This window comes from Microbacter sp. GSS18 (assembly GCA_029319145.1).
Taxonomy (GTDB): Bacteria; Actinomycetota; Actinomycetes; order Actinomycetales; family Microbacteriaceae; genus Microbacterium.
This window is the reverse complement of the sequence record CP119753.1, coordinates 57,672-113,403: the sequence shown is the minus strand read 5'-3', so window position 1 is coordinate 113,403 and position 55,732 is coordinate 57,672. Positions and strand designations below refer to the sequence as shown.

General features: G+C 71.7%; 55 protein-coding genes (2 of these 55 only partly in view). 23 read left to right on the top strand and 32 right to left on the bottom strand.

All coding sequences use genetic code 11. The features are described 5' to 3' along the window. The 4 genes from P0L94_00520 to P0L94_00505 form a co-directional block, all read right to left on the bottom strand. Window positions 1–416, bottom strand: the start of a protein-coding gene (locus P0L94_00520; protein WES64568.1) for a crosslink repair DNA glycosylase YcaQ family protein. 670 nt of this gene lie to the left of the window's left edge; 416 of the gene's 1,086 nt are visible here — the first part of the coding sequence; it begins with the start codon at window positions 414–416; its stop codon lies off the left edge, out of view. Between the two features lie 211 nt (window positions 417–627). Then, window positions 628–2,181: a serine hydrolase gene (locus P0L94_00515; GenBank protein WES64567.1), complete on the bottom strand. Its 1,554-nt coding sequence runs from the start codon at window positions 2,179–2,181 to the stop codon at window positions 628–630. 188 nt (window positions 2,182–2,369) lie between these two features. Then, window positions 2,370–2,747, bottom strand: a complete 378-nt coding sequence (locus P0L94_00510) for a DUF3054 domain-containing protein (GenBank protein ID WES64566.1) — start codon at window positions 2,745–2,747, stop codon at window positions 2,370–2,372. Then, complete coding sequence (locus P0L94_00505; GenBank protein WES64565.1) at window positions 2,744–3,163, bottom strand: AAA family ATPase; 420 nt, start codon at window positions 3,161–3,163, stop codon at window positions 2,744–2,746. The genes P0L94_00510 and P0L94_00505 overlap by 4 nt, the downstream gene beginning before the upstream one ends. A 126-nt stretch (window positions 3,164–3,289) precedes the next feature. On the opposite strand from P0L94_00505, the gene P0L94_00500 reads away from it, so the two are divergent. Both P0L94_00500 and P0L94_00495 read left to right on the top strand, forming a co-directional pair. Continuing rightward, entirely contained in the window at window positions 3,290–4,351 is a 1,062-nt protein-coding gene (locus P0L94_00500) for a phage tail sheath C-terminal domain-containing protein (GenBank protein ID WES64564.1), read from the top strand. A gap of 88 nt (window positions 4,352–4,439) precedes the next feature. Continuing rightward, entirely contained in the window at window positions 4,440–5,105 is a 666-nt protein-coding gene (locus P0L94_00495; GenBank protein ID WES64563.1) for a class I SAM-dependent methyltransferase, read from the top strand. A gap of 31 nt (window positions 5,106–5,136) precedes the next feature. On the opposite strand, the gene P0L94_00490 is transcribed toward P0L94_00495, so the two are convergent. The 3 genes from P0L94_00490 to P0L94_00480 form a co-directional block, all read right to left on the bottom strand. Continuing rightward, the gene (locus P0L94_00490; GenBank protein ID WES64562.1) at window positions 5,137–6,183 is read right to left on the bottom strand and encodes a 2-oxoglutarate and iron-dependent oxygenase domain-containing protein; all 1,047 of its coding nucleotides are present in this window, start codon (window positions 6,181–6,183) and stop codon (window positions 5,137–5,139) included. A gap of 89 nt (window positions 6,184–6,272) precedes the next feature. Next, window positions 6,273–7,205: a diacylglycerol kinase family protein gene (locus P0L94_00485; GenBank protein ID WES64561.1), complete on the bottom strand. Its 933-nt coding sequence runs from the start codon at window positions 7,203–7,205 to the stop codon at window positions 6,273–6,275. A gap of 78 nt (window positions 7,206–7,283) precedes the next feature. Further along, the gene (locus P0L94_00480; protein ID WES64560.1) at window positions 7,284–7,784 is read right to left on the bottom strand and encodes a GNAT family N-acetyltransferase; all 501 of its coding nucleotides are present in this window, start codon (window positions 7,782–7,784) and stop codon (window positions 7,284–7,286) included. A gap of 51 nt (window positions 7,785–7,835) precedes the next feature. Here P0L94_00480 and P0L94_00475 point away from each other — a divergent pair, with 51 nt between their 5' ends. Further along, window positions 7,836–9,488 carry an FAD-dependent oxidoreductase gene (locus P0L94_00475; GenBank protein WES64559.1) on the top strand — a complete coding sequence of 551 codons (1,653 nt, stop codon included), beginning with the start codon at window positions 7,836–7,838 and terminating at the stop codon, window positions 9,486–9,488. Between the two features lie 94 nt (window positions 9,489–9,582). Here the strand turns inward: P0L94_00475 and deoC are convergent, their stop codons facing one another. Further along, a complete protein-coding gene (gene deoC, locus P0L94_00470) occupies window positions 9,583–10,248 on the bottom strand; it encodes a deoxyribose-phosphate aldolase (GenBank protein ID WES64558.1) in 666 nt (221 codons plus the stop codon). Between the two features lie 246 nt (window positions 10,249–10,494). Here deoC and P0L94_00465 point away from each other — a divergent pair, with 246 nt between their 5' ends. Genes P0L94_00465 through P0L94_00455 form a run of 3 tightly spaced genes read left to right on the top strand, consistent with a single transcriptional unit; the run spans window position 10,495 to window position 13,974 of the window. Further along, window positions 10,495–11,187, top strand: a complete 693-nt coding sequence (locus tag P0L94_00465) for a hypothetical protein (protein ID WES64557.1) — start codon at window positions 10,495–10,497, stop codon at window positions 11,185–11,187. 43 nt (window positions 11,188–11,230) lie between these two features. After that, the gene (locus P0L94_00460; protein ID WES64556.1) at window positions 11,231–13,291 is read left to right on the top strand and encodes a GAF domain-containing sensor histidine kinase; all 2,061 of its coding nucleotides are present in this window, start codon (window positions 11,231–11,233) and stop codon (window positions 13,289–13,291) included. Continuing rightward, window positions 13,288–13,974, top strand: a complete 687-nt coding sequence (locus P0L94_00455; GenBank protein WES64555.1) for a response regulator transcription factor — start codon at window positions 13,288–13,290, stop codon at window positions 13,972–13,974. The genes P0L94_00460 and P0L94_00455 overlap by 4 nt, the downstream gene beginning before the upstream one ends. Window positions 13,975–13,989: 15 nt before the next feature. Here P0L94_00455 and P0L94_00450 read toward each other — a convergent pair whose 3' ends face one another. After that, the gene (locus P0L94_00450) at window positions 13,990–14,760 is read right to left on the bottom strand and encodes a hypothetical protein (GenBank protein ID WES64554.1); all 771 of its coding nucleotides are present in this window, start codon (window positions 14,758–14,760) and stop codon (window positions 13,990–13,992) included. Between the two features lie 92 nt (window positions 14,761–14,852). Next, window positions 14,853–15,431 carry a MarR family transcriptional regulator gene (locus P0L94_00445; GenBank protein ID WES64553.1) on the bottom strand — a complete coding sequence of 193 codons (579 nt, stop codon included), beginning with the start codon at window positions 15,429–15,431 and terminating at the stop codon, window positions 14,853–14,855. A gap of 116 nt (window positions 15,432–15,547) precedes the next feature. On the opposite strand from P0L94_00445, the gene P0L94_00440 reads away from it, so the two are divergent. From P0L94_00440 to P0L94_00425, 4 genes are all read left to right on the top strand, one after another. Then, on the top strand, window positions 15,548–16,126 hold the full coding sequence (locus P0L94_00440; GenBank protein ID WES64552.1) for an NADPH-dependent F420 reductase: 579 nt from the start codon (window positions 15,548–15,550) through the stop codon (window positions 16,124–16,126). A 101-nt stretch (window positions 16,127–16,227) separates the two neighbouring features. Further along, window positions 16,228–17,316, top strand: coding sequence for a hypothetical protein (locus P0L94_00435; protein ID WES64551.1), 1,089 nt, complete (start codon window positions 16,228–16,230; stop codon window positions 17,314–17,316). Between the two features lie 49 nt (window positions 17,317–17,365). Then, window positions 17,366–17,767: a nitroreductase/quinone reductase family protein gene (locus P0L94_00430; protein ID WES64550.1), complete on the top strand. Its 402-nt coding sequence runs from the start codon at window positions 17,366–17,368 to the stop codon at window positions 17,765–17,767. A gap of 70 nt (window positions 17,768–17,837) precedes the next feature. Next, on the top strand, window positions 17,838–19,175 hold the full coding sequence (locus P0L94_00425) for a cytochrome P450 (GenBank protein WES64549.1): 1,338 nt from the start codon (window positions 17,838–17,840) through the stop codon (window positions 19,173–19,175). A 20-nt stretch (window positions 19,176–19,195) separates the two neighbouring features. Here P0L94_00425 and P0L94_00420 read toward each other — a convergent pair whose 3' ends face one another. Both P0L94_00420 and P0L94_00415 read right to left on the bottom strand, forming a co-directional pair. Beyond that, window positions 19,196–20,500, bottom strand: a complete 1,305-nt coding sequence (locus P0L94_00420) for an MFS transporter (protein WES64548.1) — start codon at window positions 20,498–20,500, stop codon at window positions 19,196–19,198. After that, entirely contained in the window at window positions 20,493–20,852 is a 360-nt protein-coding gene (locus P0L94_00415; GenBank protein WES64547.1) for a DUF1801 domain-containing protein, read from the bottom strand. The genes P0L94_00420 and P0L94_00415 overlap by 8 nt, the downstream gene beginning before the upstream one ends. Window positions 20,853–20,953: 101 nt before the next feature. On the opposite strand from P0L94_00415, the gene P0L94_00410 reads away from it, so the two are divergent. After that, on the top strand, window positions 20,954–21,379 hold the full coding sequence (locus P0L94_00410; GenBank protein WES64546.1) for a hypothetical protein: 426 nt from the start codon (window positions 20,954–20,956) through the stop codon (window positions 21,377–21,379). Window positions 21,380–21,440: 61 nt separating this feature from the next. Here the strand turns inward: P0L94_00410 and P0L94_00405 are convergent, their stop codons facing one another. The 3 genes from P0L94_00405 to P0L94_00395 form a co-directional block, all read right to left on the bottom strand. Next, on the bottom strand, window positions 21,441–22,034 hold the full coding sequence (locus tag P0L94_00405; GenBank protein ID WES64545.1) for a hypothetical protein: 594 nt from the start codon (window positions 22,032–22,034) through the stop codon (window positions 21,441–21,443). Window positions 22,035–22,189: 155 nt separating this feature from the next. Further along, window positions 22,190–22,588, bottom strand: coding sequence for a (deoxy)nucleoside triphosphate pyrophosphohydrolase (locus P0L94_00400; GenBank protein WES64544.1), 399 nt, complete (start codon window positions 22,586–22,588; stop codon window positions 22,190–22,192). Continuing rightward, window positions 22,585–24,039, bottom strand: coding sequence for an amidase family protein (locus tag P0L94_00395; protein WES64543.1), 1,455 nt, complete (start codon window positions 24,037–24,039; stop codon window positions 22,585–22,587). Before P0L94_00395 ends, P0L94_00400 begins: the two co-directional genes overlap by 4 nt. A gap of 236 nt (window positions 24,040–24,275) precedes the next feature. On the opposite strand from P0L94_00395, the gene P0L94_00390 reads away from it, so the two are divergent. Genes P0L94_00390 through P0L94_00380 form a run of 3 tightly spaced genes read left to right on the top strand, consistent with a single transcriptional unit; the run spans window position 24,276 to window position 27,147 of the window. Beyond that, window positions 24,276–25,445 carry a hypothetical protein gene (locus P0L94_00390; protein ID WES64542.1) on the top strand — a complete coding sequence of 390 codons (1,170 nt, stop codon included), beginning with the start codon at window positions 24,276–24,278 and terminating at the stop codon, window positions 25,443–25,445. Further along, window positions 25,442–26,728, top strand: coding sequence for a glutamine synthetase family protein (locus P0L94_00385; protein WES64541.1), 1,287 nt, complete (start codon window positions 25,442–25,444; stop codon window positions 26,726–26,728). The genes P0L94_00390 and P0L94_00385 overlap by 4 nt, the downstream gene beginning before the upstream one ends. Next, a complete protein-coding gene (locus tag P0L94_00380) occupies window positions 26,728–27,147 on the top strand; it encodes an ester cyclase (GenBank protein ID WES64540.1) in 420 nt (139 codons plus the stop codon). The genes P0L94_00385 and P0L94_00380 overlap by 1 nt, the downstream gene beginning before the upstream one ends. A gap of 28 nt (window positions 27,148–27,175) precedes the next feature. Here P0L94_00380 and P0L94_00375 read toward each other — a convergent pair whose 3' ends face one another. Continuing rightward, a complete protein-coding gene (locus tag P0L94_00375; protein ID WES64539.1) occupies window positions 27,176–28,156 on the bottom strand; it encodes an NAD(P)-dependent alcohol dehydrogenase in 981 nt (326 codons plus the stop codon). 86 nt (window positions 28,157–28,242) lie between these two features. On the opposite strand from P0L94_00375, the gene P0L94_00370 reads away from it, so the two are divergent. The 3 genes from P0L94_00370 (at window position 28,243) to P0L94_00360 (ending at window position 29,998) form a co-directional block, all read left to right on the top strand. Next, on the top strand, window positions 28,243–28,866 hold the full coding sequence (locus P0L94_00370; GenBank protein WES64538.1) for a TetR/AcrR family transcriptional regulator C-terminal domain-containing protein: 624 nt from the start codon (window positions 28,243–28,245) through the stop codon (window positions 28,864–28,866). Window positions 28,867–28,974: 108 nt separating this feature from the next. Continuing rightward, entirely contained in the window at window positions 28,975–29,547 is a 573-nt protein-coding gene (locus P0L94_00365) for a DNA starvation/stationary phase protection protein (GenBank protein ID WES64537.1), read from the top strand. A gap of 91 nt (window positions 29,548–29,638) precedes the next feature. Continuing rightward, window positions 29,639–29,998 carry a hypothetical protein gene (locus P0L94_00360; GenBank protein ID WES64536.1) on the top strand — a complete coding sequence of 120 codons (360 nt, stop codon included), beginning with the start codon at window positions 29,639–29,641 and terminating at the stop codon, window positions 29,996–29,998. A gap of 3 nt (window positions 29,999–30,001) precedes the next feature. Here P0L94_00360 and fdhD read toward each other — a convergent pair whose 3' ends face one another. From fdhD to moaA, 3 genes are read right to left on the bottom strand one after another with little or no spacing between them, the layout of a single operon-like run. Then, window positions 30,002–30,883 (bottom strand): formate dehydrogenase accessory sulfurtransferase FdhD, encoded by an 882-nt coding sequence (gene fdhD / locus P0L94_00355; protein WES64535.1) that lies wholly within the window; start codon window positions 30,881–30,883, stop codon window positions 30,002–30,004. A gap of 42 nt (window positions 30,884–30,925) precedes the next feature. After that, window positions 30,926–32,386 (bottom strand): MFS transporter, encoded by a 1,461-nt coding sequence (locus tag P0L94_00350; protein ID WES64534.1) that lies wholly within the window; start codon window positions 32,384–32,386, stop codon window positions 30,926–30,928. 47 nt (window positions 32,387–32,433) lie between these two features. Continuing rightward, window positions 32,434–33,495 carry a GTP 3',8-cyclase MoaA gene (gene moaA, locus P0L94_00345; protein ID WES64533.1) on the bottom strand — a complete coding sequence of 354 codons (1,062 nt, stop codon included), beginning with the start codon at window positions 33,493–33,495 and terminating at the stop codon, window positions 32,434–32,436. A gap of 285 nt (window positions 33,496–33,780) precedes the next feature. Between moaA and P0L94_00340 the strand changes: the two genes are divergently transcribed. The 5 genes from P0L94_00340 to P0L94_00320 all read left to right on the top strand — a co-directional run bounded on the left by P0L94_00340 (window position 33,781) and on the right by P0L94_00320 (window position 40,407). Then, a complete protein-coding gene (locus P0L94_00340) occupies window positions 33,781–35,226 on the top strand; it encodes a cytochrome ubiquinol oxidase subunit I (protein WES64532.1) in 1,446 nt (481 codons plus the stop codon). Between the two features lie 9 nt (window positions 35,227–35,235). Next, window positions 35,236–36,267 (top strand): cytochrome d ubiquinol oxidase subunit II, encoded by a 1,032-nt coding sequence (gene cydB / locus P0L94_00335; GenBank protein WES64531.1) that lies wholly within the window; start codon window positions 35,236–35,238, stop codon window positions 36,265–36,267. Window positions 36,268–36,381: 114 nt separating this feature from the next. Beyond that, window positions 36,382–38,100, top strand: coding sequence for a thiol reductant ABC exporter subunit CydD (cydD, locus tag P0L94_00330; protein ID WES64530.1), 1,719 nt, complete (start codon window positions 36,382–36,384; stop codon window positions 38,098–38,100). Beyond that, window positions 38,097–39,818, top strand: coding sequence for a thiol reductant ABC exporter subunit CydC (gene cydC, locus P0L94_00325; protein ID WES64529.1), 1,722 nt, complete (start codon window positions 38,097–38,099; stop codon window positions 39,816–39,818). Before cydD ends, cydC begins: the two co-directional genes overlap by 4 nt. A gap of 31 nt (window positions 39,819–39,849) precedes the next feature. After that, window positions 39,850–40,407 (top strand): GNAT family N-acetyltransferase, encoded by a 558-nt coding sequence (locus P0L94_00320; GenBank protein WES64528.1) that lies wholly within the window; start codon window positions 39,850–39,852, stop codon window positions 40,405–40,407. Between the two features lie 97 nt (window positions 40,408–40,504). Here P0L94_00320 and P0L94_00315 read toward each other — a convergent pair whose 3' ends face one another. From P0L94_00315 to P0L94_00255, 13 genes are all read right to left on the bottom strand, one after another. Next, the gene (locus P0L94_00315; protein ID WES64527.1) at window positions 40,505–41,608 is read right to left on the bottom strand and encodes an ATP-binding cassette domain-containing protein; all 1,104 of its coding nucleotides are present in this window, start codon (window positions 41,606–41,608) and stop codon (window positions 40,505–40,507) included. Further along, window positions 41,605–42,759 (bottom strand): ABC transporter ATP-binding protein, encoded by a 1,155-nt coding sequence (locus tag P0L94_00310; protein ID WES64526.1) that lies wholly within the window; start codon window positions 42,757–42,759, stop codon window positions 41,605–41,607. The genes P0L94_00315 and P0L94_00310 overlap by 4 nt, the downstream gene beginning before the upstream one ends. Before the next feature lie 14 nt (window positions 42,760–42,773). After that, a complete protein-coding gene (locus P0L94_00305; GenBank protein WES64525.1) occupies window positions 42,774–43,661 on the bottom strand; it encodes an ABC transporter permease in 888 nt (295 codons plus the stop codon). Further along, the gene (locus P0L94_00300) at window positions 43,648–44,691 is read right to left on the bottom strand and encodes an ABC transporter permease (GenBank protein WES64524.1); all 1,044 of its coding nucleotides are present in this window, start codon (window positions 44,689–44,691) and stop codon (window positions 43,648–43,650) included. Before P0L94_00300 ends, P0L94_00305 begins: the two co-directional genes overlap by 14 nt. Then, entirely contained in the window at window positions 44,684–46,435 is a 1,752-nt protein-coding gene (locus P0L94_00295; protein WES64523.1) for an ABC transporter substrate-binding protein, read from the bottom strand. Before P0L94_00295 ends, P0L94_00300 begins: the two co-directional genes overlap by 8 nt. A gap of 249 nt (window positions 46,436–46,684) precedes the next feature. After that, a complete protein-coding gene (locus P0L94_00290; GenBank protein WES64522.1) occupies window positions 46,685–47,719 on the bottom strand; it encodes an amidohydrolase family protein in 1,035 nt (344 codons plus the stop codon). 20 nt (window positions 47,720–47,739) lie between these two features. Then, window positions 47,740–48,846: a zinc-binding dehydrogenase gene (locus P0L94_00285; GenBank protein ID WES64521.1), complete on the bottom strand. Its 1,107-nt coding sequence runs from the start codon at window positions 48,844–48,846 to the stop codon at window positions 47,740–47,742. Window positions 48,847–48,880: 34 nt separating this feature from the next. Next, the gene (locus tag P0L94_00280) at window positions 48,881–49,744 is read right to left on the bottom strand and encodes an SDR family NAD(P)-dependent oxidoreductase (GenBank protein ID WES64520.1); all 864 of its coding nucleotides are present in this window, start codon (window positions 49,742–49,744) and stop codon (window positions 48,881–48,883) included. Further along, the gene (locus P0L94_00275) at window positions 49,741–50,796 is read right to left on the bottom strand and encodes a hypothetical protein (GenBank protein WES64519.1); all 1,056 of its coding nucleotides are present in this window, start codon (window positions 50,794–50,796) and stop codon (window positions 49,741–49,743) included. The genes P0L94_00280 and P0L94_00275 overlap by 4 nt, the downstream gene beginning before the upstream one ends. After that, complete coding sequence (locus tag P0L94_00270) at window positions 50,793–51,353, bottom strand: UGSC family (seleno)protein (GenBank protein WES64518.1); 561 nt, start codon at window positions 51,351–51,353, stop codon at window positions 50,793–50,795. The genes P0L94_00275 and P0L94_00270 overlap by 4 nt, the downstream gene beginning before the upstream one ends. A gap of 15 nt (window positions 51,354–51,368) precedes the next feature. After that, window positions 51,369–52,559 (bottom strand): NDMA-dependent alcohol dehydrogenase, encoded by a 1,191-nt coding sequence (locus P0L94_00265; protein WES64517.1) that lies wholly within the window; start codon window positions 52,557–52,559, stop codon window positions 51,369–51,371. After that, window positions 52,556–54,025: an aldehyde dehydrogenase family protein gene (locus P0L94_00260; GenBank protein ID WES64516.1), complete on the bottom strand. Its 1,470-nt coding sequence runs from the start codon at window positions 54,023–54,025 to the stop codon at window positions 52,556–52,558. Before P0L94_00260 ends, P0L94_00265 begins: the two co-directional genes overlap by 4 nt. A gap of 28 nt (window positions 54,026–54,053) precedes the next feature. Further along, window positions 54,054–55,226, bottom strand: coding sequence for an NDMA-dependent alcohol dehydrogenase (locus P0L94_00255; GenBank protein ID WES64515.1), 1,173 nt, complete (start codon window positions 55,224–55,226; stop codon window positions 54,054–54,056). Between the two features lie 297 nt (window positions 55,227–55,523). Here P0L94_00255 and P0L94_00250 point away from each other — a divergent pair, with 297 nt between their 5' ends. Next, window positions 55,524–55,732: the 5' end (the start) of a 3-oxoacid CoA-transferase subunit A gene (locus P0L94_00250; GenBank protein WES64514.1), read on the top strand. 544 nt of this gene lie beyond the right edge of the window; 209 of the gene's 753 nt are visible here — the first part of the coding sequence; its start codon is at window positions 55,524–55,526; its stop codon lies beyond the right edge, outside the window.

Sequence of the window (55,732 nt, the reverse complement as noted above, 5' to 3'; positions counted from 1 at the left end):
GTGTCGGGGATGTCGCGCGCGAGCAGCGGACCGTCGGCCCGCAGCCGCGCGAGCACGTCGTCGCGGAACCGCGCGTTCTCCTCGAGCCACTCGCGCGTGCTCTCGCGCGCGGGCCACGCCCGCATGACCGGCAGCATGAGCGGCAGCAGGCTCGTGGGGCGGAACGCGCCGCCGAACTCGAACAGCAGCCGGTCGAGCTCGGCCGCCTTGGTCAGCTGCCCCGGCCCGTACGACCAACCGATGCGGCTCCACAGCACCGTGTGCTCGCACGGGGCGATGACGGCCGTGGGATCGATCTTGACGTAGGTGAGCTGCTCGGCGACCTCGACCACGTCACCCGGGCGGGCGGCGTCGAGCAGCTGCGCGCGCACGACCAGGCGCCGCGCCTGATCGCGTGTCAGCCGGTGCGGGGTCACGGGCAACAGGGTAGACCCGGGGGCGGACGGGGCGCGGCGGAGTGGAAACGGCAGCGCGACGGCACGCGGAGCGTGCGGAACGGCGGGCTGCGGGCATATGGAGCGTGCCGGTCGGCGGGGATTGCAGGCGACACGCCGGATGACGGATTGCTGCGGGCGGCGTGTCGGCCAGAGTCCCCGCCATCCGTGACACTCAAGCGCCGGGGATGGTTCAGGACGGTGGCGTCGCCCGCTCCGAGGGTCGACGGCGGCGGCGAACCGCGGCGCCGGTGAGAGCGGCCGCCGCCACCGCGCCGGCTGTCAGCGCGGCGACGGCCCACCGCCGGGGATTCGTGCGCGCCGGCTGCTTCTCGAGTGTGAGGGGCATCAGGTCAAGGTGCAGGCACGGGCGCCCGGCCGCAGTGCGCCCGAAGACGACGCCCATCGACTGCAGACCCGACGCGCCGAACAGGATGCGGAACACATCGGGATCGTCCGGGTCGGCGGGCACGAGCGGGAAGCCGCGCAGCAGGCTCGGCACGACGGCGAGGAAGCGCACCATCAGACGACCGTCGTCGACGAACACCTCGGCACCGAACCCGAGCATCGCCCGGAGCCGAATATCCGAGGCACGCGCAGCGAGCCGGTACCACCCGCAGCGCTCTCGCCATCGCGAGGGGTCCGAGGGCGCGGCCGGCAAGCGCGCCCCCGATTCGCCGAGCACCCGGCCCGCGAGAACCGCGACCTCCGCCGGCAGCCACAGGTCCGCCTGCTCGGCGCCGTTGGTGAACGCGATCACGGCGAGCCCGGCATCCGGGACCACGCACAGCTCGCTGTGGAAGCCCGGATGCGTGCCCTGATGCCGCACGGCGGCGTGCCCGGCGATCTCGGCGCGGAAGAACCCCAGGCCCATCCCCGGGATGCGCGGGTCGGGCTGGAACTGCGGCGCGAACATCGCGGCGAGCGCGTCGGGCGTCAGCACGGAGCCGTTCGCCGTGCGGCCCTGGTTCAGCAGGACCGCGGCATACCGCGCCATGTCGCGCGGAGTCGAGAAGGCGGATGCCGCACCCGTCGTGACCATGTCGCGCTCGGCGATCCGCTTCACGCCGCCGCGCCCGATCTCGTACCCGGTGGCGAGGCCCGCCGCGACGCTCTCGGTTCGTGAGAGGCTGCTCGACGTCATGCCGATCGGGCCGAAGACGTGCTCGGCGGCGTACTCGGCGAGCGGCGTCCCGGTGACGTCCTCGACGATCTGGCCCAGCGTCGTCGGGGCGTGGTTGGTGTAGACGAAGCGCGTGCCGGGCTCGGCGCGCACGGCCAGCGCGCTCCGGTAGAACTCTCCGGCCGAGGGGAGGCGCTCCCCCGCGGGCACGCTCTCGCCGAAGTCGGGACGGAATGCACCGGACGGATGCGCGAGCTCGCCGAGACCGGCGGTGTGGGTGAGCAGGTGCCGGATGGTCGCCGGTGCCCAATCCGGGTCATCCGGCACCAGCTTGTAGGCCCGCAGGTAGGTGTTGGCGGGCGCATCGAGGTCGATGAGTCCCCGTTCGACCAGCTGCATGACGGAGATCGCCGTGAGTGTCTTCGTGATGGACGCGATGCGGAAGACGGTGTCCTCGGTGATCGGCGCCTGTGAGGGAACGTCGGCGACACCGTGCGCGCGGAACCACGTCGGCTCGCCGGTGCGGATCACGCCCACCGCAAGGCCCACGGTGGCGTGCCGCGCGAGCAGTTCGTCGACCGCCCGGTCGAGCTCGGACGACACCGGGTCGAGGTCACCGGCCATGATCGCCTCCTTCGCGTCATCGCGGCATCTGCCACCCAGCATCAAGGCCCCGTCGTCATCCGGCCAGGGGCCAACGACCCACGCCGCGATCGGCCAGGGCTCCGACGGCACACGAGGACGGGCCACGGTGCCGAACGGCCGCATTCGGAGCGCGGATCGGACGGGACGACGCGGCGGGACGCCCGGGGTCAGGCCGTGACGCGGGAGCGGCGCGCCACGAGCGCGGCGATGAGGCGCCAGCCGACGAGGAAGACCAGCAGCGTGATCGACGCGACGACGATGAAGGCGACGGCGGTCCCCTGGCCCGAGGCCGCGCGCAGCAGCATCCCGCCGATCACCGTCACCGCCCACACGCCGAGGCCGGTGCGCGCCGGAGCCGCGGGCGCGCGCCAGGCGAGCGTCACCAGCCATCCGGCGACGAGGCCCGCCAGGAACGGCCACGACGTCGTCCACAGACCCGCGAGGACGGACTCGTCGTGGCTGGCGCGTCCTATGGCGGCGAACACCACGACGAGCACGATGTCCGCGGTGAGCGCGGCGAGGACGGGGACGGGACGCGATGTCACCGGATCAGGCTACGCGTTCCGGCCCGGGTCTCCGCTCGACGCCGCCCGCGCGCCGACCGCAGGGCCGCGGCGACCTGCCGCGGGGTCAGATGCACGTACGACACCTCCTGGTTGGCGTATCGGTCGTGCGCGTCCCGCACGTCGGTGCGCTTGCCGAAGAGGGCATCCGCCTCGTCGAAGAACAGGATCCACTCGGCGTCGCGCGCGGCCGCGACGATGCGCGCGAGGTTCTTCTCGGTCTCGCCGATGTATCGAGAACCCGACACAGCGAGGACGACGGCGTCCGCCGGGACCCCGAGGTCATCGGCGACCTTCCACGGCACGTGCATGCGCGCCGCGCGGCCCGGCCTCGGACGCCGCCGCGCGAGGCGGCGCCACAGGGAGGTACCCGCCCTGATCACGATCACGTCGGCCATGCCTCGAGCCTGCGGGAACTGAGCGGATGCCGCAAGACGCGCAGGATTCGTTGACAGGGCCGGAACACAGGGGGACCCTCGAAGGAGGAGGTTGCGATGCGGCACGAATCGCCAGGAGCTTTCGTCATGAGACCGCCCGCCCCACCACCGCCCATCGAGGGGGTGACGCTGACGTTGGCGGCCTTCATCGGGGTGACCTCGGGCGAAGAGGCATCCGATCTCGTGCGCAGCACGGCCGAGTTCGCCCATCACTGGCCGGATGACACGCCTCTGGCCACCGCCGTGGAGCAGTTCTTCGCCAACCGCGGGACGCGCGCGTGGGTCGTCCCCGTCGAGCGGCTCACCCCCAAGCGTGTTCGGGCCGCGGTCGCGGACCTCGACCCCGAGGTCGCGCTCGTGGCGATTCCGGCCGATCCCGTGGCGAGCCCCGACGTCATCGCCGCCGCGGACGACGAGCTGGCGGGCCGCGGCGCGCTGCTGCTGCTCGACGCTCCATGGACGAGCGTGCCCGAGGCGATCGCCGCGATGGCCGATCCGGTCGCGACCCTCGGCGCCGCCGGGCGCGACAGCGTCGTGTACTGGCCGCGGCTGCGCCGCGTCCTCGCCGACGGCTCGAGCCGAGAGATCTCTCCGCTCGGCGCGGTCGCCGGCATCATCTCGCACTGCGAGGACGCCCACGGCGTCCACAGGACCCCGGCGGGAGCCAACACGCGCATCGCCGGTGTGGCCGGGCCGGCCGTGACGGTGGACGACCGCGAGATGGACCCGCTCAACGCCGAGCACGTCAACGTGATCCGGCAGTTCCCCGGGCTCGGCACGGTCGTGTGGGGCGCGCGCACCCTCTCGAGCGACCCCGAGTGGAAGTACGTGCCGGTGCGTCGCATGGCGGTGTTCCTCGAGCGCAGCCTGCGGCGCGGTCTGCAGTGGGCGGTGTTCGAGCCCAATGACGCTCCCCTGTGGGACCGCGTCCGCGAGAGCGTCGAGGACTTCCTGCAGGAGCTGTTCCGCGGCGGCATGCTCGGGGGGCCCCGCCCCGACAGCTCCTATTTCGTCCGCTGCGACCGCACGACGATGACGCAGGCCGACATCGACAACGGGCGGCTCGTCGTCCGCGTCGGCTTCGCCCCGCTGCGGCCGGCGGAGTTCATCGTCCTGACGCTCAGAATGGACGTCGCCGCCGGCCACTAGCCCGCGACTCGCGGCGTCGCGGGCTGCGCCTGCGCACGCACGACGAAGGACCCGCCACCGTGCGGCTCCGGCGTGGGAGGCTGTGCCCATGACGAACGACGGCTGGCATGAGGTCGCACCGGCGGACTACTGGGAAGAGCGCTACGCGGGCGCCGAGCGCATGTGGTCGGGAGCGGTCAACGAGACGATGGCGGATGTCGTCGCGGACCTGGAGCCCGGCCGGGCGCTCGACCTCGGGTGCGGCGAAGGCGGCGACGCCGTGTGGCTCGCCGAGCACGGCTGGCGCACGACGGCGGTCGACATCTCGCCGACCGCGATCGAGCGCGCCCAGGCGGCGGCATCCGAGCTCGGATTCACCGAGGAGCAGCTGCAGTTCGAAGCCGCCGATCTGTCGTCGTGGACCGACGAGACCGAGTACGACCTCGTGACGGCGTCGTTCCTGCACTCGCCCGTCGCGCTGTCGCGCACCGACATCCTGAGGGCCGTCGCCCAGCGCGTCGTGCCCGGCGGACACCTGCTCGTGATCGCCCACGCCGCTCGTCCGCCGTGGTCGCGGCACCGGCACGGCCCCGACGACGGGCCGACGAACCACGACGAGTTCCCCACGCCTGAGCAGCAGATCGCCGATCTCGCCCTCGCACCGGACGACTGGACGAAGGTGATCGCCGACGTCCGTCGTCGCGACACGGTTGGTCCCGACGGCCAACAGGCCCTGCTCGACGACACGGTCGTCCTGCTGCGTCGCCGGGGCTGATCGCGTCGGCCACCGGGAGCGAGCCGCCCGGTCAGTACCTGCTCGACAGCACCCGCGCCGACTCGCGCTCGGCCTTGTCGTTGAGCCTGCCCTGGCGGGAGCCGCCCAGCTTCGCCGCGATGTGCTCGGCGATCGTGATCGGCTCGGCGTACAGGTTCGGGTGCTCGTCGTCGACGCACGACGGCAGCGTCTCGATGACGGTCTCGACGTTGCCGTCGTGGAAGAACGCCGCGCTCCGCCGCCGTTCGATCGTGCCGTCGATCACCGGCGGCTTCACCCGGTGGAGCGTCGACATCCACCGCTCGTTCGTGAGCCGCGCCGTGATGTCGCCGAGGTTGACCAGCAGCGCGCCGTCGGCGGGCATGACGTCGTTCCACGAACCGTCCGTGCCGAGCACCTGGAGGCCGGCCACCTGGTCGGCCCACAGCACCGTCACGATGCCGAAGTCGGTGTGCTCGCCCATGCCGATGAGGTCGCCGTCGAGGGTGACGTCCGTGCCCGGCGGAAGGGCGTAGTTGTTCATCCGCAGCACGTCGAGCGAGTGGTCGGTGCGGGAGGCGAAGAACTCCTCCGGCAGCCCGAGCGCGTCAGCGAAGATGCGCGTCAGCGTGCGGGCGACCCGGGCGGCCTCGGCGAAGTAGGTGCGAACCTGCTCGCGGTAGCCGTCGACGTCCGGCCACACGTTCTCGGCGTAGTCCGGCTGCGGCAGATCGGCGACGTGCGGATAGTCCGCCGCCGAGGCACCGACGTTGAAGGCCTCGAAGAAGTCGTTCATCCGGCTCGCCTGCTCGACCCCGAGCGACAGGCTCAGCGACTCCGACTTCGGCGGGCTGTAGCCGCGGTTCACCTCGGGCGCGGTGCGGTAGGCCTTCTTCGCGTCGAGGTCCAGCCCGAAGAAGCGGTCCAGCGCGTCCGCGAGGCCGTCGGAGACACTCGTGGGGATGCCGTGCCCCGTGATCTGGATGAAGCCGACCGTGCGGCAGGCGTCGTCGATCGCCTGGGCGGTCGCGGCGCGTTCGTCAGCGGTGCCGCCGGTGACGTACGACGTGATGTCGACGAGCGGGACGTGGAACGACATGGGGACCTCCTGACCGGCGGCGAACTCGACGTCACGCTACTCCCGTCGCGTTTCGCCCGGATGTCAGGCGGACCGATCGCGAAGCCCACTCAGCGCACGACGAGCGCGCCCGCCTCGACGCGCACCGTGAACGCCTGCACGTCGCCGATCTCCTCGCCGTCGATCTCGAACGGGACCGGCGTCGGCAGCTCGACGCGCATGCGCGTCGCACACCGGTGCTGCGCCGTGTCGGAATCGAGGGTGTCGTCGTCCTTCGCGAAGAAGCGGCGCACGCCGTTGTCCCACACGAACGAGCGCACCGTGTCGAGCCAGCCCGCTGCCGAGTCGGCGCTGATCAGCAGCAGATCGAGCTGGCCGTCGTCGATGGCGGCGGCGGGAAGCAGCGCAACGCCCCCCTGGATCGTCCCGCAGTTGCCGATCATGAGCGTGTGTCCTTCGACGCGCTCCGGTTCGCCGCCGTCGAGCGCGAGATCGAACGCGACGACCTCGGATGCCGACACGGCGCGTCCGAGCGCTTCGACGTAGGCGAGCCAGCCGGCCTTGTCCTTGAGGTCCTCATCGGTCTCGACGAGCATCTGCGCGTCCAGCCCGAAGCCGACCATCACCGCGAAGACGCGCTCGTCCTCGTCGTCGCCGTCGATGTCGATCCATCCCAGGTCGATGCGGCGCTCGGCAGGCTCCAGGGCACGGGTGATCGCGGCGTCGACGTCGCCGATCGGCACCTCGAGGTTCCGCGCGAGCAGGTTCCCCGTGCCCTGCGGCACGATGCCGAGCGGAACGTCCGTGCCCGCGAGCACCTCGGCGACCGCACGCACCGTGCCGTCGCCTCCCGCGACGATCACGAGCCGGGCGCCGGCGTCGAGCGCATCGCGCGCGGGACCCCGGCCGGGGTCGTCGACCGTGGTCTCGAACCATGCGGCACGCGCGCACGCGTCGGCGTCCACACGGTCGAAGGCGTCACAGAGGTCTTCGCGCGAGATCTTGCTGGGGTTGAAGACGACGGCGAGGGGCGAGGTTGTCATGCCCTCACTCTGGCGCATCGCTGCGCCCGCAGAGGGGGGATTGCCCAACCGCCGCGAAGACGGTAGCGGGGCCGGGTGTCAGGCGCGCGCCATCGCCTCGAGCTTCTCGCCGCTGACCCGCTGCGTGGTCCACTCGTCCATCGGGTCGGCACCGAGCGAGCGGTAGAAGGCGAGCGCGGGAGCGTTCCAGTCCAGCACCGTCCACTCCAGCCGGCGGTAGCCGCGCTCGACGCACAGCGCCGCGAGCGACGTGATGAGAGCGTGCCCGTAGCCCTGGCCGCGCTCGGAGTCGTAGACGAACAGGTCCTCGAGCCAGATGCCGTGCGTGCCGGTCCAGGTGGAGTACGTCAGGAACCAGATGGCGATGCCCACGACCTCGCCGCCGCGCTCCACGACGTGGGCGAACGCCCGCGGGTCGTCGCCGAACAGGGTCGCGGTCAGCGCCTCGACGGTGTTCTCGACGGCATCCGGCTCCTTCTCGTACTCGGCTAGGGCCTGGATGCAGGCGAGGATCCCGGCCTCGTCACCCGGGCGGGCTGCGCGAAGAAGGGCACCGTCGGCAAGAGTTCGATCGATCACGCTTCGACAATACGGGGTGCCCGCGGCTGTCGACGGGGCTACCGTGAACGCGTGAGCTCTCACGGCACGGGCGCGAAACCCTTCCCGGCGGTCCAGCAGCCGCCCTTGACCGACGCGCAGTGGGCCCGGCTGGTCTCCTACGGACGCCCCGAGGACGTCGCCGCGGGCGAGTACCTCTTCCGCTCGGGGGATCCCGGCTACGACCTCGTGCTCGTCGAGACGGGCGAGGTCGAGGTCGTCCGGGACGCACTCGCGTGGCTCGACGAGGAGGTCCTGATCCGCATGGGCCCGCGCACGTTCGTCGGCGAGCTGGGGCTGCTCAACAATCAGTCGCCGTTCCTGTCGGCGCGCATGAGCGAAGCCGGCCGCGTGCACCTGCTGGACGACGCGCAGCGCCGACGGCTCATGAGCGAGGACGACGAGCTGTGCGACATCCTCCTGCACGCCTTCTGGGCCCGGCGGGAGTACCTGCGCTCCGGTTCGGCGGCGTGGACGCTGAAGTTCGTCGGGCGCTCCTCCTCGAGCGACTTCCTCGCGCTGCGCCGGTTCGCCGAGCGCACCGATCTGGTGCACACCGCCGTCGAGGCGGACGACGCGACCATGCAGCACCTGGCCTCCGCCGGCGCGACCGAGGTCGATCTGCCGATCGCGTTCATCCAGGGCGAGCCCATCCGCAACGCCACCCCCGGGATCGTGGCCGACCGGCTCGGGCTGAGCTACCAGGGACATGCCGGCGACGACGTGGTCGACCTCGCCGTCATCGGCGGCGGACCCGCCGGGCTCGCCGCCGCCATCTACGGGGCGTCGGAGGGGCTGAGCACGGTGCTGCTCGACGCCGTCGCGCCCGGCGGTCAGGCGGCCGCGACGTCGCGCATCGAGAACTTCCTCGGCTTCCCGTTCGGGGTCAGCGGCGGCGCCCTCATCGGCCAGGCCTCGCTGCAGGCGCTCAAGTTCGGCGTCAGGCTGTACGCGCCGTGCGAGGCGGTGCGGCTCGAGACCGTCGACGACGCACTCGAGGTCACGCTCAGCGACGGCCGGGTGGTGCGGGCGCGGGCGGCGATCGTGACCTCCGGCGCCGCGTATCGCACGCTCGACCTCGACCGGTGGTCGCAGTTCGAGGGCGCGGGCATCTATTACGCCGCGACACCTCTGGAGCTGCGGCAGGTCCAGGACGCGCCTGTCGTGGTGGTCGGCGGCGCCAACTCCGCCGGTCAGGCCGCGCTGTACCTCGCGGCGGGCGGATGTCCCGTGACCCTCGTCGCCCGCGGCGACGACCTCGGGGCGCGGATGTCGTCGTATCTGGTGGACCGGCTCCTCGAGGATCCGCGCGTCGAGGTCCTCACGCGCGCGCAGGTCGTCGGCCTCGACGGCGGGGACACGCTGGAGCGGGTGCGCATCGACCGGATCGGCGAGAGGGAGGCCCGCGGCCTCTTCTGCTTCATCGGCGCCCAGCCCGCCACGGCGTGGCTGCCCGGCCTGCACCGCGACCGCGACGGCTTCCTCTCGACGGGCGTGGACGTCCCCGCCGACGCGCTCGACGCCCGCTGGCGCGTGCTCGGGCGCGAGCCGCTGCCGTTCGAGACGTCGCTGCCGCGCGTGTTCGCGGCCGGAGACGTGCGGCGCGGCTCCATGAAGCGCGTCGCCGCGGCCGTCGGCGAAGGGTCCAGCGCAGTGGCGTCGGTCCACCGCGCCCTGGCGGGCTGACCGACGGGGGTCTTGTCCCACTTCTGGCCGCTTCGGGCGAAGCCACGCGACAAGAAGTGGGACACACCCCGTCTTGGGGGCGGCGACGGGTAGGTCAGTAGCCCCCGGCGGTCTCGCCGTCGGCGAGGATCGTGCGGGTCGCCGACAGGCCCAGGCGTGTGGCGCCCGCGGCGAGCATCGCCTCGGCATCCGCCCGCGTCCGGATGCCGCCGGAGGCCTTGACCTCGAGACGGTCGCCGACCGTCTGCTTCATCAGCGCCACGGCCTGGACCGAGGCGCCGCCGGCGGGGTGGAAGCCCGTGGACGTCTTGACGAAGTCGGCACCGGCGGACTCCGCCGCCTCGCACACACCCACGATCTGCTCGTCGGTGAGCGCGGCCGACTCGATGATGACCTTGAGCACCACCGGGTGCGGCGCCGCGGCGCGCACCGCGCGGATGTCGGCCTCGACGTCGGCGAACCGCCCTTCACGTGCGGCGCCGATGTCGATGACCATGTCGATCTCGTCCGCGCCCTGCGCGGCTGAGAGGGCGGCTTCGGCGGCCTTGATCTCGGAGTGGTGCTTGCCGCTGGGGAACCCGCACACGACGGCGAGCTTGAGCCCCTCGGGCACGGTGACCGGCAGCGCCGACGGAGACAGGCAGACGCTGTAGGCGCCGAGTTCGGCGGCCTCCGCGATCGTCGCCTGGACGTCGGCGGTCGTCGCCTCGGGCTTGAGCAGGGTGTGGTCGACGGTGCGCGCGAGTTCGGCGGAGTTCATGGTTCAATTCTGCCCGAGCGCCGCGGGGCCGGGAAGGCGGGCGCGACGACGGATGCCGCGCGCCTTCCCGGCCCCGACGATCCCGCATGAAACCGCACCTGCACGACAAGCGGCCGCCGCAGCACGGGCTCCGGTCGTGGGAGCCGGAGGACTGAGCCCGGGAATCCAGGACCACCGGTCCCATGCGCCCGGGACACCGGGACGACGAGGGTGAAGACGTCCACACCCACACGACCGGAGGATCCCATGTCCACCCACACTCAGCGCTCCGCGCCGGCGACGACCGGAGCACCGTCCGCGAAGCGCGGCTTCGCGCCGTCCCGGCTCCTCGGAGTCGGCTTCCTCATCCTGTTCGGCGCGGGCTTCACGATCATGGTGCTGCCACCCGACATCTACTCCGGCACCCTCGAGGGCTATGCCGCGGCGTTCGGAGACGAAGGGCGCCTGAACCTCCTCATGATCGCGTCGCTGTTCCTGTTCCCGCTGGCCGGCCTGCTGCTCGCGGCATCCGTCGCGCGGGTGCGCCAGGCGCTCGGCGCCGAGCCGGCGGTGCACGCCGCGGGCCGGGTCGCGGCGTTCGGCGCGGCGTTCACCGCGATCGGCACGTCCGTCGCAGCGGCCGCCGCAACGGCGGGGGCCCACGTCGTCTGGCAGGCGGAGGGCAGCGGCTTCCCCTCGTCGCCCGAGACGGGCTACGGCCTGGCGATGTTCAGCAGCCAGCTGTTCAACCCGGCGCTCGTGGGCCTGTCGATCGTCGTCGTGGCGCTCGGGTACGGCCTGCGCCGGGCCGGACGGCTTCCGGGGTGGCTGGCGTGGGCCGGCTACGTGCTCGCGCCGCTCATGCCGATCGCGTGGGTGCTGGGCATGATGCCGCTGTTCCTCATCGTGATCTGGGTCGCCGTGGTGACGACGATGGTGGATACTGAGCCCCAGCGCTGAGACAACTCAGGACCAGGCCGTCATCGACGGGAGGCGTCGGCGCATGACCACGCGAAGCGCAGCCCCGGTGTGGGCGTGGGCGGTCACCGGACTCGCCTTCGCCTCCGGGGCTGCGCTCGTCGGCCTCGTGCTGTCGAACCCGGAAGCGATGCCGCCCCATCTGGACGAGCAGGTCCCGATCTACATCGGCACCGCACTCATCGTGCCGATCTTCGGCGCGCTGGGCGCGGTCATCCTGCGCCACCACCCGCGGCATCCGATCGGCTGGATCCTCGTGGCCGCCGTCGCGGCCGTGATCGTCGACACCGCGGCGCGCTGGTACGTCATCGACGGTCTCTATCTGCGCGAGGGCGGACTCCCGGGCACCGCGTGGGTGGCGTGGTTCGTCGACTGGAACTGGTTCCCGTCGATGCTGACGCTGGTCATCTTCATCCCTCTGCTCTTCCCCGATGGGCGGCCGCCGAGCCCGCGATGGCGGTGGGTCGTCGTCGCGACCGCCGTCTGGCTCGCCCTCGCCTCGATCGGATACTCCCTGGCGCCCCACGAGTACATCGACTTCCCGGAGGTGACCCCTCCCGTCGGATACGGCTGGGCGTACCCGATCGGAGGGCTCATGCTGCTCACCCCTGTCGCCGTGGGGGTCGCGCTGGCAGCGGTCATCGTGCGGCGGCGGCGTGCGCGCGGAGACGAGCGGGAGCAGCTGCGGTGGATGCTCTGGGCCGCAGCGCTGTCTCTGGTCGGGTGGGCGATCACGTTCATCCTCGGCTCGCTCGACATCGGCTTCGGCTTCCTCACCGCCCTCTTCACCTGGATCCCCCTTGTGCTGATCCCGGTGGCGGTGACGATCGCGATCGTGAAGTACCGCCTCTACGACATCGACGTCGTCATCAACCGAACACTCGTCTACGGCGGACTCACGCTCCTCGTCGTCGCGGCCTACGGGCTGGTCGTCGTCGCGGTGACATCGCTCACCCCGCTGGACGTGGACTGGCGCGGATCGGTGCTCGTGGTGGTCGCGGTGGCGATCGCGGCGTACCCGGTTCGCGAATGGCTCCAGCGACTGGTGAACCGCCTCATGTACGGCGATCGCGACGACCCAGCGCGTGCGATGTCGCGCCTGGCACAGCGGGTGTCCGAGACCCTCACGCCGGCCGCCCTCCTGCCCGCGGTGGCCGAGAGCGTGGGCGAGGCGCTCAAGGTGCCGTACGTCGCGGTGTACGTCGCCGGCTCGACCACACCGACAGCGATGCACGGCGCGCGCACGAGCGAACCGGAGTCGTTCGACCTCGTGCATCAAGGCGAGCCGGTCGGGACGCTCGAGGTCGGCCGCCGAGGCCCGTCCGATCAGTTCTCGGCCGCCGACGTGCGCTTGCTGCAGGACGTCGCCCGCCAGGTCGCCGGCACCGTGCGCGCCGTCCAGCTCGCCGCCGATCTGCAGGCGTCCCGGGAACGTCTCGTCCTGGCCCGCGAGGAGGAGCGCCGGCGCGTCCGACGCGATCTTCACGACGGCGTCGGCTCGTCGCTCGCTGCGCTCGCGCTGCAGGCCGGGAACGTGCGCCGCGCATTGCCGGAGTCGCCCGAGTCGGCTGCGGGACTGGCCACCCGGCTCGAGGACGGCATCAGAGAGACCGTGATCGACATCCGCCGCATCGTCGACGATCTGCGGCCGCCCGCCCTCGACGACCTGGGGCTGGCCGGGGCACTCCGCGAGCGCGCCGATGCCCTCATGCCCGGAGCGGTGACCCTCGACGTGCGCATGGGCGAGGTCGCTCTGCCCGCCGCCGTCGACGTCGCCGCCTACCGCATCGCCACCGAGGCGATGACGAACGCCGCGCGCCACAGCGGGGCACGGACGATCACCGTGCGCCTGGACGCGGTCACCGCCCCGCAGACGGTGCTCCTGACGGTGACCGACGACGGCAGGGGCATCTCCGGGGACGCGCAGCCCGGGGTCGGGATGTCGTCGATGCGGGAGCGGGCGGTGGAGCTGGGCGGTGAGTGCGTCATCGAACGGGCACCCGGTGCAGGCACCCGCGTGCGAGCGGTGATACCGGTTCCCGCGACCGCCGAGCCACCACGCGATGACGCGGAGGATGCGCCGTGACCGATGAGACCACGCGCCTGCTCATCGTCGACGATCACCCGATCTTCCGCGAGGGTATCGCCGGCGTGTTCGCCACCGTGCCCGACGTCGAGGTGTGCGGCATGAGCGCCGACGGTCCCGACGCGGTGCGCGATGCCGAGCGCCTCCAGCCCGACGTCGTCCTGATGGATCTGAACCTGCCGACCTTCAGCGGCGTCGAGGCCACTCGCGCGATCGTCGCGGCGAGCCCTCATGTCGCGGTGCTGGTCCTGACGATGCTCGAAGACGCCGATTCGGTCTTCGCCGCGCTTCGCGCGGGTGCGCGCGGCTATCTGCTCAAGGGCGCGGGTCCCGAGGAGATCGCCGGCGCCGTCGCGGCCGCGGCGCGCGGCGAGGCCGTCTTCGGACCGGGCATCGCCGACCGCGTGCTGTCGTACTTCGCGGCCGCCCGCTCCCGGCCGGCGCCGACGCCGTTCCCCGAGCTGACCGCCCGCGAGCGCGAAGTGCTCGAGCTCATCGCCGCGGGCACCGGCAATGCCGACATCGCCCGGCGCCTGTACATCAGCCCGAAGACCGTGCGGAACCACATCTCGAACATCTTCGCCAAGCTGCACGTCGCCGATCGGGCCGAGGCGATCGCCATCGCACGGGATGCCGGCGTCGGAGCCGACCCGGATGAGGTCGGGCCGTCGATCACGGGGTGATCGACCGCGACCGGCTCACAGCATCCAGGGCTCGATGTCGTCGAGCGATGCCATCCACTCGCGCGGCGGGTCCGCGATCACCGGCGGTGGTGTGCGCTCGCCGCGGAAGCGCCTGACGAACCAGTCCGCGGCGAGCCCTCGCGCCCCGACGCGGCCCACCCGCACGCGCGTCAGCTCGCGCGCCCGCGGGCCCGTCGGGATGTCACGCGGCAGCTCGGCCGCCGCCACAAGCCAGTCCGGCATGCCGAGCAGCCGCAGCACATCGCGCAGCCGCTCCGACTCGAAGACGCTCCATGGGAACTGGTAGCGCTCGCCGAGCAGCTCGGTGAGGGGGGCGATCGCCTCGGGGTGCCCCGTCACCTGCCCGAAGGCGCCCGCTGCGCCGATGCCCACCGGCTCGGCGAGGACGTCGTCGTCGGCATGAGGCTCACGGGACGGATCGCTGCAGAACCGCCCGACCTCGGCCCCGTGGTCCCACGCGACGACGCCGAGCTGACGATCGTGGCGCACGCGGAACGCGAAGACGGGCCCGGGTGACCGGGCCGCGAGCTCGCCGCCGACCTCGATGATCCCGCGGCGCCCGCTCGCGACGACGCCGGCACCGCCCAGCACGATGATCCATCCCTCGCGCGGCGGCACGATCCAGCCCGTGAAGCGGATCTCGCTCAGCGTCCGGGCGAGCGCAGGCACGGCATCCGCCCCGCCCGCGACGGCGACGGCGCCATAGGAATACCCGCTGGGCCCGCCGACGGCACCGGAGAGCCCCCCGACCGGAGGAATCGCCATGGCACGATTGTGCCGCACGCCGGCGACCATGGCGCAGGGCCTTCGCCCCGCGGATGCGGCCGGTGGCGCTTCGGGCCTGCTCCGAGCCCGGGTCAGACGCGCTCGGCCAGGGGCGCCGGATCGGCGGCGCACTCCTCGACGGGTGCGGGGTCGGCGGCGCACGCTCCGTCGGGCACGGGATCGGCGGCACACGACGCGTCACCGCTGACGGTCACCGCCAGGCGGCGGTCGGGGTCGAGCTTGGCGAGGATCGCGTACGACAGCGACGCGAGCTGGTCCACGCCGTCGTCGTCCAGGCCGTCGAGGATCATGCGGCGCACGGCGTCGGCGTACAGGGGACGCGACTGCTGGTACGCCGTCTGGCCGGCGTCGGTGAGCACGGCATTGGTGGCGCGGCCGTCCTCCGCGCACGGCGTGCGCACGACGAGCTTCTTGCGCTCGAGCCCGGTCACGACGCGCGACAGACGCGCGAGCGTCGCGTTGGTGCGCGAAGCGAGAGCGCTCAGGCGCAGACGGTGCCCATCGGCCTCGCTGAGCGCCTCGAGCAGCGTGAACTCGAACGAGGTCAGGCCCGCCGGAGCGAGTTCCTTGTCGAGCGCCGTCGGCAGCAGCTCGAGCAGCGCGTGCAGGCGCGCGATCGCCACGCGCTCGTCGTACTGGAGGTCTGCCATGCCTCGATCCTACCGGATGGTTGCATCTACAACAAACCTCCGCTACAGTGATGGTTGTACCTACAAGCAACACCGTGCGATCCACAACCGGACCGCCCGATCACAAGGAGAACCTCGTGGCACACATCACGATCATCGGCACCGGCAGCATGGCGAACGCGATCGGCGGCCTCTTCGCCGACGGCGGCAGCAGCGTCACCTACGTCGCCCGCGAAAGCGTCGGCACGGCGACCATCGACGGGGACATCGCCGTCCTGGCCGTCCCCTACCCCGCCGTGGACGGCATCGTGTCGACCTACGCGGACCAGCTCGCCGGCAAGACCGTCGTCGACATCACCAACCCGCTCAACTTCGAGACCTTCGACGAGCTCGTCGTCCCGGCCGGCAGCTCGGCCGCGGCCGAGATCCAGGCCAAGCTCCCCGCCAGCCACGTCGTGAAGGCCTTCAACACCAACTTCGCCGCAACGCTGGCGTCGAAGAAGGTCGGCGAGCTCGGCACCACCGTGCTCATCGCCGGCGACGACGCGAACTCCAAGGCCCAGCTGGCCGCCGCCATCGAGGCGGGCGGCGTCGCCGCCCTCGACGCCGGCGCCCTCAGCCGCGCCCACGAGCTCGAGGCCCTGGGCTTCCTGCAGCTGACCGCCGCGGTCGGCGAGAAGCTGCCGTGGACCGGCGGCTTCGCCGTCGCGCGCTGACACAGCCGACGACCAGACCGGACCCCCGGCTCGACCCACACGTCGGGCCGGGGGTCTTTCGTCCCCCGAAACGGTATACCCCCTGGGGTAATCTCGTCCCCATGAGCGCATCCGCCCCGACGACCGCCCCGGCCCCTGCCCCGCCCCCCATCGCGACGCTGCACCCCGCGTGGGGCGCGACGCTCATGAGCCTCGGCGGCGCCGCGCTCATCTCGCTGCGCGACCCGATCCCCGGGAGCGGCGTGGACGAGGTCCTCGGTCTCGCACTCCTGGCCGCGGCCACGGCGGTCGGCGTCGTCCTCACCGTCGCCGGACTCGTGCGCATGATCGCGCACCGTCAGGCGTTCGCCGGCGACCTCGCCCACCCGGGCATGGGCGCCATGGTCGCGTCGTGGCCCGCCGGGCTTCAGATCCTCGCCCTGGCGATCCTGCAGGCCGGCGTCATCGGCGCTCTGCCCTCCGACGTCGCCCTCGTGGGCGGACTGTCGGTCTTCGTCCCGGGTCTCGCGGGCACCCTCGCCGCGGGCTACGCCTTCTACACGCGCATCATCGGACTGGCCGATGTGCCGCACGCCGCCGTGTCCGGGCAGTGGTTCATCCCGGTCGTTCCGCTCGTGCTGACTCCCAGCATCCTGTTCCGCGCCGTCGAGCTGGGCCTCGGCGGCGACCCCCGGCTGTGGGCGTTCCTGGCCGTGCTCGGCTGGGGCGTCGGCTTCACGCTCTTCCTGCTGCTCGCCTCGATCGTCGGGAGCCGGCTGCTGGTGGCTCCGCCGCCGGCCGCCCAGCAGGCGCCCGCGTGGTGGGCGTGGCTCGCTCCCCTCGGCGCCGGCGGCATGGGGCTCGTCGCGACGACGCGGATGGTGGGCGACGCCGGGGTCCTCGCGGGGATCGACGGCGTCTCGGCCCTGATCGTCACCGCGATGTGGGGGTTCTCGATGTGGTGGCTGCTGCTGGCCGTGCGGGTCATCGCGAAGGAGCGCCGCGACCTGCGGTTCCACCTCGGGTGGTGGGGCTTCGGGTTCCCAACAGCCGCCTTCGTCGGGCTCACCGGCGAAGTCGCACACGTGTGGGGCTTCGCGTGGCTCGCCGCGGCGATCCCCGTGCTGTGGGTCGGGCTGCTCATCGTCGTCGCGGCGCTCGCCGTCATGACCATCGGCGCGATGCGCAGCGGTGCCGCCTGGAGGCGGTGAGGCGCCTCGCCTCACCGCGTCGTAGCGTTGTCTCCGAGAGGGAGGCGCCATGTCGGATTTCAACGAGAATGTCATCGGCGAGTTCCGCGCGAACGCGGGACGCGTGCAGGGGTTCGGGCGAACTCTCGTGCTGCTGCACCATGTCGGCGCCCGCAGCGGCACGACGCGGACGTCGCCGGTGATGGCGATCCGGCCCGATGACGACACGTGGCTGATCGCCGCATCCATGGGCGGGGCGCCGACGCATCCGGCCTGGTTCCACAACCTCCGCGCGCACCCCGACGTCTCGATCGAGACCCCGGAAGGAACGGTGGACGTACACGCCGAGATCCTCGGCCCCGAGGAACGGGATGCCGCCTGGCAGCTGTTCACGGAGCGCAGCGAGGGTTTCCGCTCGTACCAAGAGCGCACGGAGCGGACGATTCCCGTCGTCCGCCTGACGCGACGTTGACTACCCGGGTAGCCTGACGCAGAGGGGAGCACCGGACTCAGGCGTCCGGATCCGAGGCAGAGGAGCCGATATGAGAGCGACCCGCGTTCCCGCGCCGCGATTCATCGGAGCAGTCCGTCGTCGTGGCTTTCTCGACGCGACCGGCGACCTGTGGCGCGCGCACGGAGATGCCTTCGACGTGCGGATCGGCTCGCAGCGGCTCATGTTCCTGATGCACCCCGACGCCGTCGCCCAGATCAACGTGTCGTCGCGCGACGATTTCACGAAGGGCAAGAGCTACGACGGCGTTCGCGCCTACCTGATCGGCTCGGGCCTCGTCGGCAGCACCGGCGACCTCTGGAAGCGTCAGCGCAAGCTCATGGCGCCGTTCTTCACGCCGCGCGGCGTCCAGGCCTACTCCGAGATCATGCTGCGGGACGCGATCGCCCTGTCCGAGCGATGGGACAACCTGGCGGACTCCGACGGCCGTGTCGACATGTCGGACGAGATGACGCTCATCACCGCGTCGATCATCCTCACGTCGATGTTCAGTACGGCCACGACGGACTCGATCACCGAGATCAAGGACGCCGTAGCCGAGATGATCCGGTTCTCCGGCGACACGGTGAAGGGCATCCGGATGCCGCTCTCCGTCCCCACGCCGCGGAACCGTCGATACCTCGCGGCGCGAACTCTGGTGCACGGCACGATTGCGGACGTGATCACGAAGCGCCGCAGCATCGACGAAGCGGACTGGCCCGCCGATCTCCTCTCACGGCTCATGCTCGCGCGCGATCCGAGCACCGGCGAACCGATGAGCGAGACGCTTCTGCGCGATGAGTCGATCACCACGTTCTTCGCTGGACACGAGACCACAGCCCGAACGCTGGCGTTCGCGTGGTATGCGCTGGCGGTGAATCCCGAGGCCCGCGCACGCCTCGATGCCGAGCTGGACGAGGTGCTCGGCACCCGTACGCCGACTGCTGCCGACCTGCACGATCTGCCCTACACGCTTCGGGTCGTCAAAGAGGTTCTTCGCATGTTCCCGGCCGCCCCGTTCTACGCGCGCGACGCCATCACGAATACAGAGATCGCAGGCACAGCCGTGCCGGCGCGGACGACGGTGATGCTCTCGCCGTACTGGACCCATCGACACCCCGACTTCTGGGACGGCCCGGAAGACTTCGATCCCGATCGGTGGGGTGGTCGGCGAGAGGCCGACATGCACAGCCACCAGTACCATCCGTTCGCGGCAGGACCGCGGATCTGCATCGGCAACAGCTTCTCGCTGCTCGAGTCGCACCTGCTGCTCGCGGTCCTCGCCCAGCGATTCTCGCCACGTCTCGCCGAAGGCGCCCGGCCGCGATGGCACATGCACGGCACACTGAGCTTCGAATCAGGGCTTCCGATGCTCATAGAGCGCCGCTGACACGACAGCCGCGACACAGCTCAGCGTCGCGAGCGGGCCTCGGCACTCCGGTGTACCCGCATGAGCACGACGGCGACGGCCAGCACCGCGACGGCCAGCATCTGCAGCAGGATCGTGATCGCCACCAGCCACGGGATCGACACGTCGTAGAGCCAGCCGGCGAGCGCCCCGCCGATCGCGGCGGCGACACCCGCGATCGCCCCGAACGCGCCGTACGCGGTGCCGCGGCGGCGCGCCGCGACGACGTCGGCGACGACCGCTCGCATCGTCGACTCCTGGACGCCGAGTGCGGCGCCCCACAGCAGCGCGCCGACGACGAACAGGCCCGGCTCGTACGAGAACGCCAGGGCCGGGACCACCGCCGCGATCGCCGGGAGCAGCACGAGCACGCCCGCTCCGATCCGGTCGTACAGCCACCCGACGGCGAGCGCGACCAGCGCATCGACCACCATCACCGCCGCGTACAGCACCGGGATCCATGGGGTGGCCACGATTCCCCACTGCACGGCATGGAACGAGACGAGGCCGAAGGTCGCGAAGCCCGCGAGCGTCACCGCGACGAAGATCGAGTAGGCCCAGAAGACGGCCGGCAGCCGCGTCACCGGCTCGCGGGTTCGGGCCGCCTGCGGCGCCGGGACGTCCTCGAACATCGCGGGCTGCGGCGCCCGCGCCCGCAGCCACAGCAGCAGGGCGATCACGGCGATGCCCGGGATGGCCAGCACCGCCAGGCTCGGACCGTAGTCGTCGCCGGTGAGCGCCAGCATCCCGGCGACCGCGAGCGGGCCCAGGACCGCCCCGAACTGATCGATCGCCTCGTGCACGGCGAATCCGCGGCCGCGGCCGGTCTGCGACGTCGCGAACGACAGCATCGCGTCCTTCGCCGGGGAGCGGACGGCCTTGCCGACCCGTTCGGCGATGATCAGGAGCGCGGCGACCCACAGCACCGAGGCGTACCCCAGCAGCGGCACGCTGATGATCGTGATCGCATAGCCGCTGATCGCCCACGCCCAGAACCGGCGCGTGCGGTCGGTGAGCGGCCCCGACACGAAGCGCAGCAGCAGCGCCGCGGACTCGCCGATGCCCGTCACGACGCCGACCACGACGGCACTCGCGCCGACGGCGGCCAGGATCGGACCCGTGACGGCCCGCGCACCCTCGTACACGACGTCGGCGAGCAGGCTCACGACGCCGAAGACGACGACGAACCGCCACGGCGAGATGCGGGGCCGGCGGGCGGCGTCGCCCTCTTCGCGCGCTGCGGGCGGGGAGCCGCTCAGCGGCGGCTGCGTGGGCGGGCGCGAGGGCGAGGCATCCGGATCACCCATCCTGCTGCGCGATCCACGCGCGGATCAGTCCCTGCAGCGCCGTGGTCTTGGCCTCGAGGTCCGCGAGATCGGCGAACTTCGCCACGCGCGAGGTCGCCCCGTCACCCTCGAGGATGCCGTCGGGGTCGGGCAGCGAGGCCCCCGTGTGGAACATCAGGCTCGCGTGCGCGCGCGCCTTGGGGAAGAACGACGCGATGTTGCCCTGGTAGACGAACGTCGGCGCCTGCCACTTGATCGTCTCGGTCACACGGTCGTCGGCCGCCAGCACGACGCGGCGCACGGCATCGACCAGGTCCTTCTGCGGATTGTCGTACCGGTCGAACCACGCGTCGACCTCCGGCGAGACGTTCATCGGGCATTCCCCTCTCCCCCGCGGCCAGGCTACCGACGCCCGCCGCCTCGCGTCACGCCCCACCCGGTGACGCCGTCGGCGGACCTTCGTACACTCGCGACATGGACATCCAGTTCGTCGCGGGCTTCGGCCCCATCACACGCGGCACGGCCGACGATGCGCTCGCCTTCTGGTCGCACTCGTTCGGCATCGGGTTCGAAGAGGTCGGTCCCGGCTACTTCCACTCGCACGATCTGCCCGGCACGAAGGCGTTCGCACTGTGGCCGCTCGCGCAGGCGGCCGAGGCGACCTTCGGGACGCAGCAGTGGCCGGCCGACCGGCCGGTCCCGCAGGCGTGGCTCGAGTTCGAGCTCGCGTCGCCGGATGCCGTGGCCGCCGGCGCCGAGGAGCTTCGGGCGCAGGGCCATGAGATCCTCGTCGACGCGCACGAGGAGCCGTGGGGGCAGACGACCGCGCGCCTGCAGAGCCCCGAGGGCCTGCTGGTGGGGCTGTCCTACCTGCCGTCGTTCCACGCGGACCACGCATGACGACGCCGGCGCGGGCCTCCCGGGGGAGACCCGCGCCGGCTCGTCGGACGGGTGAACGCGCTCAGATCAGCCAGCGGAACTTCTGCACGAAGGGCAGCTTCTTCCACCAGGCGCCCAGGCCCCACGTGTCGCCGGCGGCCAGCACGGCGATGGCGATCGCGGCGAGGGCGTAAACGATGTGGTAGTCGACGAGGGGGTTGGTCGAGCCCGCGTTGGCGGCGAACGGCCACTCGGCCAGGTACATCAGCAGCATCATCGCGGTGGTCGCGACGGCGGCGACACGCAGGCCGATGCCGAGCATGAGCGCCGCGCCGATGGCGAGCAGGCCGAGCATGAACAGCACGTCGACGAGCGGGCTCGCGATGGACTGGAACCAGGGCTGCAGCGGACCGGTCACGGCGTTGTTCAGGAAGCCCTGAGCGGGAGCACCGCCGTTGACCCAGGCGCGCTCGACCGGTGTCGAGAAGCCGAGGCCGAAGGTCTTGTCGAGGAAGGCCCACAGGAAGATGAAGCCGGTCGCGAGCCGGAGCACCGCGAGCGAGCGGCGGCCGGCGACGGTCGTGACGATGTCGCGCTCGAAGACGACGGGCTTGGCGGCAGCGGCCGGGCGAGCGGTCGCGACGGCGCCGGTGGTGTGGACTGCGTGCGTGGTCATGAGGGGGATCTCCTTCGGTGAGGAGGCCGGGCGGTCGTCCGGGTCGGGGCGGCTGCTGGTCTCGCTTTCGTCTTGTGTGGTCTGACCACACAAGAGTCCCCCGGATTCGATGCGTCCGCATAGGACCTTGGTCCCGCCCGACGTTCAGGACTCTCTCAGGACTGCGCGCCGGTGAGCAGCCGGACCGCCGGAACGTCGGGTGCCGCCCACGCCAGGCCCGGGAGCGCGGCGGGCTCGAGCCACGCCAGACGGTCGTGATCGGTGCTGGCGACCGGCCCGGCCCCGACGAGTTCGGCGCGGAAGCAGCTCAATCGGATCACGCGATCCCCGGCATCCGTCTCGTCGGTGGTGAGAAGGCCGGTGATGCGGATGCCGACGCCGAGCTCTTCGGCGATCTCGCGCACCAGCGCGCTCTCGGGGTCCTCGCCGTGCTCGACCTTCCCGCCCGGGAACTCCCAGCGACCGCCCGCGATCTTCCCGGGCCGGCGGCGGCACGCCAGGATCCGCCCTTCGCGTTCGATGACCGCGGCGACGACCACGAGCGGCTCAGTCATGCGGTCTCCTTCGATGCCGGCGGTACCAGCATCCCGCACACCGCCTCGACCGCGCGAGAGGCCTCGAGCGCGAGGCGGTCGCCGTGCATCGGGCCGATGAGCTGGACGCCCGTCGGAAGCCCGTCGGCATCCGCCCCGGTCGGCACCGCCACCGCCGGGAGCCCCAGCAGATTGACCGCGACCGTGAGGCGCAGGTCGCGCCACGCGTGCGTGGCCGCCTCGCCTCCATCGGTGCCGTCGCCGGCTCCGCGGCCCGCCAGGTCGTAGTCGGGCGGGCCCATGCGCGTGGCCGAGACGGGCCCGAGCATCACCGGCACCTCGGTCTGGAGCCGACGCCACGCCGCGGCGATCACGGCGCAGCGCGCCCACGCATCGGCGTACTCGCGGGCGGTCTCGTACGGCACGGCGGCCGCCGTGCTGTCGCGGAGGAACCGCGACGCCGAGCGGCCGAGCGGGATCGGCAGCGCCTCCGGCCCGAGGCTGAAGAGCATGTCGGTGCACGCCAGGCGCCGCCACAGCACGATCGCCTCCTCGAGATGGGGCGGCTCGACCGGCACGACGTCCCAGCCGGCATCGGTCAGCGCCGCGGCGGCGCGCCCGACCGCGGCCGCCACCTCGACGTCCACACCCCACCCGAGCGGATCGGCGACGACGCCGACACGGCGCGGGAGATCCGCCGGATCGACGACGGCGACCGAGACCGGGTCATCGGGATCCGGCCCCTCGAGCACGTCGAGCGCGAGCGCCAGATCGTCGACCGAGCGTGCCAGCGGGCCGTTGACCGAGAACTGCTGGAGCGTGAGCGCAACGGGCAGGTCGCCGACGGCTGCCCGCGGAACGCGCCCGCGGGACGGACGCAGTCCGCAGATCCCCGCCGCGTACGCCGGGATGCGCACCGATCCGCCGAAGTCGTTCCCGAGCCCGAGCGCGGACATGCCCGTCGCGACCGCGACGGCATCCCCGCCGCTGGACCCGCCCGGACTGCGGGACGGATCCCACGGATTGAGCGTGCGGCCGAACAGGTCGTTGTCGGTGTCCCAGCGCATGCCGAAGTCGGGCATGTTGCCGCGCCCGATGGGGATCGCGCCGGCATCGCGCAGGCGCCTGACGACGGCGGCGTCGGCCCGGGGGACGGCGTCCTCGGCCCCGTGCCACGCGTTCGTCGTCGCCGACCACGTGAGGTCGATGTTCTCCTTGACCGTGAACGGCACCCCCGCGAGCGGGCCGGCCGGGCGCCCCGCGGCGAGATCGTGGTCGAGGGACGCCGCCTCGGCGCGCGCCCGGTCGGCGAAAGCGACCGTGACGGCTGTGAGGCGAGGATTGCGCGTCTCGATCCGGGCGAGGTGCGCGTCGATCACGTCGCGCGCCGACACCGCTCGCGCCGCGACGACGGCCGCGATCCTCCGCGCGCTCGGCAGCCCTGCAGTCGTCTGCGACGGCTCGTCCTGCATCCGCACCCCCTCCTCGATCCAACCACGCACCGCCGCCGCGCGCCCGGGAGATCCGAACATCGGAGAGCCGCGCGAGCCTCGGCGAATCCGGGCGCGGTGGCCCGATTCAGGCGCGACGATCCGAGACTCGGAGCGCGCTTGGTGCGCGGCAGGCAGGCGGAAAGCACGACCGCCCGAAGCGCCGCGGGGCTCGGCGGGGGTTCCCCGCGCCGCGCGTCGGGGCTACCGTCGGGTCCATGCAGCGGCCCGCGGGAGCCCCGTCGGCCCGCGACGTCCTGCGGCGCGCGGTCGACGACATCGCGCTGATCGACCACCACGCGCACAGTGTCATGGCCGCCGATCTCGACCGGCCCGCGTTCGAGAACGCCATGACCGAGGCGCACCACCGGCCGACACCCCCGGCGACGGCCTTCGACAGCCAGCTCGGCTTCGCCGTGCGCCGTCATTGCGCGCCCGTGCTGGGGCTCGAGCCGTTCGCCTCGCCCGATGCCTACCTCGATCGGCGGTCCGAGCTCGGCAGCGCCGAGACGACGCGCCGTCTCGTCGCCGCGGCCGGCATCGCCCTCGCGCTCGTCGACCACGGCCACGCGGCGGAGCGATTGCTGTCGCCCGAGGACTTCACCGCCACCACCGGCGTGCCGACGCTCCCCGTCGTGCGGCTCGAGCACGAGGCCGAGCGGGCGTTCCAGACGGCGAAGGACCCCGACGATCTGGTCCGGACGATCGGCGCCCGGCTCGAGGCGGCGCGCACGGGAGCTGCGGGCTTCAAGACGATCGCGGCGTACCGCACGGGCCTCGCCTTCGATCCGGAGCCTCCGGACGACGACGAGGTGCGCACGGCGGCAGCCGAGTGGCTCGCGGCCGGCGACCCGCGACTGCGCCATCCGGTGCTCATCCGCCACCTCGTGTGGTGGGCGCTGCGACGTCGGGCCGTCCTGCAGGTGCACACCGGATTCGGCGACCCCGACCTGCTCCTCGCCGACGCGAACCCCCTGCATCTGCAGCCGCTCATCGCGCGCGCCGCGGGCACTGGCGCCGTGATCGCCCTGCTGCACTGTCATCCGTTCGAGCGCGAGGCGGCGTACCTGTGCCACGCCTTCCCGCGGGTCGTGATGGACGTCGGGCTGGCCGTGCCGCACCTGGGTGCACGCTCGATCGACAGCGTGCGGCAGGCGCTGGGCCTCGCACCGCTGCACACCGTGCTCTTCTCGACGGACGCGTGGGGGCTGCCCGAGCTGTACCTGCTCGGCGCCCGGCTGTGGCGCGACGCGATGGTCAGCGTGCTCGGCGACCACGTCGAAGCGGGCGAATGGGCGCTCGACGACGCGGTGCGCGTCGCCGGCATGATCGGGCGCGGCAACGCCGAGCGCGTCTACGGACTCCCCACGGAAGGCGAAGGACCATGACCGAGCCCGCCCCCGTCGAACCCCTCGTGTTCGGCTCGATCGTCGACCCCGGCGGTGTGACGCGCGCCAAGGCCGTTCCGGCCGACCGGCTGGACGAGTTCGTGAGCGTCGGCATGGGTGCCTCGCCCAGCTGGAACGTGTTCTGCGCGGACGACCAGCTGGCCTTCACCGACCGCTTCGGGGTCGTCGGCGACCAGCGGCTTCGCATCGAGCCCGGCGCGCTGCGGAGTCTCGGCGACGGCGTGCAGTGGGCGCCGGCGACCGTGCACACCCAGGACGGCGCGGTCTCGCCGGTGTGCACGCGGTCGGCGCTGGCGCGCACCGTCGAACGGCTCGGCGCCGACGGCATCGCCGCGCGCGTGGGCCACGAACTCGAGTTCACACTGTTCGACGGGGTCGCCGCACCCCACTGGTCGGCGTACGGACTGGGCGCGGCACTGGATCAGCGCCGATTCCTCCAGAGCGTGCTCGCCCGCGCCTGGGTCGCCGACCTCGGAGTCGCCCAGGTGCACGCCGAGTTCGGTGCGAACCAGTTCGAGATCTCACTCCGGGCGCTGCCGCCCGTCGAAGCCGCGGACGCGCTCGTTCTGGCGCGCACGGTCATCTCGCAGGCCGCCCGCGAGCACGGCATGGCTGCGTCGTTCTCGCCGCTGCCGTCGGCCGGCGGCTCGGGCAACGGCGCGCACGTTCATCTGTCGATCACGACCGGAGGTGTGCCCGTCTTCGCCGGCGGGGCGCGCGAACACGGCATGACGGATGCCGGCGCCGGCGCGATCGGCGGCATCCTTTCGGCGCTTCCCGAACTCATGGGCGTGCTGGCGTCCTCGCCGCTGTCAGTGCAGCGCATGACGCCCGGGATGTGGTCGGGGGCATGGCGCTGCTGGGGCGTCGAGAACCGCGAGGCGGCGGTGCGGCTCATCGCAGACGGGCCGGGCGCCGCGGGCGGGGCGAATCTCGAGGTCAAGTGCATCGATCCGTCGGCCAATCCCTATTCGGCCACCGCCGTGCTGCTCGAGGCCGCACACGTCGGCATCCGCGCGGGAAGCGTGCTCCCGGCCGAGGTGACGGTGAATCCGGCCGCGGCGGATCCCCCGCCGGCGCTCCTCCCCGTCGACGTGCCCGACCAGCTCGCGCGTCTCGCGCGATCCCCGGTCGCCGCGACAGCCCTGGGCGCGTGGATCATCGAGGCGCTGACCGCGGTGCGCACGACGGAGCACGAGACGTACGCCGAGCAGGCCGTGGCCGAGACGGCGGAGCGCCTGCGCTACGCCTGGACGAACTGATGGCGGAGCCCAGCAGGACCGACGTCGCCCGCGCGGTGTTCGAGGACGCGTGGAACCGCCGCGACTTCACGACCACCGCCGCAGCGCTGCAGAGCTTCCGCCTGCACATCGGGGCGCAGACGCGCGAGAGCGACGCCGCCGAGCTGCGGGACTTCGTCGACCGCTGGCACGCGGGGTTCCCCGACTTCCGCTTCGAGCTGCACGCCGTCGTCGCGTCCGGCGATCACGTCGCCGTTCGCGCGACGCTCCGCGGAACCCACGAGGGCGGGTTCCAGGGCCGCGCACCCACCGGGCGGACGATCGCGGTGCCGCACATGTTCTTCCTGCGATTCGACGGCGAGCGCATCGCCGAAGTGTGGGAGTTGCTCGACGCCGACACGCTCCGGGAACAGCTCGATGCCGAGCCCGGCGACGGGTGATCCTCCGCGGCGCGCTGCTCCCCGGACGTCACTCCCCCGCTCGCGGCCGGACCACGAGCTTTCCGGCCACATGCCCGGCCTCGAGCATCCGCAGCGCCTCGATCGCGCCGTCGAGCCCGAACGTCTGCTGCACCGCCGGCACCAGCGAACCGTCGGCCAGCCATCCGCCGAGCAGGGCGAGGTCGCCGCCGCGCACCGTCGCCAGCATCCCGCGGTGGTCCACGCCGCGCAGGCGGGCGCCGATGCCGCGCCGCAGGGTCCCACCGAGCGGGCCGAGAAGGCGCCCGCCGCCCAGGGCGCCGACCAGCACCACGCGCCCTTCCGGCGCGAGCAGCCCCTTCAGCCGCGATATCGATGCCGTCCCGACGGTGTCGAGTACGACGTCGTACGGCCCCACCGGCGCGGCCGAGGTCGTGTAGTCGTAGACCTCGTCGGCGCCGAGACCCCGCACCAGGTCGGCGTTGCGGCCCGAGCAGACGGCATCGACGCTCCCGGCTCCGAGGACCCGGGCGAGCTGGACGGCGAGATGGCCGACGCCCCCCGACGCGCCCCACACCAGCACGCGCTCCCCTGCCTCGAGCCGCGCCGTGTCGCGCAGCGCCTGGAGCGCCGTGACGCCGGCCATCGCCGCGGCGGCCGCGTCGTCGGAGGAGACGCCGTCGGGCACCGCGGCCAAGGCCGCCGGACGCGCCACCGCGGCTTCGGCGAGGGCGCCGCGGCCGATGGTCCCGAACACGCGGTCGCCGACCCGGAAGCGGTCGACGTCCTCCCCCACGGCCTCGACCACACCGGCGACGTCCGCCCCCACGCCCCGCGGTCCGCGCACCCGCAGGCCCTGCTGCAGACGCATGATCCAGGGTTCGCCGCGGTACAGGTGCCAGTCGAAGGGGTTCAGGGCGGCGGCCTCGACGCGGATGCGGATGCGATCGGCGCCCGGCTCGGGAACGGGCACCTCCCCGAGCGTGAGCCCCTCGGCATCCGTGTACCGATCGTGTGTGACGGCCCTCATGGCGGCTCCTCGCCTGTCGCGAAAACTTACAGTGTATGTCCGAGCACGACGCTATACTTACGGCGTAAGCATGTCAAGGAGGCGCCATGGCCAGAGCGGGCCTGACCCGGGAGGGCGTCCTGGCCGCCGCACTCGCGCTCGCCGACCGCGACGGACTGCCCGCGCTGTCGATGCGCCGGCTCGCGGCCGAGCTGGGCGTCGAGGCGATGTCGCTCTACAACCACGTGCGCAGCAAGGCCGACCTCGAACGGGGCCTCATCGACGCGGTGTGGCGCGCGGTCGATCTCGCGCGCGACGAGCCCGACTGGCGCGCGGCGCTGCACCGGCTCGCCGGCTCCGCGCACGCCGCGCTGCTCGCGCACCCGTGGTTCTTCGCCCTTCCCCTCACCGAGGGCGGCGAATCCCGCCTCGCGGTCATCGACGCGACGCTGGCACAGCTCGCCGCGGGAGGCGTGCCCGAGGACCTCGCATTCCACGCGCTCCACATCATCGACGGCCACGTGTACGGCTACACCTGGCAGGCGCTGCAGTTCGCCCCGCTCGACACCCCGACCCGTGTCGATGAGCTTCTCGACACCATCCGCACGTACCCGCACCTGAGCATCCACGCGCACCAGCATCTCGAGGATCGCCCGCCCGGCGACGGGTTCGCGATCGGGCTCGACCTCATCCTCGACGGGCTCGAGCGCGCGGCATCCGCCTCGGCGTAGCATCCAGCGCGCACAGAGGCAATCCCCCTGCCGCGGTCAGGCTGCGCGCGTATCGTCGAGCGCGCTCACGACCCGAGCACACCGTCGACCGACCGGGAGGAGCCCCACATGGCCACCGCAACCGTGAAGAAGACCACGCCGACGCCCGGCGCGCGAAACCGCCGACGTGCCGCCCGAGGCGGCATGGGCGCAGCACTCACGGGCGAGCAGAACGCAGAGACCGGGTTCTCGGCCTCCGCCGCCCTCGGCGAGAGCATGCAGAAGGTGCTCGTCGACCTCATCGAGCTGTCGCTGCAGGGCAAGCAGGCCCACTGGAACGTCGTGGGCCGCAACTTCCGCGACACCCATCTGCAGCTGGACGAGATCATCGACGCCGCACGCGCCTTCTCGGACGACGTCGCCGAGCGGATGCGCGCACTGCACGCGCTGCCCGACGGCCGCAGCGACACGGTCGCCGAGACCACGACCCTGCCGGAGTTCCCGCAGGGCGAGCTCGACACCAGCGAGGTCGTCGACCTGATCACCGAGCGACTGGACACCGTGGCGCACACGTGCCGCGACGTCCACGATGCCGTCGACGACGAAGACCCCACGAGCGCCGACATCCTCCACGGAATCCTGGAGCGCGTCGAGCAGCTGTCGTGGATGGTGAGCGCGGAGAACCGCACGCCGAAGCGATGATCCCAGGCGCTCACACGGCGCCGCCCGCGCTCCCCAGCCGCGGGCGGCGCCGCGTCATGCCGCCCGCGGCCGACTGGATAGAGTTGTCGGCATGCCCAACCAGCGCGAAGAGATGTCCGGCGGAATCATCGGCGGCGGGGGAAGCCCGACGCTGTGGGGGTTCCTGGTCGGCCTGATCGTCGCGGCGTTCATCGCCGTGCCCCTGTCCGCCTCGGTCGCCTTCGCGACGCACCCGCGCACGCAGCAGCTCTTCGCCGGACGCCTGGAAGAGGCCACGACCGGTGGCTACATGGCGTTCTGGTGGGTCGTGTCGATCTTCCTCGTGTCGCTGCCGTTCCTCGCCGGCTGGGGCGTCGCGACGCTGTCGCGCCGCACGCTGTCGATCATCGCGGCCGTCATCGCCCTCTTCATCATCGCGATCGTGGTGCTCGGGCAGCTGTTCGTCTTCTGACCCTCAGGTCGCGGCCGGGCGATCGCCCGCCGTCTCGGGCACGGCCACGCGCCCGACGCCGGTGTAGACGTTCATCGAGTTCCCGCGCAGGAACCCCACGAGCGTCAGATCGGATGCCGCCGCGAGCTCGACCGCGAGCGACGACGGCGCCGAGACCGCTGCGAGGATCGGGATGCCGGCCATGACGGCCTTCTGCACGAGCTCGAAGCTGGCGCGTCCCGACACCTGCAGCACCGTTGCGCTCAGCGGCAGGCGATCCTCGAGCACCGCCCAGCCGACGACCTTGTCGACGGCGTTGTGACGGCCGACGTCCTCGCGGACCACGAGCAGCTCGCCCGTCGCCGCGTCGAACAGGGCAGCTGCGTGCAGCCCCCCGGTCTTCTCGAACACCGCCTGCTCCTCGCGGAGCCGGTCGGGGAAGGTGACCAGCGTCTCGGCGCCGACGCGGGCGGCATCCGTCTTCAGCGCGAACCTCGACACCGTCTCGACGGCGTCGATCGAGGCCTTGCCGCACACCCCGCACGACGACGTCGTGTAGAAGTTGCGCGAGAGCGACGACGCCGACAGCTCGACGCCCGGGGCGAGCGTGACGTCGAGGACGTTGTAGGTGTTCTCGGAGTTCCCGGCGAGCGGGCCGCCGGTGCCGGGCCCGCCGCAGTGGATGGCCGAGCGGAACTCGCCGGCGTGGCCGATGACCCCCTCGGACACGAGGAATCCGGCGGCGAGCTCGACGTCGTGCCCGGGCGTGCGCATCGTCACCGCGAGCGGCTCCCCGCCGACGCGGATCTCGAGCGGCTCCTCGACGGCGAGCGTGTCGGGGCGGCGGGTCTGGGAACCTCCCACCGTGATCTTCACCACGGGGCGGCGTGCGGTGATGCGGCCCATGGTCAGAGCGTAGTCGCGTTCGGGGGCACCGGCTCTGCCCGGTCAGCCGCGCCGGCGCCGGTCGTTGAGGTCCATCACGGCGATGATGAAGGCGATCGCGACGAACAGGCCGATCGCCATCAGCCCGTAGGTGTAGGCGTCATGGAACGCCACGTAGGCCGCCACGTCGCCGGACTCGCGGAAGATCGTGGCGTAGAACAGCGACAGCGCCACGGCCGTGCCGACGGCGGTGCCCACGCGCTGGCCCAGCTGCCCGACCGAACCGGCGATGCCGCCCTGCCGGACGGGGACGTCGTGGAGCGTGAGCGTCTGATTCGGCGCGATGACGAGTCCGCCGCCGAATCCGCCGATCACCATGACGCCCGCCATCACCCACGCGATGACGGACTCGGGCAGCAGGGTCGCGCTGAGGGCGAGCAGCCCCACCGCCAGCAGCATGCCCGCCAGCCCCCAGATCACGACAGGCCGGCCGTAGCGGGTGACGATGTTGCCGCCGATCCACGACGACACCGCGCTCGCCAGCGCGAAGCCGATCGTCACCATGCCCGCGAAGACCGGCGCGAGCCCCACGCCGCCCTGCAGGAAGAGGGTCGTGAGGAGGAACAGCGCGGGGGCCGCGGCGAAGTAGACGGCCTGAAGCACCGTGCCGTTGCGGTAGGACGTGATGCGGAACAGCCCGAACGGCACGAGCGGCGCCTTGCCGAGTCGCTCGTAGTGCCGCTCCCAGGCCAGGAAGCCCGCGGCGAACAGCACGAAGACGGCCAGCAGCCACCAGCGGCGCGGGTCGTCGTCGGGCGACCCGGTCGTGAACAGGAACGGCCACATCAGCGCCAGCACCGTGATGCCGAACAGCACGACGCCGAACGGATCGAGCTGCAGCGGCTTGCGCGACCCGCTCCGCGTGCTCGGCAGCACCCAGATCGCCGCCGCGATCGCCACGATCCCGAGCGGCACGTTCATCCAGAACACCCAGCGCCAGCCGTCCTGCTCTCCGCCGAGGGCGATGAGCAGGCCGCCGAGCGTCGGCCCGAACGCCGTCGCGACCCCGACGGTGGCGCCGAACAGCCCGAACGCCCGGCCGCGCTCCTCGCCGTGGAACAGCTGCTGGATGAGCCCCAGGACCTGGGGCATCTGGATGCCGGCGGCCACGCCCTGCAGCAGCCGGCCGATCATGAGGACCTCGGTCGTCGGCGCGATCGCGCACACGAGACTCAGCACCGTGAACATCGACAGCCCGATGATGAACAGAGCCCGCCGCGAGCGCTGATCCCCCAGGCGACCCATCGGCACCAGGACGAGGCCGAACGTCAGCACGTACCCCGAGACGATGAGCTGCAGGGCCGTGGATCCGGCCCCGAGCGCGACTTCGATCGAGGGCAGCGCGACGTTGACCTTCGACAGGTCCAGGATCGTCAGCGAGGCGACGCCGACCGCGACCCAGAACGCCCGCCAGCGCTGAGGATGCGTCAGGTCGACCGTTCCGGTGGGCGGCGCAGGAGTCATCGTGACTACTCTGCCGTGGATTCCGCCGCCGGGGCCCGATCCTTCCGTCAGCCGCCAATCGCGTTCATGCCGCGCGCGGGCTGCAGGAACGACGGATCGTTGATGGCATGGCCCGGCAGCTTGCCGCGGACACACGCGCGAAGCATCCGATCGATCCCCTCCGGCGCCTCGCCCGAGTCCCGCAGCACCGGCAGCAGGTCGTACTCGGTCGTGGAGAACAGGCAGTTGCGCAGCTGGCCGTCGGCGGTCAGCCGCAGCCGGTCGCAGTCGCCGCAGAACGGGGCGGTCACCGACGCGATGACCCCGACGGTGTCGGGACCGCCGTCGAGCGTCCAGCGCTCCGCCGGCGCTCCCCCGCGCCCCGGGATCGGGTCCAGACGCCACCGCGCCGACAGCGCGTCGAGGATCTCGTCCCGGGTGACCATGCTCGCGCGGTCCCACGTGTGCCCGGCGTCGAGCGGCATCTGCTCGATGAAGCGCAGCTGGGCGCTGTGGCGGGTGGCGAACTCGACCAGCTCCACGAGCTCGTCGTCGTTGACCCCGCGCATCGCCACGGCGTTGAGCTTGAGGGGTCGCAGGCCCGACGCGGCCGCCGCCGCGATGCCGGCGAGCACGTCGTCGAGCCGGTCGCGACGCGTCAGATCGCGGAACCGGTCCCGGCGCAGCGTGTCGATCGAGATGTTCAGGCGCGACAGTCCCGCGTCGATCAGGTCGGGCAGGAACTCGGGCAGGCGGATGCCGTTGGTCGTCATCGCGACCTCGACGCGCGAACCGTCGGGACCCGTGATCGTCGCCAGGCGCCGGACGATGTCGGCGATGTCGGTGCGCAGCAGCGGCTCGCCGCCGGTCAGCCGGAACGTCGTGATGCCCGCGGCAGCCGCACCTCGTGCGACCTCGAGGATCTCGTCGACGGTCAGGATGCTGCTGCGCGCGAGCCACTCGTTGCCCTGCTCGGGCATGCAGTAGGTGCAGCGCAGCGAGCAGCGGTCGGTGAGCGAGATGCGCAGGTCGCGGTGCACCCGTCCGTGCGTGTCGACGAGGGGCCCGTCACCGCCGACCGCCTCGGGCGCAGGCGGGCGCAGGCCGATCATCACCGGGATCGCGGTCACGAGGCCGCTCCCCGGCGTGTGCTGCTCGAGCGCGCCATGCTCCGAGGCTACCCGCCGAGGACCCCCGGGGCGTCGGCGCGAGGATACGGTGCGGGAACGGCCGCGGGACCGCCGGCAGCGCCGCCCCGTGGGACCTAGGTCCCGGGTCTTGGGTGGTGGGGGCCCCGGGCACCTGCGATTCTGAGAACCACCTGGGAGCACGACCCCTGCGCCCATTGTGGTCTGACCACTGTTTAGAATGGCCCGGACCTCGCCGTCCTCTCACCCGCGATCGGAGTCTTCACCGTGGAGTTCCTCGACCCGCTGCTGCTGGCACGCTGGCAGTTCGGCCTGACGACGCTTTACCACTTCATCTTCGTGCCGCTGACGCTGGGCATGTCGCTCTTCGTGGCGATCTTCCAGAGCGCCTGGTACCGCACGGCGGACGTGAAGTACCTGCTCCTGACGCGGTTCTTCGGCAAGATCTTCCTGATCAACTTCGCCATGGGAATCGTCACCGGCATCGTGCAGGAGTTCCAGTTCGGCATGAACTGGTCCTCGTACAGCCGCTTCGTCGGCGACGTCTTCGGCGCGCCGCTGGCCTTCGAGGGCCTCATGGCCTTCTTCTTCGAGGCGACCTTCATCGGCCTGTGGATCTTCGGGTGGGACAAGCTCCCCAAGGGCCTGCACCTGGCCACCATCTGGATCACGGTCGTGGGCACGTGGCTGTCGGCGTACTTCATCCTCGCCGCCAACGCCTTCATGCAGAACCCGGTCGGCTACCAGATGGCGCAGGACGGCGGCCGTGCCGAGATGGCGGACTTCGTCGCGGTGCTCACCAACCCCGTGGCGCTGACGCAGTTCCCGCATACGATCATCTCGGCCATCATGTTCTCGGGCGGCGTCATGGTCGCCGCCGCCGCGTGGCACCTCGCCCGCAAGCAGAACGTCGAGGTCATGCGCCCCGCCCTCAAGCTCGGCCTGTGGTCGGTCGTCATCGCCTTCGTCGGCGTCGCCGTCTCGGGCGACCAGCTGGGCCTGGTCATGGTCGAGACGCAGCCCATGAAGATGGCAGCCGCCGAGGCGCTGTTCAACAGCGCGTGCGGCGCGGACGCCTCGTTCTCGCTGTTCTCGATCGGGACGCCCGACGGCACGAGCGAGATCTGGTCGCTGCGCGTGCCGTACCTGCTGGCGTTCCTGTCGACGCACACGCTCAACGGCTGCGTCGAGGGCATCAACGACCTGAACCTCGCCTACACCACCGAGATCTTCCCGCAGTTCGCCGACCAGGTCGACGGGAACTTCGCCCCGATCCTGTGGGTCACCTACTGGTCGTTCCGCTGGATGATGGGCTTCGGCGGCATCGCCGCGCTCATCGCCGTCGTGGGCCTGTGGGTCACGCGCAAGAACGCCAAGCGCGAGCCCGCGCCGTGGATGTGGAAGGTCGCGATCTGGCAGGCGCCGCTCGCGCTCCTCGGCATCCTCGTCGGCTGGATCTTCACCGAGATGGGACGACAGCCCTGGATCGTCTTCGGGCTGATGCTCACCGAGGACGGCGTCTCGCCGAACGTGCCCGGGTGGAACGTCCTGGTCTCGCTCGTCGCCTTCACGCTGATCTATCTGATCCTGGCGGTCGTCGAGTTCGGCCTGATCTTCAAGGCCGTGAAGAAGGGACCCGATCCTCTGCCGGGACCGGATGACCCCCATCCATCCGACATGTCCGTCGAAGACACCCCCAGCACGGTCTACTAGGAGCGCGCCATGGATCTCGCATACCTCTGGTTCTTCATCGTCGGCGTCCTCTTCGTCGGCTACTTCGTCCTCGACGGCTTCGACTTCGGCGTCGGCATGTCGCTGCCCTTCCTCGGCAAGAACGAGGTCTCGCGCCGGCAGATCATCAACACCATCGGCCCCGTGTGGGACCTCAACGAGACGTGGGTCATCGTCGCCGGCGCGTGCCTGTTCGCGGCGTTCCCCGAGTGGTACGCCACGCTCTTCAGCGGGTTCTACCTCGCGCTGCTACTGATCCTGCTCGCACTCATCGCCCGCGGCGTTTCGTTCGAGTACCGCCACCAGCGCAACGACCCGAAGTGGAAGGCGCGCTTCGACTGGATGATCGTGATCGGCTCGGCCCTCCCGGCGCTGCTGTGGGGCGTCGCGGTCGGCAACATCGTGCAGGGCGTGCCGATCGACGCCGACTTCAACTTCACCGGGACGCTGCTGACACTGCTGAACCCGTACGGCCTGTGGGTCGGCGTGACGACGCTGATGCTGTTCTGGCTGCACGGCGTGTACTTCATCGCCCTCAAGACGGACGGTCAGGTTCAGCAGGACGCGAACGGACTGGCCAAGCGCCTCGCGATCCCCACCGTCGTCTTCGCCGCGGGAACCGTCGTGTGGACGTGGGTCATCGCGGGCGGCCGCGACGCGCCGCTGCTGTGGCTGAGCGTCGCGACCGGCGCGATCGCCGCCGTCGCCCTGCTGCTGTCGGTGTGGGCGAACTGGATCAAGCGCGAGGGCTGGGCGTTCGGCTTCGGCGCCCTCACGATCGCGACCGCGGTCCTGTCCCTGTGGACGGCGCTGTTCCCGTACGTGATGCCGTCGACGACCGACGACGCCTTCAGCCTCACGATCGAGAACGCCTCGAGCACCGACCTGACGCTGACGATCATGAGCTGGGCCGCGCTGATCTTCCTGCCGCTGGTGCTGCTGTACCAGGGCTGGACGTACTGGGTCTTCCGCAAGCGCGTCACGCGCGCCCACATCGAGAAGGCCGAGGCGTCGGTGCACTGACCCGCCCCTCGCCGAACCGCCCCTTTCGCGCCGAGCCACCCCTGTGGTGGCGGTCGTGACGGGGGCGGTTCGACGCGAAGGGGGCGGCTCGACGTCGCCTAGGCTCGAACTGCTGTGACTGAACGATCGGATGCCGACGACGCGGCCCCGCGCGAGCGCATGAGGCCCGTGGACCCCCGGCTGCTGCGCTACGCGCGCGCCTCGCGGGTGTTCTTCGCCGCCATCGCGCTGATCGCCGCCGCCCAGGCCGCCGTGATCGTGGCCTTCGCCTGGCTGGCGACGCGCGCCGTCACCGGCGTCATCGACGGGATGCCCTTCGCCGACGTGGCCGCGACGCTGGGGATGCTCGGCGGCGTCGTCGCCGTGCGCGCGCTGCTGCTGTGGGCGCGCGAGACCGTCGCCTCGCGCGCCGCCGCCCGCGTGCAGACCGAGCTGCGCGGCAGGCTCGTCGACGCCGTCGGCGAGCTCGGACCCGAATGGCTCGGCGCGCGCTCGACCGCGGGCCTGGCCGTCACCGCGGGCCGGGGTCTGGACGCGCTCGAGGCCTACTTCGGCCGCTACCTCCCGCAGCTGGTGCAGACCGTCGTCGTCACGCCGCTCATCCTGCTCGTGATGTGGTGGGAGGACTGGATCTCGGGGCTGACGGTGCTGCTCACCCTCCCCCTCATCCCGATCTTCATGGTGCTGATCGGCCTGGTCACGCGGGCGATCCAGCAGAAGCAGTGGAAGACCCTCCAGCACCTCGCCGCGCGCTTCTCGGACACCGTCCAGGGCCTGTCGACGCTGAAGGTGTACGGACGGCAGCACCGCGCCGCGGCCTCGATCGCCGCCGTCACCGAGCGCTACCGCGCCGAGACGATGAAGGTGCTGCGCGTGTCGTTCCTGTCGGGCCTCGCGCTGGAGTTCTTCGCGAGCATCTCGGTCGCGATCGTCGCCGTGTCGATCGGCTTCCGCCTGGTCGACGGCTCGCTGACCCTGGCCGTCGGCCTGTTCGTGCTGCTGCTGGCGCCCGAGGCCTACCTGCCGCTGCGCCAGGTGGGCGTGCAGTTCCACGCCGCAGCCGAGGGCGTCGCGGCGACCGACGACGTCTTCGAGGTGCTCGACGCCGCTCGCGCATCCTCGGGCGCGACGGCAGCGGCGGGCGCTGCGCGAACGGCCGCGCCGGACGCCGAGCGGGCACGACGCGACGGCGGCCGCGCCCCCGGTCTCGTCCTCGCGGACGTCCGTGTCCGCCGCGGCGGGCGCGCGCTCGATCCCGTCGGCCTCACCGCCGCTCCCGGGACCGTCACCCTCGTCGAGGGACCGAGCGGCGCCGGCAAGACGAGCCTCATCGCGGCGCTCCGCGGCGCGGCGCCCTTCGACGGCGACGCGCACTGGAACGGGCAGGACGTCCGCGCGCTCGCGCCGTCGGAATGGCTGGCGTGGGCGGGCCAGCAGCCGGGCCTGGTGAGCGGAACGGTCGCCGCCAACGTCGCACTCGGCGACGACGCCCCCGATCCCGGGCTCGTGGAGCGGGCGCTCGAGCTGGCGTGCGCCGACGGCATCCGCCCCGACCTCGCGCTGGGCGTCCAGGGTACGGGCCTGTCGGGCGGCCAGGGACAGCGCGTCGCCGTCGCGCGGGCGGTCTACCGGCATCTGCGCGGCCGGGCCGGGCTCATCGCGCTGGACGAGCCGAGCGCCGCGCTCGACGCGCACACCGAGGCCCGCCTGTGGCGGTCGGTGCGCGAGCTCGCCGACGGCGGGGCGGCCGTGCTGCTGGTCTCGCACCGCGAGAGCGCGCGGGACTTCGCGGATGTCGTCGTCCGGATGGGCGTGGGCGAGGTGTTCGCATGAGCCTCACGCGCACCTCCCCCGCCGGCACCACGGGCCGGCACACGGATTCGCCCGACACCGCCGCCGGCGTCCTCCGCCAGGCCCTGCCGCCGGCGCGCCGATTCTGGCCGGCGCTGGCAGCCGGGTTCGCCTCCGAGGCATCGGCCGTCGCGCTGCTGGCCGTGAGCGCATGGCTCATCGTCCGCGCGAGCGAGATGCCGCCCGTGCTGTACCTGCAGGTCGCGGTCGTGGGGGTGCGGTTCTTCGCGATCTCGCGCGCCGTCTTCCGCTACGGCGAGCGCCTCGCCGGCCACGACGCGGCCCTGCGGCAGCTCGCCGTGGCCCGGTCGTCCATCGTGCGGCGACTCGTGCCGCTCGCGCCCGACGGACTGGCGCGCACGAGCCGCGGCTCGGTGCTCGGAACGCTCGTGGACGACGTCGACGAACTGCAGGATCTGCCGCTGCGCGTGGTGCAGCCGCTGGTGTCATCGGCACTCGTCGCGGTCGGCTCGGTCGTGCTCGTCGCGTTCGTGTCGTGGCCGGCCGCCCTCGCCCTCCTCGCATGCCTGATCATCGCGGCCCTCGCCGCGATCGGCTGGGGCTGGGCCGCCGGCGCACGCTGGGAGCGGGCGATCGCACCCATGCGCGGCCGGCTCGCCGACGCGCTGCTGGACCACTTCTCGAGCCTCGACGTGCTGCAGGCCTACGGCGCCGACGCCGCGAGCGCTCAGCGCATCCGCGATGCCGACGCCGCGCTGCGGCGGGCTGTCGTGCGCCGCGCGGCGGCCCAGGCGGGAACCGCGGCCGTGGTCTCGGTGATGGCGGGGCTCGCGACCATCGCCGCCGTGCTGACGGCGGGACCCGGCGTCGCCGACGGCACGCTCAGCGGACCGGCGTTCGCGGTGGCGGTCCTCGTGCCGATGGCGGTCTTCGACGTCTTCGCCTCGGTGCCGATGGCCGCCGCGTCGTGGCGTCAAGTGCGGGCCGCGGCGACGCGCGTGGCGGCATCGGTCCCCTCCGAGATCCCGGCCGAACTCGTCGTCGACGACGTTCCCGCCACCGGCGAGGCCCCGCCCGTCGGCGACGGGCTCGTGCTGCGGGGTGCGACGGTGCGCTGGCCGGGTGCGGACGAGCCGGCGCTCCACGACCTGGATCTCGACGTGCGCCCGGGCGAGCGGCTGCTGGTGGTGGGCTCCAGCGGTGCGGGCAAGTCGACTCTGGCCCACGCGCTCGTGCGGTTCCTCGACGTCGAGGGCCGGTACGAGATCGGCGGGACGGATGCCGCTTCGCTCGCCGCCGACGACGTGCGCCTGACGGTGGGACTGTGCGAGCAGCGCCCGCAGCTGTTCGACGAGGACATCCGCCAGAACCTGCTGTTCGCGAACGAACGCGCGACCGACGACGACCTCATGGCTGTGCTCGAGCGCGTGGGCCTCGGCGACTGGGTCCGCCGGCGCGGCGGCCTCGACGCGCGCGTCGGCGAGCGGGGCGCGCTGGTGTCGGGAGGGCAGTCGCAGCGCATCGCGCTCGCGCGGGCCCTGCTGCGCGGGTTCCCGGTGCTGGTGCTCGACGAGCCGACGGCCGGCGTGGATCCGGCCGCCTCGGACGCGCTGCTGCGCGACCTGCTCGGCGCCGCCGACCACGAGCGCGCCGTCGTGCTGATCTCGCACGTCACGGTCCCCGGCGACCTCATCGACCGCGTCGTGCGGATCGACCACGGCCGCATCATCGAGGACTGACCGCTCCCGCTTCCCCGCTATCGTCGGGCGCATGCCCGTGACGATCCGACGCGCCGGACGAGCGGATGCCGCGGCGATCTCGCGCATCCGCGTCGACACGTGGCGGACGGCGTACGCCGGGCTCGTGCCGGCCCCCGTGCTCGAGCGGCTCGACGCCGAGCGCGAAGCGCTGCGCCGCGCCGACACGTGGGACGAGCTGCACCGCGACGAGCGGGCCACCGATCTGCTCGCCGAGGACGACGGCGCGCCGGTCGGCTGGGCGGCATACGGCCCCTCGGTGGATCCCGAACGCGAGGGCAGCGGCCAGGTCTACGCGTTGTACGCGCTCGCCGAGCGCTGGTCGACCGGCGTCGGGCACAGACTCATGACGGCGTGCGAGGAGGGTCTGCGGGCCCAGGGCTTCACCGCGGCACACCTGTGGGTGCTCGACGGGAACGCACGCGCGGCCGACTTCTACCGGCGGCACGGCTGGGTCGAGGACGGCGGCATCCTCGTCGACGAACGCACCGTCGACGGCGTCGTGGCGTACTCGCTGTGGGAGCGCCGCCACGTGCGCGACCTCACCCGCCCAGCCGCCCCACCGTCCTGACACACGTGTTCCGCGGCGGGCCCACCGCACACGGCGGACCCGCCGGCCCCAGCGCCCGCGCCGGCCGCCGCGCACCGCAGCGGCCCGCGCGGGAGAATCACGATCCCGCCGACGCAGCCCCCTTCGCGACCGGCGCGGTGCTCGGGATCGACGAGCGCAGCGCATCCACCGAGAAGGTCGGCGGATCCAGCGGGAAGTGGCACGCCACCCGCTGACCGTCCCCGACATCGCGCAGGCGCGGTTCGACCTGCGCGCACACGTCGTCCGCGCGCGAGCAGCGTGTGCGGAAGCGGCATCCGCTCGGCGGATGCAGGGGCGACGGCGGCTCGCCCTTGATCGGCACGGGCCGGCGCGCCTGCCCGGTCTCGGGATCGAGGCCCGGGATCGAGTCCAGCAGCGCCTTCGTGTACGGATGCCGCGGCGCGGCGTACAGCGCCTCGGCCGGGCCCACTTCGGCGAGCTGACCGAGGTGCATGACCGCGACCTTGTCGCTGATCTGCTTGACCGTCGCCAAGTCGTGCGCGATGAACACGTACGCCAGCCCCAGCTCCTCACGGAGCTTCTCGAACAGGTTCAGCACCTGCGCCTGGATCAGCACGTCCAGCGACGAGATCGCCTCGTCGCAGATGATGAGCGCGGGGTTCAGCGCGATCGCACGGGCGATCGCCACGCGCTGCGCCTGCCCGCCCGACAGCTCCAGCGGACGGCGCCTCAGATACTGGTCGGGGTCGAGCCCGACGAGGTCCAGCAGCTCGCGCACGCGCGCGTGGCGTTCGGCACGCGTCATCGAGGCGTGGCCGAGCAGCGGCTCGGCGACGACGTCCTCGACGCGCCAGCGCGGGTTCAGCGAGCCGAACGGGTCCTGGTACACCATCTGCATCTCGGCGCGCGCCTTGCGCAGCTCGCGCTTGCTCATCCCCACGAGGCTGCGCCCGCGGAAGACGACGTCGCCGGACTTCGGCGGATCGGCCTGGATGATCGCGCGCGCGAGGGTGGACTTGCCCGACCCCGTCTCGCCCACGATCCCGAGGGTCTCGCCGCGACTCAGCTCGAACGACACGTCGGACACGGCGTGCACGACGCCCGCGCGCACACCGCCCGGGCCCTTCGTGACGAACTCCTGGACGACGTTTCGCACCTGCAGGATGGGGGCGTCTCCGTCGGCGCTCGGCGCGTCGACGGCCTGCTCTACCAGCGTCACAGCGCCTTCTCCTCGTTCAGGTCGTTCAGGGCCTCGATCGGCTCGGGTTCGGGCAGCGCGTGCACGGCGTCGAGCGTGCGGTCCTCGTCGTCGACCGGCTCGAGCGTCTCGTCCACAGGCAGCACGCGGCCGCCGAACAGCGCGGAGTCCTGCTTCGCCACCGGGTTCCAGCACGCGTACAGATGCCCGGGCTCGTGCTCCTCCAGCGGCGGCGCCTCGCCGCACGCGTCGGTCGCCTTCGGGCACCGCGGTGCGAACGGACACCCCGCCGGCAGCGCGCTGAGGTCCGGCGGATGCCCGCCGATGACCGTCAGGAGGGAATGCGAGGGCGTGCTCAACTGCGGAATCGCCCCCAGCAGCGCCTTCGTGTACGGCATCCGCACGTTCTGGAACAGCGTCTCGGTCGCAGCGTGCTCGACGGCCTGGCCGGCGTACATGACCATGACCTCGTCGGCGTAGCTCGCGGCCAGGCCCAGGTCGTGGCTGATCATGATGACCGCGGTGCCGAGCCGGTGCTGCAGGTCGGCGAGCAGCTCCATGATCTGCGCCTGCGTCGTCACGTCCAGCGCCGTCGTGGCCTCGTCGGCGATCAGCACCTTGGGGTCTGCGGCGAGCGCGATCGCGATCATGACGCGCTGGCGCATGCCGCCCGACAGCTGGTGCGGGTACTCGTGGAACCGGCGCTCGGCGGCGGGGAGGCGCACGAGCTTCAGCAGCTCGATGGCCCGCGCCTCGGCCTCCTTCCTGCCGAGGTCGGTCTGCGTGCGCAGCGCCTCGGTGATCTGCGCGCCGACGCTCATGGTGGGGTTCAGCGACCGGGCGGGGTCCTGGAAGACCATCGCGATGTCGCGGCCGCGGATCGACCGCATGGCCTTGTCGCTCTTGCCGACCAGTTCCACATCGCCCAGCCGGGCCGAGCCGGTGATGAACGCGCTCGGCGGCAGCAGACCCATGAGGGCGCGCACGCTCACCGACTTGCCCGAGCCGGATTCGCCGATGATGGCGAGCATCCTGCCCGCCTTCAGCTCGTACGACAGTCCGTTGACGGCGTGGATGCGGCGCCCTCCCCGCGAGAAGGTGATGCGCAGGTCCTCGACCGTCAGGACGGTCTCGGGCTCGGTGGCGGTCGGGGTCGTCGTCTCTGTCGTCATTCGGTCCAGCACCTTCATCGGCCGCTCATCTCGTCTCGCACGTTCTCTCCGAGCAGGTTGAACGCCAGCACGGTCACCAGCAGCGCCAGGCTCGGCCACAGCACCAGCAGCGGCGTCGCCGACAGCGACTGCTGCCCCTCGAAGATCATGTTCCCCCAGCTCGGATCGGGCGCCGGGATGCCCAGGCCCAGGAAGCTCAGGGCACCCTCGGTCACGATCACGATCCCCATGCCCAGCAGGGCGAAGTTGATCATCTGGGGCGTGATGTTCGGCGCGATGTGCCGGAACAGCACGCGCCATGCCGGGCTGCCGCTGAGCTCCGCTGCCTGGATGAACGGCATGTTCACCACGCGCAGCGTCGCCGATCTCGCGATGCGGGCGACGGCCGGGATGCTGAACGCGCACAGGGCCAGGATCGTGTTCGGAAGGCTGGGCCCGAGCACCTGGGCGATCGCGATCGTGAGCACCAGCGACGGGAACGCGATGAACACGTCCAGCACGCGCATGATGATCGTGTCGGCGGTGCCGCCGAGGTAGCCCGACAGCGCCCCCATGCCGCCGCCGATCACGAGGCCGATGGCGTTGACCGCGATCGCGACGGTGAGCGAGGCGCGCCCGCCGTAGATGAGCCGCGACAGCACGTCGTTGCCGTTGACGTCGGTGCCCAGCGGATGCCCGGGGCTGCCCGGCGGCAGCGCGCTGTCGAGGATGCTCCCGCCCACCGGCGCCGGCAGGGGGAAGACGTACGGCCCCACGAAGCAGATGAACAGCAGCAGCGCGACGATCGCGGCGGGGATGCCGACGACCATGCGCCGGCGCCACTTCGCCCACATGATGCTGCGCGCGGCGGTGTCGACCGGGACGAGGACCCGGGACGTCGTTCCTACATCAGCGACTGCCATAGCGGATCCTCGGGTCTAGAACGGCGTACATGACATCCACGAACAGGTTGGCGAAGACCGCCACCGCCGCGAAGATGAAGACGCAGATCTGCACGACGGCCACGTCGCGCGACATCGCGCCCTGGAGCATCATCATGCCCATGCCGGGCATCGCGAAGATCTGCTCGATGATGATGGTTCCGCCCACGAGCCCGCCGATGTTCAGGCCCACCAGCGTGAGCAGGCCGAAGGACGAGTTGCGGAACGCGTGGCTCCACAGGATCTTCCACGGAGCGACGCCCTTCGCGCGGGCGGTGTCGATGTAGTCGGCGGAGTTGAGCTGCTCGACGAGGTCGCCCCGCAGGAAGCGGGTGTAGAAGCACGCGATCGGCACGCCGAGCGCGAGCACGGGGAGGATGACGGATCTGAGGTTGGCCCACAGTCCCTCGTCGATCGGCACGTAGCCGATCGCCGGGAGCGTGCGGAGCATGACCGCGAACACGAGCACCAGCAACAGGGCCAGCACGTAGTTCGGGACGGCCAGGAGCGTCATCGACATCACCATGACGATGCGGTCGAAGATGCCGCCGGGCTTGCGGGCGGCCAGGAGCGCGACCGGCACGGCGATGAGGAGCGAGACGGCGAAGGCCAGCAGCACCAGCTCCATCGTCACCGCCATGCGCTCGCCGAGCAGGGTCGCCACCGGCTGACCGCTGACCGACGAGCGGCCGAGGTCACCGGTGACGAACCCGCCCAGCCACGACAGGTAGCGCTCCACCGGAGGACGGTCGAGGCCCAGCCGCTTGCGGACGGCCTCGACCTCCTCCGGGGTGGCGTCCATACCGGCCTGCTGCTGCGCGACGTCGCCCGGCATCGCCTCGAGGAGGGCGAAGACGAGGACGCTGATCGCGAACAGCAGCGGGATGGCGATGAGGACGCGGCGCGCGATCAGGCGCAGGAGCGGCGACCCGGCCATCCGGCCGAGGAACCCGGCGGGCGCCTCGGTCCGGATGGACGTCGTCGACTCGTCGACGGTGCGGGTATCAGTCACTCTCGACCCAGACCCGGTCGTACAGCACGCCCTCGTTCACGGCGAGCGCGGGGATCGGCTCGTCGAGACCGGGACCGTGGACGCCCTGGCGGACGACCTGCGCCGGCGTGAACGCCATGCCGAACGGGGCGTAGGCCTCGTCGGAGATGAACTTGGCGATCTCGTCGTAGTACATCTTGCGCTCGTCGGGATCGATCGTGGACACCGCGGCGGCCAGGAGATCGTCGAGCTCGGTGGTGCCGCCCTCCTCGGCCGGCAGCGGAGCACCGCTGAACGGCGAGGTGGAGCCGAACCGGACGCCGACGCCGATGCCGACCGACGGGTCCCACGCTCCGGCGGTCTGCAGCATCGCCTGCCACTGCCCGCCGAGGAAGTCGTTGATCACGTCGCCCAGAGGCTGTGCGGTGATCTCGACGTCGATGCCGGCTTCCTTCCACTGCGTCTGCAGGGCCGTGTTGACCGAGCGCGCCGTGACGATGTCGGTCGTGCCGAGCGTGACGGTCAGGCCGCCCATCTCGTCGACCAGCGCCTTGGCCTTGTCGAGGTCGTACTCGCGGTAGCCCTCGACCTCGGGGTTCCAGAACAGACCACCGGATGCCGTGAACGACTGGCTCATCTCGCCGTCGCCCTTGAACAGCCCCTCGTTGATCGCCGAGAAGTCGGTGGCGTAGTAGATCGCCTCACGCGCCTTGATGTCGTCGAACGGAGGGACGCGGGTGTTCAGCTGCACGACATACGGCGACGTCGGAACGCCGGGGTATACGGCGACGTCGGGGTTGCCCTCCGCCTCCTGGATGAGCGTGACGGCCGACAGACCCTCGATGATGTCGCCCTGGCCCGCCAGCAGTGTCTGGTACGCGACCTGGTCGCCGCCGACAGCCTGGAAGTTGATCGCGTCGAGGTAGGGCAGGCCGTCCTTGAAGTAGTCCGGATTCCGCTCCAGCTCGAGACGGTCGCTCATGCTGTTCGACGTGATGATGAACGGCCCCGCACCCACCGGCATGAGGCTGAACTCCTCGCCGCCCGCCTCCGCGTACGCCGAGGGCGACGCGATGAGGTTCAGGGCGCTGGCCGGGAAGCCGTTGACGAGCGAGCCGTCGACGGCGAGCAGCTTCATCTGCACCGTCAGGTCGCCGGTCGCCTGGATCGCGGCGAGGTGGCCCATCACGGTGGCCTCGTCGACGTCCTCGGGGAGCGCAGCCCACAGGCTGTCCATGAACTCGTCGCTCAGGTCGGGAGCCTCCCCGGTGGTGTCAAGCTGGAGGCGCGGCGCGCCGGTGCTGCCGGAGTTGAGCAGGCGGATCCAGTTCCACACGACCGCCTCGGCGTTCATGTCGGTGCCGTCGGTGAACGTGATGCCGTCGCGGAGTGTGACGGTCAGCGTGAGACCGTCCTCGGACCACTCGTAGCTCTCGGCCTGGTTGGGCTCGATGCGTGCGTTGGAACCGTCCGCGTCGGCCTCGAGGGTGAACAGCCCGCCGAAGATGGCGGAGTTCTGAGGCAGATTCGCACCGGTGGTGTTGCTGGTGGCGGGGTCGAGGCCCGTGGCCCAGCCGCCGGCGAAGCCGGCGTCGAGCAGGACCGTGACGTCGCCGCCGGACTGCGGCTCGCCGGAGCCGGAGCCTCCGTCGGTTCCGCCGCCGTCCGATGTGCATGCCGCCGTCGACAGGCCGAGGCCCAGGACGATCGCGAGCGATGTGATCAGCCGCGTCGCCGACCTTCCGCCCTTCCGAATTCTCTTCATGTGACGCTCCCCTTGGACTGAGGGTTGTTGGTCGCGACCGCGGGTGCGTGTCGCCGAGTCCTTCTTTGGACTCTCGGCCCGTCGCCGGGCTTCCCTGGGAAGTCTCGTCCGATGCCCGAGTGCCTTCCACGCTGTTTCCGCCCGACGAAAGGACGCCCGGAGCAGGCGCCGCGGCCGCGCAGACGGCGACGCTCCACCCCGTCGGAACGGGGTGGAGCGTCGCTGCGGAGGCGCGTCGCGGGCGCCGGATCAGGCGGTCGCGACCGCTTCGGCCAAGCCCAGATCGGCGCCCTCACGGCCGAGCCAGCGCATGGCGTTGCGCCATGCGATGTCCTGCCACTGGTCGTCGGGCAGCTCCATCGACTTCAGGGTCTTCGCCGCCGGCTCCTCGCGGAGCATCGCGGGGAAGTCGGATCCCACGAGCAGCCGGTCGGCACCGAGGATGTCCACCAGGTACCGGATCGTCCGCCGGTCGAACACCATGGAGTCGTAGTAGAAGCGCCGCGCGTAGTCGAGAGGCGAGGGGCCGTCGTCGGGCATGACGGCGCGCGCGAGGTCCCTCGGCTCCTCGTTCCACGATCCGCCCCAGAAGTAGTTCGCCCGCGGCAGCATCATCGCGAACCCGCCCGCGGCGTGGCTGAACGAGACCTGCAGGTTCGGGCAGGCGGCGGCTGTGCCGCCGAGGATGAGGGATGCCGCAGCGTACATGCCCTCGATCCCGACGACGTACGTGCCCATCGCCGAGAACGGCAGGCGGTCGCTCGGCGACGGCATCGCGTGGACGAACAGCGGCAGCGACAGACGTTCCAGCTCCTGGAAGAACGGCAGGAACTTCTCGTCGCCGATCGAGCTGCCGAGGATGTTCGATGCGATCTCGACACCGGCCAGCCCCTGCGCCTTGATGGCGGCGAGCTCCGTCGTGGCGGCATCCGGGTCCTGCATCGGCACCATCCCGAGCGCGATGATGCGGTCGGGGGCGTGCGAGCTCAGTTCGGCGGCGACGTCGTTGACGTGACGCGAGAGCGCCAGGCCGTCGGCGGCCGGCAGGTCGTACCGCAGCAGCGGCGGCATGGGGCTGACCACCTCGGCGTCCACCCCCGAGGCGTCCATCGCCTCGAGGCGGCGCTCCGCCTCCCAGAAGACCTCCTTAGCGGGGAACCGCATCTGGTCGAACACGAGCAGTCGGTCGGTGCTGCCCTCGATGGCTTCCATGTGGGGGAAGCACGCGGGGGCATCCTCGGGGTAGTCGCGGGGCAGAAGGTGCGCGTGGGCGTCGATGAGCACGGGCGGGGCCTTTCGGTCTGTCAGGCGAGGCTGGGGTGGACGGAGACGTGGATGGCGGACTTGTCGTCGGTCTCGCCGGCGAGGGTCTCGATCGCGAGACCGACGTCGTCGAGGCCGAAGGTGTGCGTGTGCAGCTTCTCGAGCGGGAAGCGCCCGGACTCCAGCAGGGCGATCGCCTTCTTGTTCGCGGTGGCGTCGACGCCGAAGGCGCCCTTGACCGTGACGGCGCGGTTGATGATCAGGTCGGTCACGAGCGGGATCTCGCGCTGGCCCTTGAGGCCGGCGAGGACCACGCGGCCGCCGTGCCGCACGCTCTTCAGCGCGTCCGTGATGGGTCCTGCCGCCATCGGCGTCAGATCGAGCGCGACGTCGACGCCGCGGCCGCCGGTGAGCTCCATCACCGCGTCGGCGGTGTCGGGCGCGTCCTCGCCGTCGACGATGAGCGTGTGGTCGGCCCCGAGCTCGCGTGCGATCGCGAGCTTGTGGGCATCCGACTCCAGCCCTGTGACGATGACCTGGCCGGCACCGGCGGCCTTGGCGGCGATCACGGCGGCGAGCCCGCGCTGACCGGAGCCGAGCACGAGCATGGTGGCGCCGAGGCCGACCTCGCCGAGGTCGACGGCCCACCGCACGCCCGCGCCGAGCGGGTTGTACATCGCGGCGATCTCGGCCGGCAGGCTCTTGTCGATCTTGTGGACGACCGAGTTCGGCGAGATGTAGAGGTACTCGGCGAACCCGCCCCACAGGCTGGGGCTCACCTCGATGCCGGTGACGCCGTGGCCGTACTTGCGGAAGCGGCACGCCTGGTAGTTGCCGGTCAGGCAGTCCTCGCACGCACGGCACGGCACGATCACCTCGAGCGCGACGCGGTCGCCGACCTCGACCCCCCAGCGCTCGGCGGCCCGCTCGCCCAGTTCCTCGATGATGCCCATCGGCTCGTGCCCGGGGATGAAGGGGTTGGGGTTCATCCCCATGTGGCCGCGGTAGATCTCGACGTCGCTGCCGCAGATGCCGTTGGCCTCGACGCGCAGCAGCCCGTCGTCGGGACCGATCTGCGGGCGCGGGAACTCGCGCATCTCGATCCTCCGGGGGCCGGTCTGCACGGCCGCGCGCACCATCTCTGCCATGTTCGTCTCTCGTCTCGTCGTCGGGTCGGCCGGCTCAGGCCGGCTGCGGGATGCTCTTGGGCACCGACGTGATCGGCGGCCCCGGCGGGAAGTAGCTCGGCGGCCCGCCGTCGACGGCGAGGATCTGGCCGGTGATCCAGCGCGCCCGGTCGCTGAGCAGGAACAGGGTCGCGTGGGCGATGTCCCACGCCGAGCCCTCGGTCTTGAGGGTTGTCGACTGCCGGCGCGGCTCGCGCATGCTCTCGTCCATGTTCGCGGCGGCGAAGGCGCCCCAGATCGCGCCGACCTCGACGCAGTTGACGCGGATGCCCTGGGGGCCGAGCGTCGTCGCGGAGCCCTCGGTGAAGTTCTCGATCCCCGCCTTCGCGACGCAGTACGGCATGCCCGGCCCGCGGGCGCGGACCCCCACCGACGAGATGTTGACGATGGCGCTCCCGCGCGGCAGCACCGGGACGGCGTGCCGCGTGACGTGCCACGCCGACTTCAGGTTGATGTCGATGAGCTCCTCGAAGCGTTCGGGAGTGACCTCGAAGATGCCCGCGCGGTCGCCGCTGGCGACGTTGTTGACGAGGGTGTCCAGGGCGCCGAACCGCTCGACGACCTCTTCCACCGCGCGTTCGCACGCGATGTCGTCGGTCACGTCGGCGACGAGCGGGATCGCCACGCCGCCGGCGGACCGGATGCGGGCGACCGTGCGGTCGGCCGCATCGGCGGAGCGGTCCAGCACCGCCACGCGGGCGCCGTGGGCCGCGAGCAGTCGCGCGATGGCGTACCCGACCCCCGGCAGCTCGCCGTTCTGACCGGCGCCGGTGACCAGAGCGGTGCGCCCGATCATCCACTGCTCGCCGACGGCGGCGAGCGGATCCTCCAGCGCCGGGTTCGGCGTGAGCGGACTCACGCGGCGGGCCCCTCGACGGGGACCGACGTGCCGGACCAGTCGGCGAAGTACCGCACCACCATCGAGATGCCGGCGGTGCGGGCGCCCGCGACGGCGACGATGACACCGCGCTCGGCGCCCTCGGGGATCGTGCGCTGGAAGGCGTGCGAGCCCGCGCCGTCACCGGGACGGCGCACGCCGTCCTCGGCGAGGTCCTTGCCGGCCGCGGCGAGCGCGTCGGTCGACCGCCCGGAGTGCTCCGCGAGCCAGTTCTGCACGTCCTCGCGGCTGTAGCCGGCGCGGGCGAGCAGGTTCGCGTGCTCGGGGCACAGGATGACGCCGGCGCCCGCGTGCTTGAAGATCCACGACCCCGACCGCCCGATCGTGTCGGCGAAGTCGGCCAGCAGCTGCTCCGGATCGGTGGTGTGCCGATTGTCGACGTACTCGCACGTGCGCAGCAGCGTCGCGGTGACGGCGTTGCCGGGCGTGCCGAGGCTCGCCGCCAGCGGCTCCCACGGGCTCTCCTCCTCGTTCTCGCCGAAGCAGATCGACCATCGCCCGGGCAGCCCCTGCGTGGCCTGCTCGAGCTCGTGCGGGATCACGCCGAACGCGTTGCGCACGATGAGTCCGATGGCCCGCGCGACGGTCGCGTTGGCGCGGAACCCCGGGCCGAACACGCCGCCGGTGCTGTTGAATCCGAGCTCCTCGCGGATGGGTCCGTTGACGATCAGGAGGGGCGCGGGCCCGCTGGTGGACTGCCAACCGCCGCCCTTCGCGGCACGCTCGCGCATCAGCGCGTCCCACGCCGCGAGCACGACCGGGAAGTACTCCGGCTTGCAGCCGGCCATCGCGGCGTTGATCGCGGCGAGTTCGACGGTGACCTCGCGATCGACCTGCGGCATGTGCCCGATGACCTCGTCGGCCGGACGGGCGGTCGTCGCGAGGAACCGGTCGACGAGGGGCCGGGTCGCCGGCACCAGCGGCAGCCCGTCCGACCAGCCCTGCTCGTAGCAGTGCTCGATCGCGGCCTGCGCGACGTCGGGATCCACTTCGACGGCGGTGTCGATGCTCATCCGGCCACCGCCACCCGCTGCTCGAGGAGCGCGCCCACGATCTCGGGCAGCACCTCGGCGGCCCTCGCCCGGACCTCGTCCTCGGTGAGGCTCGCCATCGGGTGCGCCGTGGTGATCCACTCGTAGTCGGGGGCACCCTGGACCTCGGCCATCATGCGCCCGGTGGTCGTGAAGGCATCCGTCAGCACCACGGCCGCCGGCAGCCCCGCCTTCTCGAAGTTGATGCCGTCGGCGACGGCCGCGGCGCTGCAGGAGCCGCAATCGCCCACGCCGGTCAGCACGACATCGCACCGCCCCTGGTACCGCGCGACGATCTCGTCGTCGACGGGGACCGAGAAGCTCTGCTTGGTCTCGACGATGCTGACGTCGTGGGCGCCGTGCTCGGCGACCAGCAGACGCCCGAGCTCCTGGAGGAACAGCAGCGCGTTGTGCTTGGTGTTGTCGAGCAGTCCGATCCGCAGCCCCGCGAGGGACTCCGGCCGGTCGGCGTAGACCGTCTCGGCGGCCGCGGCGGCCGCGGCCGCCCGGCCCGTGGGATCGAGGATGGCGTTGGGCATGTCTTCCTCTCCGCCTCAGATGTCGTGGACGATGACGCCGCGGATGTTGCGCCCCTCGACCAGGTCGCGGTAGGCGTCGTTGACCTCGTCGAGCTTGTACCGGCGGCTGATCAGCTCGTCGATCTTGAGATCGCCCGCGCGGTACAGCCCGAGGAGCTTCGGGATGTCGTACAGGGGGTTGCAGTCGCCGAACAGGGCGCCGCGGATCTGCCGCTGATAGCCGATGAGCATGCCGGCGTGGACGTGGACGGCCTTCTCGGTGAGGTGGCCGACGGCGGTGATCGTGACCTTGCCGCCCTTGCCGGTCATCATGACAGCGGCGTTGACCATCTCCTCGGTCACCGCGTTGGGCGTCATGATGACGTGGTCGGCGAGCTGGCCCCACGTGTCCGCCGCGACGAACTCGTGAGCCTCCTCCGCGGTCGCGAAGGCGGCGGTGGCGCCGAAGGTCTTCGCGTTCTCGCGCTTGAATTCGACCGGGTCGACCACGACGACGTTCTTGGCGCCGGCGTAGCGGGCGCCCTGGACGGCGTTGGAGCCGACGCCGCCCGCACCGAAGACCACGACGGTGTCGCCGGCGCGGACGCCGGCGGCGTAGACGGCAGACCCCCATCCGGTCGGCACGCCGCAGCCCACGAGCGAGGCGACCTCGAAGGGGATGTCATCGGCGAGTGGCACGACCGCGTACTCCGACACGACCGCGTACTCCGAGAACGTGCCCAGCGAGCAGAAGCCGCCGAAGTCCTCGCCGTCCTTGTGGAAGCGGTAGGTGCCGTCGAGGAACATGCCGGTGCCGGCATTCAGGCCCTTGACGCACATGTTCTGGTGGCCGGTCGAACAGGGACGGCACGACCCGCACGCGGGGATGTACGAGCACACCACCCGGTCGCCGGGCTTGACGCGGCGCACGTTCGGGCCGACCGACTCGACGATGCCGGCGCCTTCGTGGCCGCCGACCATGGGGAAGCGCACGGGCGCATCCCCCTCGGTGATGTGGTGGTCGGAGTGGCACAGCCCCGAGACGACGAACTTGACCCGGACCTCGTGCTCCTTGGGCGGGTCCAGTTCCAGTTCGGTGATCTCCCAGTCCTGGTGGGGACCGCGTGAGATCGCCGCGCGCGTGGTGATCGTCGTGCCTGCGGTGGTGGTCTGCCTCTCGGCGGTGTTCTGTGTCAGCATGTCGTGGGCTTCCTTCTGCAGCGTCATCGCATCGAGACGGTCTTGACCTGGGTCCAGTCGAGCACCGAGTCGGCGCCCATGGTGCGGCCGAAGCCGCTGTTCTTGTAGCCGCCGAACGGCCCGCCGATGACGCCGGCGCCGAGCGGCGAGTTGACGCCGACCTGGCCGGCCTCGAGGCTGCGGCTCATGCGCACCGCGGTGCCGAGATCGCGCGTCCACACCGAGGCGACCAGGCCGTAGTCGGTGCCGTTGGCGACCTCGATCGCCTCCTTCTCGTCGTCGACGGCGATCACCGACAGGACGGGTCCGAAGATCTCCTCGCGGGCGATCCGCATGCTCGGGTCGACCTTGTCGAACAGCGTCGGCTGCACGAAGAAGCCGTTGCCGAATTCACCGCCGGTCGGGGCGGCGCCGCCGGTGACGACCTCGGCGCCGGCCTCGCGGCCGATGTCGATGTAGCCGAGCACGCGCTCGTGCTGCTTCTGGTTGATCAGCGGTCCCATGTTCACCGGCTGATGCCACGGCCCATAGGTGATCTTCTCCATCTGGGCCGCCAGGCGGTCGACGAGCTCGTCGTGGATGCTGCGCAGCACCACGACGCGTGAGCCGGCGGCGCAGATCTGGCCGGTGTTCATCGTGATGCCTGCGGTCATCGCCGGAACGGCGAGGTCGAGGTCGGCATCGGGGAACACCACCTGCGGCGACTTGCCGCCGAGTTCGAGATGCAGCGGCGTGAGGTTCTTCGCGCACGCCTCCATCACGAGCGCACCGGTCTGCGGCGATCCGGTGAAGCCCATGCGGCGGATGCGGGGATGCGCGGGGAGGGCGGCGCCGGCCTCGTGCCCGTAGCCGGTGACGACGTTGATGACGCCGGCGGGGATGCCGGCCTCGAGCGCGAGCTTGGCCAGGGCCAGCGGCGTGAGCGGCGCGTCCTCGGCGGGCTTCATGACCATGGTGTTGCCGGCCGCGATCGCGGCGCCGACCTCGGTGACGAACATCGGCCCGGGCGCGTTCCACGGGATGATGCCGCCCACGACGCCGTACGGCTCGCGCAGCGTGAAGCCGAGCTGGTCGGGCGAGTAGGTGGGGAGGGACACGCCCTGCACCTTGTCGGCCTGACCGGCGATGAACCGCAGCTGACCGGGGGTGCCCAGCGGACCCCAGCTGGGTCGGCCGACTTCCTGGCGCTCGATCTCGTCGATCGCGTCGGCGTGCTGCTCGATGAGGTCCGCCCAGCGGAAGAGCAGTCGGCCGCGCGCTGTCGCGTTCATGTCGCGCCAGGCGGGAAGCGCCGCCTCGGCGGCCTGGACGGCGAGTTCGACGTCCTCGGCGGTGCCGCGCGGGATGCGGGCGAGCAGCGCCCGGTTGGCGGGGTTGATGACGTCGATGGTGCCGCCGGAGACGGCCGGCACCCATTCGCCGCCGATGAGCTGCGCCCCGTCGACGACGAGGTCGCTGTCGAGGGCCGCGGGGTGGTCGGAGATGATGGTCATTCTCGGTGTCCTCTGCTGTCGTTCCGGGTCACGCGTCGGCGATCTTGACCACGCCGCGGATGTTCTTGCCGTCGAGCATGTCCTGATAGCCCTCGTTGATCTGGTCGAGCGTGTAGTGGTTCGTGACGAGCTCGTCGAGCTTGAGGTGGCCCGTCTTGTACAGGCTCAGGAGGCGCGGCACGTCGAAGAGCGGGTTGCAGGCGCCGTAGATCGCGCCCTGGATGCGGCGCTGGAACCCGATGAGCATTCCGGGGTTCTCGTCGATCCAGCCGTTGCCGACCGCGGTGACGGTGACCTGACCCGTCTTGCCGACGACGTTGATCGCATCGTGGATGACCTTGTCGTGGAGCACGCCGACCGTGATGATCGCGTGGTCGGCGAGCTCTCCCCACGTCGCGTCGACGACGAACTCGTGGGCCTCCTCGGCGGTGGCGAACGTGTGGGTGGCGCCGAACTCCTTCGCCTTCTCGCGCTTGAACTCGACCGGGTCGACGACCACGACGCGCTGGGCGCCCGCGTACGCGGCACCCTGCACCGCGTTGGAGCCGACACCGCCGGCGCCGTAGACGACGACGGTCTGTCCGGCGCGCACGCCCGCGGCGTGGACAGCCGATCCCCAGCCGGTGGGAACGCCGCAGCCGACGAGCGCCGCGACCTCGAACGGGATGTCGTCGGGGATCGGGATGCACGAGAACTCCGACACGACCGAGTACTCCGAGAACGTCCCGAGGACGCACAGCCCGCCGAACTCGACGGCGCCCTGGTGGAAGCGGAAGCTGCCGTCGGGGAACTCGCCGGTCGAGGCGTTCTTGCCGGCGTCGCACAGGTTCTGCCGCCCGGTGGAGCAGTACCGGCATTCGCCGCACGCGGGGATGAACGAGAGGACGACGTGGTCGCCCTGCTTCACGCGGGTGACTCCCGGACCCACCGCGTCGACGATGCCGGCGCCCTCGTGGCCGCCGACCACCGGCATCCGCATCGGGGCGTCGCCCTTCTGGATGTGGTCGTCGGAGTGGCACAGGCCTGCGGCGATGAGCTTGACGCGCACCTCGTTCGCGCGGGGCTCGTCGAGTTCCAGCTCGGTGACCTCCCACGGCTCGCCGGGCGCACGGCACACGACCGCCTTCGTGGTCATGCGCGTGGTGGCCGACTCGTCCGTGTCCGGCTCGCGGCCCGTCACCGCGTCTGTGGTCATGCTCATGCGACCTTCTCTTCCCGTGGTGCGTGGATGTGCGAAGCACCGGTCGCGCGGCGCCGGGGCACCTGCGGGCCGATCGCTGCTTCGCGAACGTCCCTCCACGGTGCGCGTCGCCGCCCGGCATCGACCAGGAGTCTCCCGCCTTGCGGAAGGAAATGTGCCCCGATCTCCAGGCCCTCCGACACCGGCACCCGATCGGGATCCGCATCCCTTCCATATCGCGGAAAAGCGGGTTCGCCGACACGCCGGGGCGCTGTTGACTGACCGCAGCAATCTCGCCAGCAACACGAAGGATGCACTGTGATCGACAAGTACCGAGCCGACCTGACGGAGGCCCTGAGCGTCGTGCAGTCCGGCGCGTCGATCGCCGTCGGCGGCTTCGGCAGCTCCGGCCGCCCCGACGCGCTGCTCAACGCCCTGTGCGACCTGGACCTCCGCGACCTGCACGTCATCGTCAACAACGTGGGGGACGACTTCACCGGCATCGGGCGCCTCGTCATGGAGGGCCG

What these genes read in the sequence shown, in the direction of transcription:
- P0L94_00380 (WES64540.1), top strand. Translation starts at nt 26,728, where the DNA reads ATGGCGGAGCCCAGCAGGACCGACGTCGCCCGCGCGGTGTTCGAGGAC.
- P0L94_00370 (WES64538.1), top strand. Translation starts at nt 28,243, where the DNA reads ATGGCCAGAGCGGGCCTGACCCGGGAGGGCGTCCTGGCCGCCGCACTC.
- P0L94_00320 (WES64528.1), top strand. Translation starts at nt 39,850, where the DNA reads ATGCCCGTGACGATCCGACGCGCCGGACGAGCGGATGCCGCGGCGATC.
- P0L94_00395 (WES64543.1), bottom strand. Translation starts at nt 24,039, where the DNA reads ATGCAGGACGAGCCGTCGCAGACGACTGCAGGGCTGCCGAGCGCGCGG.
- P0L94_00500 (WES64564.1), top strand. Translation starts at nt 3,290, where the DNA reads ATGAGACCGCCCGCCCCACCACCGCCCATCGAGGGGGTGACGCTGACG.
- P0L94_00285 (WES64521.1), bottom strand. Translation starts at nt 48,846, where the DNA reads ATGGCAGAGATGGTGCGCGCGGCCGTGCAGACCGGCCCCCGGAGGATC.
- P0L94_00450 (WES64554.1), bottom strand. Translation starts at nt 14,760, where the DNA reads ATGGCGATTCCTCCGGTCGGGGGGCTCTCCGGTGCCGTCGGCGGGCCC.
- P0L94_00305 (WES64525.1), bottom strand. Translation starts at nt 43,661, where the DNA reads ATGGCAGTCGCTGATGTAGGAACGACGTCCCGGGTCCTCGTCCCGGTC.
- P0L94_00275 (WES64519.1), bottom strand. Translation starts at nt 50,796, where the DNA reads ATGAGCATCGACACCGCCGTCGAAGTGGATCCCGACGTCGCGCAGGCC.
- P0L94_00460 (WES64556.1), top strand. Translation starts at nt 11,231, where the DNA reads ATGACCACGCGAAGCGCAGCCCCGGTGTGGGCGTGGGCGGTCACCGGA.
- P0L94_00390 (WES64542.1), top strand. Translation starts at nt 24,276, where the DNA reads ATGCAGCGGCCCGCGGGAGCCCCGTCGGCCCGCGACGTCCTGCGGCGC.
- P0L94_00310 (WES64526.1), bottom strand. Translation starts at nt 42,759, where the DNA reads ATGACGACAGAGACGACGACCCCGACCGCCACCGAGCCCGAGACCGTC.
- P0L94_00400 (WES64544.1), bottom strand. Translation starts at nt 22,588, where the DNA reads ATGACTGAGCCGCTCGTGGTCGTCGCCGCGGTCATCGAACGCGAAGGG.
- P0L94_00260 (WES64516.1), bottom strand. Translation starts at nt 54,025, where the DNA reads ATGACCATCATCTCCGACCACCCCGCGGCCCTCGACAGCGACCTCGTC.
- P0L94_00265 (WES64517.1), bottom strand. Translation starts at nt 52,559, where the DNA reads ATGACGCTGCAGAAGGAAGCCCACGACATGCTGACACAGAACACCGCC.
- deoC (WES64558.1), bottom strand. Translation starts at nt 10,248, where the DNA reads ATGAACTCCGCCGAACTCGCGCGCACCGTCGACCACACCCTGCTCAAG.
- P0L94_00505 (WES64565.1), bottom strand. Translation starts at nt 3,163, where the DNA reads ATGGCCGACGTGATCGTGATCAGGGCGGGTACCTCCCTGTGGCGCCGC.
- P0L94_00410 (WES64546.1), top strand. Translation starts at nt 20,954, where the DNA reads ATGGACATCCAGTTCGTCGCGGGCTTCGGCCCCATCACACGCGGCACG.
- P0L94_00445 (WES64553.1), bottom strand. Translation starts at nt 15,431, where the DNA reads ATGGCAGACCTCCAGTACGACGAGCGCGTGGCGATCGCGCGCCTGCAC.
- P0L94_00375 (WES64539.1), bottom strand. Translation starts at nt 28,156, where the DNA reads ATGAGGGCCGTCACACACGATCGGTACACGGATGCCGAGGGGCTCACG.
- P0L94_00425 (WES64549.1), top strand. Translation starts at nt 17,838, where the DNA reads ATGAGAGCGACCCGCGTTCCCGCGCCGCGATTCATCGGAGCAGTCCGT.
- P0L94_00255 (WES64515.1), bottom strand. Translation starts at nt 55,226, where the DNA reads ATGAGCATGACCACAGACGCGGTGACGGGCCGCGAGCCGGACACGGAC.
- P0L94_00420 (WES64548.1), bottom strand. Translation starts at nt 20,500, where the DNA reads ATGGGTGATCCGGATGCCTCGCCCTCGCGCCCGCCCACGCAGCCGCCG.
- P0L94_00465 (WES64557.1), top strand. Translation starts at nt 10,495, where the DNA reads ATGTCCACCCACACTCAGCGCTCCGCGCCGGCGACGACCGGAGCACCG.
- cydB (WES64531.1), top strand. Translation starts at nt 35,236, where the DNA reads ATGGATCTCGCATACCTCTGGTTCTTCATCGTCGGCGTCCTCTTCGTC.
- P0L94_00350 (WES64534.1), bottom strand. Translation starts at nt 32,386, where the DNA reads ATGACTCCTGCGCCGCCCACCGGAACGGTCGACCTGACGCATCCTCAG.
- P0L94_00385 (WES64541.1), top strand. Translation starts at nt 25,442, where the DNA reads ATGACCGAGCCCGCCCCCGTCGAACCCCTCGTGTTCGGCTCGATCGTC.
- P0L94_00270 (WES64518.1), bottom strand. Translation starts at nt 51,353, where the DNA reads ATGCCCAACGCCATCCTCGATCCCACGGGCCGGGCGGCCGCGGCCGCC.
- P0L94_00415 (WES64547.1), bottom strand. Translation starts at nt 20,852, where the DNA reads ATGAACGTCTCGCCGGAGGTCGACGCGTGGTTCGACCGGTACGACAAT.
- P0L94_00405 (WES64545.1), bottom strand. Translation starts at nt 22,034, where the DNA reads ATGACCACGCACGCAGTCCACACCACCGGCGCCGTCGCGACCGCTCGC.
- P0L94_00430 (WES64550.1), top strand. Translation starts at nt 17,366, where the DNA reads ATGTCGGATTTCAACGAGAATGTCATCGGCGAGTTCCGCGCGAACGCG.
- P0L94_00295 (WES64523.1), bottom strand. Translation starts at nt 46,435, where the DNA reads ATGAAGAGAATTCGGAAGGGCGGAAGGTCGGCGACGCGGCTGATCACA.
- P0L94_00435 (WES64551.1), top strand. Translation starts at nt 16,228, where the DNA reads ATGAGCGCATCCGCCCCGACGACCGCCCCGGCCCCTGCCCCGCCCCCC.
- cydC (WES64529.1), top strand. Translation starts at nt 38,097, where the DNA reads ATGAGCCTCACGCGCACCTCCCCCGCCGGCACCACGGGCCGGCACACG.
- P0L94_00515 (WES64567.1), bottom strand. Translation starts at nt 2,181, where the DNA reads ATGGCCGGTGACCTCGACCCGGTGTCGTCCGAGCTCGACCGGGCGGTC.
- P0L94_00365 (WES64537.1), top strand. Translation starts at nt 28,975, where the DNA reads ATGGCCACCGCAACCGTGAAGAAGACCACGCCGACGCCCGGCGCGCGA.
- fdhD (WES64535.1), bottom strand. Translation starts at nt 30,883, where the DNA reads ATGGGCCGCATCACCGCACGCCGCCCCGTGGTGAAGATCACGGTGGGA.
- P0L94_00490 (WES64562.1), bottom strand. Translation starts at nt 6,183, where the DNA reads ATGTCGTTCCACGTCCCGCTCGTCGACATCACGTCGTACGTCACCGGC.
- P0L94_00495 (WES64563.1), top strand. Translation starts at nt 4,440, where the DNA reads ATGACGAACGACGGCTGGCATGAGGTCGCACCGGCGGACTACTGGGAA.
- P0L94_00360 (WES64536.1), top strand. Translation starts at nt 29,639, where the DNA reads ATGCCCAACCAGCGCGAAGAGATGTCCGGCGGAATCATCGGCGGCGGG.
- P0L94_00485 (WES64561.1), bottom strand. Translation starts at nt 7,205, where the DNA reads ATGACAACCTCGCCCCTCGCCGTCGTCTTCAACCCCAGCAAGATCTCG.